Source organism: Olleya namhaensis (genome assembly GCF_900114005.1).
GTDB lineage: Bacteria > Bacteroidota > Bacteroidia > Flavobacteriales > Flavobacteriaceae > Olleya > Olleya namhaensis.
The window spans coordinates 634,387-692,057 of record NZ_FORM01000001.1; the positions used below are offsets into that span (position 1 = coordinate 634,387).

Sequence of the window (57,671 nt, forward strand, 5' to 3'; positions counted from 1 at the left end):
ATATTGTTTACTTTTATCAAAAACAAAGTTAATAATAATCCCTATTTATATTGAGCAAAACGTGGTCTAGTTTACAATTTGTTTTTCCTTGGAGAAGTTATCAAGCACAACTCTTAAAACACTTTGATACGCACATTTCAGACCAACATTTTCATGTTATAGCACCTCCAGGTTCTGGAAAAACTATTTTAGGGATAGAAATTATGCGTAGGCTAGGTAAAAAAACATTGGTTTTAGCGCCTACACTTACTATTAGAAATCAATGGGAAGATCGTTTGCAATCTTTTTTTACTGAAAATAAAGATTTTAAATCGTACTCGTTTGATGTAAAAGCGCCAAGCGATGTTACTTTTATTACTTACCAATCGTTGCATGCATTTTATAAGTCTTTTGAGGATAAAGCCCATTATCTAGACTTTTTTAAAAAGCATAATATTGAAACACTTGTTTTGGATGAAGCACACCATTTAAAAAATGCGTGGTGGACGTGTTTAGTCGAACTAAAAAACAGCAGACCTTTTTTTGTAGTTGCTTTAACCGCAACGCCTCCGTATGATAGTGATCGGACGGAAGTGGCTAAATATTTTAATCTTTGTGGTGAAATTGATGATGAAATTGCAGTGCCTGATTTGGTTAAAGAAACAGATTTATGTCCACATCAAGATTTTGTATATTTTTCAAAACCTGAAGATTTAGAGGTTAATTTAATTTATGAATATAGACAGAAAATAGCCAATTTTAAAGACGACTTACTTGCGGATAATACCTTTATCACTTTTGTTAAACAACATCGTTTTTATAGAAATACCGAAAAATATTTAGATGAAATTTATAGTAATACTGAATATTTTTCGGCGCTACTAATTTTTTTAAACGCATGCGGAACACCTATTGAAAGTTCTAAATTAAGAACGTTAGGCTTTAATAAAAATGAAACTATTAATTTTCCGGAGTTGTACTTAGATTGGTTAGAGATTTTGTTTCAAAACCTATTAGTGAAAGATAGGGAACAGTTAATAGAAAGCGAGTCATACTTGTCTAGTTTAGAGAAAAAACTGAGGCAACTCCATGTTTTTGATAAAAAAAGAGTCAATTTTTTAGGTGAAGATTTGTTATACAAATCATTGACCAATAGCCCGAGTAAACTTAAAAGTATTATCAAAATTGTTGCTGCAGAAAGCAAGAGTTTGCAAGCTAATTTACGTTGTGTTATTCTAACCGATTATATAAGGAAAGAGTTTTTAACCACTCCAGAGCAGCAACTTCAGGATATAAATAAAATTGGAGTTATTCCTATTTTTCAATATTTAAGATGTCGATTTGAAAACAAGAAGGATTTAGCTGTTTTGACTGGTAGTTTGGTTATTATTCACACTTCAATTATTGATGCTTTTAAAAGTCTAGCAGCGGACGTTTTTACTTATTCACCTTTAGATGTTGATGCCAATTTTGTAGTTGTATCAGGAAACACAAGTGCTAAACACAGCATTGTAGGTAGTGTTACTCAGCTTTTTGAAAACGGAACGATAAAAGTATTGGTGGGTACAAAGTCTTTATTAGGCGAAGGTTGGGATGCGCCTTCTATTAATAGTTTGATTTTGGCGTCATTTATTGGGTCGTTTGTGTCTTCTAATCAAATGCGCGGTAGAGCTATCAGAAAAAACCCTAAAAGACCTGAGAAAACCGGGAATATTTGGCATTTAGCCTGTGTTGATATTACAGCTCAAAATGGAGGAAAAGATATTGAAACTTTAAGGCGACGTTTTGAGGCGTTTGTTGGTGTTACGACTAATACAATTCCTTTTATTTCTAATGGGATTGACCGTTTAGATATTCCGGAACATTTTACTGATGTAGCTATTGACCAGTTAAATACAAAGACTTTAAAGAGCGCCACTAATAGAGCTTCAATTACTAAAAAATGGAAGGATTCTATTGGTAACGGAACAGCATTAAGTAAACAAGTACAGGTTTTTGATTTAAATGAATTGCCTTTCAAAAAACAAAAGCAAGTGTACTATTTTGACATCGTACGTTTTTTTACTATAGAATTGTTCTTTTCTATTTTACTGTTTTATTTTGAATACATTATCAAAGCCTTTAATCTGATTCTTCAACGGGGATTTGCGTATTTTATATATTCGTTTTTAGCGTATTTCTTAATTTCTTTTGGACGTAAATTGTACAAGGCAATTACGTTATACATGCGTTATGGTCCTTTGTATAAAACCATTCAAAAAATGGGAGCGGTAATATTGGATTCGTTGGCGGACTTAGGACACTTAACAACTAGTAGCGATCAGCTTTCTGTTGTAGCAGCGCGTTCGGGTAGTAGGGATGTTATTTGTAATTTAATAGGAGCGAGCACGTATGAGAATACTTTATTTTCTTCGGCTTTAAGCCAATTATTAGATCCTATTGATTCGCCAAGATATTTAATAATTAAAACCAATTTTTTCAGACGACGTTTAAATATTGAAAATTTTTACCCGGTACCAGAATTATTTGGTGACAAAAAGAAGCATGCTTTGGTGTTTCAGAATAATTGGAAAAAACATATTGGTAGAAACAAGTTGTTTTATACTAGGCATTTTGAAGGGCGCCAGTTGCTTTTAAAAGCAAGGTTGTTTCATGTATATAATGCGTTTAGAAAAACAACTAAAGAAGTTACTATTTGGAAATAAGCTGTTAGTCTTTGGCGTAGCCTACGTAAAACCAATGGTTGTTTTCTTTTACAAAAGCAGACTTTTCAAGGATGACATCCATGCTACCATTATCATAAAAATAGGCGCTAAAAGTAACCGTACCTTTCGTGTCTTTTTCTAAACCTTTGGTAGTGTCTTGCACATCTAATTTAATCCATTCTACAGATTTTGCCCAAGTTACAATTGCTTTTTTTTCTGAAGTTGGTCTAGTAGATTTATGGTGGGTTGACATTAAATATTCACCATTTGCTAAGACAAAAGCACTGTATCTAGAGCGCATCAACTGTTGTGCTGTTTCAGTTTGTCCACCGTTTAAATGAAACACTTCACAGCATTTTTTATAGGATTTGTTATTTCCGCAATAGCAATTCATTTTTATACCCAATCTTTAGGATTTTGTAAAATGTTTATTAAGCGCTCTTCTTCGCTACCAACTTCTGGTTGATGATCATAAACCCATTGTACATGTGGCGGAAGACTCATTAATATACTTTCAATACGACCATTAGTTTTTAGTCCAAAAAGGGTTCCTTTATCGTGTACTAAGTTAAATTCGACATAACGACCACGACGTATTTCTTGCCAATCGCGTTGTACTTTGGTGTAATTTAAATCTTTCCTCTTTTCTACAATAGGGACATATGCTTCTAAAAAGCTATCGCCAACTTCTGTAACAAAGTCATACCAATTTTGCATGCTCATGTTTTCAGTTGCTTTGCAGTAATCGAAGAATAATCCGCCAATACCACGACCTTCATTACGGTGTGCATTATAGAAATATTCGTCGCAACGTGCTTTATATTTTGGATAAAATTCTGGATTGTGGGTATCGCAAGCCGTTTTGCAAGTTTGATGAAAGTGTTTCGCATCGTCATCAAATAAGTAGTAAGGCGTAAGGTCTTGTCCGCCACCAAACCATTGGTCTACAATATTTCCTTCTTTATCGTACATTTCAAAATAACGCCAATTAGCATGTACTGTTGGTACCATTGGGTTTGTTGGGTGTAAAACTAAACTTAATCCACAAGCGAAAAAATCGGCATCTTCAACACCAAAATATTTCTGCATACTGTCTGGTAATTTACCATGGACACCAGAAATGTTAACACCACCTTTTTCAAAAACGTTTCCATTTTCTATAACGCGTGTTCTTCCACCACCACCTTCTGGGCGTTCCCAGATATCTTCTTGAAAAGTGGCTTTTCCGTCAATTTTTTCTAGACCAGCTGTAATTTGATCTTGTAGTTGCTGTATGTATTTGAAAAATTTATCTTTCATAGTATAATTCATATAACTCCATATCTAATGGTTTTTCATTGGTTGGAGTGAATTCGTTTTTTAAGGTTTTAACCCATTTAAAATTATTAGTCAATGCAACGTTTACACTTGGTAAATTATTTTTATGTGTTATAATTTGAAGTGTTTTTAGTTGCAATGTGTTAAACGCGTGGTTGGATAATAATTGTATTGTTTTAGACACAATTCCGTTGCCTTTAAAATTGTAATCTATACAATAGGCAAATTCGCCTTGATCCAAAGACCAGTCCAGTGCTTTTATGTAAATAAGACCAATAAGTTTACGGGTCTCTGTTTGTTTTAAAGTGAATACAAATTCCTCTTTTTTATCAAATAGCTTTGTTTTCTGTTCAACAAATAGTTTTGATAACGTTGGGTTTGAATTAGCTTTTAAAGTGCTCGGAAAATAGCGTTTAAATCGGTCTTCGTTAGAGACCATAAAATCGCAGAGTTTCCATGCGTCATTACTATGAATTGGATTGATTTCTATACCGTCAAATTTTGCAATCATTAGATTGTAATTTGACTATTGGTTTTTATTAACTTAACGGTGCTTAATGAAGCAGCAGTCACACTTAATGGTAATACCAAAATAACACCAATAAAAGGGACTAATAAAAACAGAATAAATACAAGTCCATTACCTATGGCAATACCTCTGTTTCTTCTTACAAAATTAATACTGTCTTTATAGTTGTAGTGGCGCTCTAAAGTGTAATCCATATTACCAAATCCAGCATAGTAACCTTGTACTAAAAACAGTAAAATGGTGGAAAATATGTTAACAACAGGAATAAATTTTAATAATAATAATGGTATTGTGATTAATAGCTCACGTCCTAAGTTTCTTAAGTTTATTCTAAGACCTCTCCATAGTTGCTCCTGAAAAGATGTTTTTCTGTGATTATGCCTAGTTATTCCTGTTAAATGTGTTTCTATTTTTTCTGAAACGGGACTCATAAATGGAGCAGACAGCGCCATTACGATGTGTTTGTACAGTATTAAACCTAAGGCTAGAATTATAATGACACCAATAACTGTTGAAAAGGATGTAAAAGCGTCTTTTCCCCATTCCCAGAACCATATTTTGGCAATAAAACGCCCAATATTATCTGATAATCGGTAAGCGCTAAATCCTATTACGGAACCTGTTACGATACTAATAATGATAGGGATAAAAAAGTATTTCCAGAGCTTTAGCTTTGAGATTAAAGCTAAAGCACCTGAATAACCATGTATGCCTTTTATTATGTTTTGTATCATATTGTGTTAAACAAAACGAGTTCGTTTTGTCTTAAGCTTTGTATTCTTTTACAGCATCAATAAATGCTTTTGCATTCTCTAATGGAATGTTAGGTAAAATACCGTGACCTAAATTAACAATATATTTGTCTTTACCAAAGTCGTTAATCATTTGGTGTACCATTTTCTTTATTTCTGCAGGAGGAGAGAATAATCTGGTAGGATCAAAATTACCTTGTAATGTTACATTTCCACCGGTTAAATAACGTGCATTTCTTGCAGAACAGGTCCAGTCTATACCTAAAGCAGAAGCGCCAGATTTTGCCATATCGCCAAGCGCAAACCAACAGCCTTTACCAAATGCAATTACTGGTGTTTCGTCTTTTAAAGCATCAATAATTTGTTGGATGTATTGCCAAGAAAATTCTTGATAATCTACTGGAGATAACATACCTCCCCAAGAATCAAAGACTTGAACAGCATTAACACCTGCTTTAACTTTTTCTTTTAAGTAAGCAATAGTAGTATCTGTAATTTTTTGTAATAAGTTATGCGCAGCTATTGGGTTTGTAAAACAAAACTCCTTTGCTTTGTCAAAGTTTTTAGACCCTTGACCTTGTACACAATAACATAAAATTGTCCAAGGAGAACCAGCAAATCCAATTAATGGAATGTCGTCATTTAATTTTTCCTTAGTCATTTTAATAGCTTCGTAAACGTAGCTTAAGCTTTCCTTTACGTCAGGCACAATAACGTTATCTACGTCTTTTTGTGTGCGTATAGGATTTGGTAAATAAGGCCCAAAATTAGGCTTCATTTGTACCTCTATATTCATTGCCTGCGGAATCACTAGGATGTCACAAAACAAAATGGCAGCATCCATACCGTAACGACGGATTGGTTGTACTGTAATTTCACTTGCTAATTCAGGAGTCTGACAACGTGTAAAAAAGTCGTATTTAGCCTTTATTTCCATAAATTCTGGAAGGTAACGACCTGCTTGACGCATCATCCAAACTGGTGGACGGTCTACTGTTTCTCCTTTTAATGCTCTTAAAAATAAATCGTTTTTTATCATTGCTAGCTGTTGGCTTTTAGCTTTTAGCTTTTGGTTGCTCACCTTTTTCTATTAGCTCTAGCTCTTTTTTATTTTATTAATTAAACCATTAATCATTCTGCCTTCTTTGTGAATTAAAGTCATTAGGTTTTCTGTTTCCTTTAAATCTATTAACTTTAATTCGACTATGATAATCAGTTGTGTTTCTATTTCAAAAAGTGAACCTATAGCTATTTCTAAAAAACGCTTAAATTCAACTTCACTATTTCGGCTGCAGCCTTCTGCTATATTAGAAGGGATTGATACAGCTGCTCTATTTATTTGGCTTATTAAACCAAATTTTTCTTGAGCGGGTAATTGATGAGATAATTGGTAAACTTGTTTGACAATGCTTATTCCATTTTTCCAAATTTCAAGTTTTCTAAAATCTCTCATTATATGTTTTGCTTTAATGACTATTAGATTAATTATACATAATAGTGGGGCAAAAAGCTAACAGCAAAAGGCTAATAGCTATGTATAATGTTCGTTTACTAATTCTATAACACTCTCTACTGTTGGTACTTTGGCAATGCGTACATCGTCAAAATGTTTGCTTGCTTCTTTTGCTGTAGTTTCACCTATGCAAAAGGCAATGCCAGTACCTTCATTTTCTTTTTTATAACTCTGTACCGTTGATGGGCTGTAAAACATAACGCCTTCCACAGTTTCAGGAAGCTCAATACTATCTAATTTTGTTTGATAGGCTTCAACTTCATTTACTTTAATACCGCTTTTAGTTAATATTTCTGGTAAATCATCCAATCTTACATCACTGCAAAAATAAGTAACCTCTGTACCTTCAATAAAATCTACTAAATACTCTGCTAATTTCTTAGCATTTTTTTCTGTATGTAATACTTCTCCAATGCGTTTTTCAATCATTTTCTTAGTACGACGACCAACACAATAGATATTTTTAAATTGAAGTTCTACAGCAGAATAGTTAGTCAGTAGTGCTTCAACAGCATTTTGACTTGTAATGACTACATTTTCAATTTCATTTTTAAGAAATCTTGGGTGAATTCTGTTTAAACTAATCTTAACAAAATCAGAACTTTCAGCTTTTACTTTATCACTAAAAAGAAAACGTTGATCTTCTGTTAATGATTTTGTCGAGTATATATTTGTTTTTACATGAGACTCTTTAAGCTCATCCATTAAACGGTTACCACCACGGTCTAAAATGTAATTAGCACACCAATCTGCAATATCATGGTGTTCTCCAACAGCTTTTACGCGTTTAACTTCTATTTTTTTAGTACCGTCTTTACTTAGTAAGATCCCTTCAAAGGTTAATTCTTCATCTTTTATAAAAGCTAAAGCTCCAATTGGGGCTGTACAACCACCTTCTAATTTTCTTAAAAAGTCACGTTCTATTTTTGTACAAATTTCAGTTTCTTTATGGTTTATTTCAGCTAAGATTTCGATAGTTTCGGTATCTTCTTCTAAAGCTACAACCATAATTGTCCCTTGTGCAGGCGCAGGAATCATCCAGTCTAAATTAACAGCATCTTCTGGTCTGATGTCTAAACGACCAATACCTGCAGCAGCAAAAATAGCACCGTTCCAGTCGCTATCTTCTAATTTTTGTAATCTAGTATTTACGTTTCCTCTTAAATCAACTATAGTGTGTGTTGGAAAACGATTTAACCATTGTGCACGTCTACGTAAACTTCCGGTTGCAATAATGGCATCTCTTGATCCTAAAAATTCTTCGTTGTTTTTAAAAACTAAGGTGTCTCTAACATTTCCACGTTTAACAACAGCAGCTTGTACAATTCCTGTTGGTAGTTGTGTTGGTACATCTTTAAAAGAGTGTACCGCAATATCGATATCTCCATTTAACATGGCAATATCTAAAGTGCGTGTAAATATACCTGTAATACCTAATTCGTGTAACGGTTTGTCAAGTACAATGTCTCCTGTAGATTTTAAGGGAACTAAAACTGTTTGATGTCCTAATTCTTTTAATTGATTTTGTACTGTTTTTGCTTGATATAAAGCTAACGCGCTATCGCGAGTTCCGATTCTAATTATTTTAGACATGCTTAGTTGTGGTGTTTTCTAGTTGAAACACTTTTTTTATTAGATCCAAACTTTCGTCAGTTGAGAATGCATCGTCTTTTAAGTGATGCGCGAAATGATTGGTTATTTTTTGAATAATTTTATTACTGATAATTTCGGCTTGTTCTTCATTAAAGTTAGCCATTTTTTTACGTTGTGTATCTAGCTCTGCATTTTTAAAACCTTGAAGTTTTTGTTTTAAAGCTTTAATTGTAGGCGCAAATTTTCTAGTTTCCAGCCAGCTAATAAATTCAGCTTTAATGTCTTCAATAATGCTTTCTGCTAATGGTACTTGTTTTTTTCTACGCTCTAAAGTTTCATCGGTAATTTGCGATAAATCATCTAAATGTATGCGTTTTACGTTAGGTAAGTCGGTTACGTTTTCGTCTACGTTTTTAGGAATTGATAAATCTAAAATTAATAAGTCTTTTTTAGATTGGATTAATTGTTTGTCAACCGTAGGGTTTTGAGCTCCCGTAGCTACAATTAAAATATCAGCTTCATTAATTTCTTCTTGAAGGTTGGCGTAATCTTTAACTACTAAATTAAACTTTCCTGCAACAGCTTCTGCCTTACCTTTAGTACGGTTTATTAGAGTGATTTGCTCGTTTTTAGTGTGTTTTACTAAATTCTCGCATGTATTACGTCCAATTTTACCTGTTCCAAATAATAAAATGTTTTTATCTGTAACGTTATCAATGGTGTTTAAAATGTATTGCACGGAAGCAAAAGAAACGCTTGTTGCACCTGAAGAAATTTCAGTTTCCGTTTTAATACGTTTACTTGCTTGTATTACAGAGTTAACAAGACGCTCAATAAATGGATTTAATAATCCGTGTGCTTTAGAAGCTACTGTGCTTTTTTTAAGTTGTCCTATAATTTCGAAGTCACCTAATATTTGACTATCTAAACCAGATCCAACTCTAAATAAATGAGATATTGCTTCTTGACCTTTATATATGTAGGCGTATTTTTGAAATTCTTCTACTGTTCCTTTTGTGTTGTCACACAATAATTGGATTAGTTGGTAAGGGTGTTCTGCAAATCCGTATATTTCTGTACGGTTACAAGTTGATGTTACTATAAGGCTTTGAATACCATTAGATTTAGCTTGATTTAAAAGCGCGTTTTTAGAGGGTTCATCTAAACTAAAATGACCTCTAATATCGGCATCTGCTTTTTTATAACTTAAACCTAAGGCATAAAAATATGTACCTGTTGACATGTGATAGTGCTCCATTTACCTGACTGGGACTTTGTTGTAGGCAAATTTATGTTGTATATTTTATAAAAAGTAACGCTAAAAGAACTTTTAATAACGTTTGTGGTTTTTTATGCTAAAAAATGAGCTAACAATGATAAATATCATATTTTAGCAGTGAATACAATGGTTTTAGAGTTAGTTGTTTAGAACCAATCTAAATAAGATTTAATTATGACGCTTTCTTCTTCTTTAAAAAATGTCGCTAAAGGTTCGTTTGCAGAAACGCAAGTGGATCAAGGTGTTTTTGTCCTTACTTATCAAAATGAAACAGCTAAAAATCAAACAGTTGAGCGGTTTATTGATAGTAGTTTTATTCAGTTTCATTTTTGCTTAAAAGGTGACAGTGACTTTATTTTTAACAATGGAAGTTATGTTTTAAATATAGCTGAAGAAACCTCATTGTTGCTATATAATCCACAGCGTGATTTGCCTATACATCTAGAGGTAAAGCCTGACTGTTGGTTAGTTTCGGTTTTAATTTCTATTAAAAAATTTCACGGTTTGTTTTCTCAGGAAGCAGATTATATTACTTTTTTGAGTAGTGATAATAAGGATAAAAAGTATTATAAGGACGGTAAAATTTCGCCATCCATGGCTATTGCATTAAATCAGATTGTTAATTTTAATCTTAACTCGTCTATAAAAACATTATACTTTAAAGGCAAGGCATACGAGTTGTTAAGCTTGTATTTTAATAGGGGGGAGGATGCAGATATCGAGCAATGTCCTTTTTTAGTTGACGAAACTAATGTTGCTAAAATTAAAAAAGCAAAAGATATTATTATAGCAAGAATGGTGGAGCCACCAACGCTTCAGGAATTATCTGAAGAGATCAGTTTACCTCTTAAAAAACTAAAAGAAGGCTTTAAGCAAATTTATGGCGATTCTGTGTTTAGTTTTTTATTAGATTATAAAATGGAGGTTGCTAGAAAGCTTTTAGAAACGGGTAATGATAATGTTAATGAGGTGGGTTTAAAAGTGGGCTACAGTACTTCTAGTCATTTTATAGCAGCGTTTAAAAAGAAATATGGCATCACGCCTAAAAAGTATGTTCAGTCAATATAAAAAAAGGCGCTTAAATTATTAAGCGCCTTTTTTGTTAGTATCCTCCGTCGTCTAGACGTTTTCGATTTTTATGAATAACCAGATCTAAAACATCTTTTATTAGTTTGTCTTCCTCCTCGTTTTCGTCAATATAATTTCCGCTATAACCAGAGTCATAATAGACTTCTGTTTGTAATCGGTCCGTTTCTTCTTGCCTTAAAAAACCAGCGTAATAAAAACGTTTGGTTTCGTCTTTATCTTCTTTTTTTACAAGCATGTAGAAGTACATGTCGCCTTCTTTATCATCATCAGTTTTAAAAGCTTTTTTGCCTAAAAAGTGTATAGAATCACGCTCCTTTTCTATTGTTGTGTTGGCAAATAATGTAGATTTAGCGTACATTTCTTGACTAACTTTCTGGGCTATATATGGCTTGTATAGCTTTTTACGATACATTTTATCTATCAATGCTGCCTGATTTTTATAGTCATCAATAGTTTTTTCTTTAAGTTTTTCAGGAATAGGCTCTCCGGCTTCTTCTAGCAAAATGTAATAGGTACTTAGCGCAGATACATTGTCACTATCTAATAGCTTATCAAAAAAGTTTTTAGCTTCGGCTTCTTTTCTAAACGGAAATATAAGTTTTACAAACGCATATAAAGCACTGCTATAGGTTCTGTAATTGTATTTGGACTTAGAGCCTAAACTACGTTTTACTTCTATTTTACCATCTTTAATAAGTTGTTTTTTAAACTTTTTATAAGACTTTGTTTTGATAACGCTACTGTCTTTTAGTCTTGCCAAAAGCTCGTAGATTGGCTCTTTGTATTCTTCAATAGAAGTGTATTCCATCAAATCAGGGAAGAGTGTTTTTTTAAGCGCTAACGAGTCTTTGTAGTTGTAAAACATAGAGCTTATGGATCCGCTTAACGGTAAGTCTTTGTTTAGTAGTGTTAAAAATGTTTGATAAGACTTTTTGGTAGGCTTATTTAATAATGACCTTAAAATGGTGTTCTGAATGTCTGGCTTTGAATAAGACTCGACATAAAGTTGATTTAAAAACGCATCTGTTCTTGGGTCTTCTAGTTCTGTTAATTCCGAAATTAAAAAGGTTTTAAAGTCTTCTTTGTTTTCTGGGAATTCGAAATTTTTAATTAAGTCAATCATCGTACTTGCGTTTGATTTATTAAACTTAATTTTTGTTTTCGCCTTAAATACAATACTGTCATTTTCGCGCAACGCAGTAAAGAAGCGTTCTGTTTTATCGCTAAACACGGATTCTCCCAATAGTGTGTCTATTGGCTGAAAAGTATCGTAAAAACTAGTGACAAATTTTGATGGTTTAGAAAGTGTGTCCGTCAAGCTTTTTATTTCGAAAAGTGCGCCTTTTTTAAGTATGTTTTTTACTAAAATTGCTTTTGCACTAAGCGAGTCTTTTAAAGTGTATTCATAAAAAAACTGATCGTCTTTTTTGTATTTCTTTTTGTCAGTGACTATGTACTTTTTAAATCCATCAATATCTTCTAGTTTTTTTATTTCGCTGTCAATCTCATTCCATAAACTATCTACATTTTTATACATCTGTAGGTCATGAAATTTTAATCTGGTAATAAAAACCTGTTCGTTTGATTTAGAATAGTATGTGGTACGTTTTGTTTTTTCTTCGTAATCCTTAGGTTTGCTATAGCTATAATAGTCATAAGGAGGCGATGCTTTTGTGTTTGTGATTACAGAAAAATGTAAAGACGTGTCTATAATTTTTTCAAAGCCTTCTTGTTGTACGTCTTTAAATTTAAAAGAATTAAAAAAGTCTGTTGCTTTGCTTTCTGTTTGTCCAACATAACCCATTAAAAAGTAGCTACCGTCTTTTACGATGCTTTTTAAATGAATATTTTCAGTTGACGTCGAGTCTTTTTTAGCAACACCTTCATAACTGTAGTATTTGTTGTTTTTATATTGACCATTGGAGTCTTCGATTTCAAAATCTTTATAAAAATTAGTGACAATAAACTTGGCTTCAAATTTGTCTTCTTCAATATAATACACGTCGTTATAGGCAACTTCTTTTAAAAAGTAATAGTCACTACCAATGGTTCCTTGGATTAGTTTTTGACCCGCATTTTGGATGTTATCTGTAGTGTAGTATTTAGGAAAGTTAACTTGGTACTTGTTATAAGTAGATGTAAACGTGTCAAACCCAGATTGGGGTGTTTTAAATGTAATAGAATTAAATATAGGCGCTTCATTTTTTAAAACATAATCCTTTTGACCGGCAAATTTGATAACAATTACCTCTAAAGGGGTTTTGTAAATATGGTATTTTTGGTAGTCTCCTTTTTTGGTTTTGTTTAATATACTAATACCAGGATAAGGGCTTGTTAAAACGTCCTTTTTTATAATATCACCAGGGATATCTTCAAACAAAAAATTATCTAATCTGTCTAGCGATATTTCTTTTTCGTTTGGTAAATAATCATAAGTATTAAATCGGCTAATAGTTAAATAGGCACCATTAGTCATGTCTGGAGAGATATAATATTTTTGCCCACTATAATAAAATTCATATAAATCTGTAAACGCTTTTATAGTCAAAAACCCATCTGGAGTACTGGCAGTTTTTATAGCAGTCGGAGCAATGTAATCTTCAATTTGTTCTTTTTTAGTCTGAGCAACGCTAGATTGTTTAGAAACTAGTGGTTTTACAGTGTAACCTTCGTCTTCTAGCATTTTTAACATTCCTTTTTTGCCTGGCAAATGCGCAGCACCAACACCAGCAAATACCGTTTGAGATTGCATTAAAGAGTCTAAAACATGTACCATATTGGCATTACGTTTATATAACATATTTTCTCTAAAATACTCTGTGTTAGAGGCAGCTCCAATAGAGTCTAAAAGCGATAAATTACGATCTCTATATGTGTTTTCTTGAACTAAGTAAGGGTTTTCTTTTTCGTATAACTTAGTTAACCATGGGTCTATTTTGCTTTTTCTAGCATTACGTTGTGCTTTGGATACTAGGTAGCGAGATTCCTCAATATCTTCTAAGCTATATATGTTTTTTTTCTTCTTTTTACCGGCTTGGTAAATAAACATGTCTAAGTAAGTTTCTTCTTCAAAGTTATCAGCATAGCCATCTTTTCTGTATAAATACCCATTAATCATTCTGTTATCAGATCTAATACTTCCTCTAATAGCGGTTTCTTCAGGATGTTCTAATCCAAAAAGGCTAGAGTAGAAGTTTTTATCATAACTCTGACTGTAGTTTTGTGGTGTTAGCGTTGTTGTTTCGTAATTAAAAGCTAACCAAGTAGAGGGGTCAGATTCTAATGCAACACTTTCGCTTTTTTCTAACGCGTCAAAAAACACATCGTCTAATCTAAAGGCAACTTTTGCACTTACGTGCATGGTGCCATAGATATAAGAGGGTTTGTCGAGGTTTTTTCCAGAAATTTCCCAAAGAAGACTTTGGTTTTGGTTTTGAGAAAACGTAGTGATTGAAAATACACAGAATAGTGCAAGGATAATTTGTTTCATATAGTTTTAGGGTGTCTATCTGTAAATATATTAAACTAATTTTTATTTAAAAGGCTTTGCCTATATATTAATAGGATTTAAATATGATGAACAGATTAATTTTTAATCATAATAAAATTTAGTGTTGTATTTTTGTTTTTGAAAAAGAAATAGACATGAAAAAAGGCGTATTGCTTGTAAATCTTGGTTCTCCAGAAAGTCCAGAACCTAAAGATGTGAAAAAATATTTAGGTGAATTTTTAATGGACGAGCGTGTTATTGACGTTCCGCTTTGGGCCAGAACATTATTAGTTAAAGGGATAATCCTTAATACAAGGCCTAAGCAAAGTGCAAAAGCTTACAAGAAAATTTGGTGGGAAGAAGGTTCTCCATTAATTGTATTGTCAGAGCAGTTACAGGATCAAGTTCAAAATCATACAGAATTACCAATAGCTTTGGCTATGCGTTACGGTAGTATGACTATTAAAAAAGGTTTGCAAGAATTAGTTGATAAAGGTGTGGATGAGGTGTTTTTAATTCCGTTATATCCACAATTTGCAATGGCGACTACCGAAACTATTTTGGTGTTAGCAGAAGAGGTTAGACAAGCAGATTTTCCTAATTTAAAAATAGATAGTTTACCTGCGTTTTATAATAAACCAGATTACATAAAAGTGTTAGCAGAGTCTGTAAAAGGGCATTTACAAGACAAGGATTACGAACATTTATTGTTTTCTTACCACGGTGTTCCAGAACGTCATATTAGAAAAAGCGACATTACTAACGGACATTGTAAGATAGATGGTAGTTGTTGTGAAACAGCAAGTAAAGCGCATGAGTTTTGTTACAGGCATCAATGTAAAGAGGTAACGCGTTTGGTAGGAGAATATTTAGGCTTGGAAGAAAACACGTTCTCAACGTCATTCCAATCTAGGTTAGGTTTTGATCCATGGTTACAACCTTATACCGATCGTACTATTGAGCGTTTAGGTAAAAAGGGCATAAAAAAGATGGCTATTGTTACTCCTGCTTTTGTAAGTGATTGTTTAGAAACATTAGAAGAGATTGCTATGGAAGGAGAAGAAATTTTCCATGAAGTAGGCGGTAAGGAGTTTACAACTATTCCTTGTTTAAATACGGATTCTAATTGGGTTAAATTATTAGCAGAATGGATAAATAAGTGGGCAGAAACGCCTGCTAAAGTATAATGCAGACTAGTAAATCTTCAAATTTAGGAACCGAAACCATTAGCAAACTACTGATTAAACAAGCAGTGCCAGCTTCTATTGGTATTTTGGTAATGTCGCTAAATATTTTGGTAGACACTATTTTTGTTGGTCAGTGGATTGGGTCTACAGCAATTGCGGCTATTAACGTAGTCTTGCCTGTGTCATTTTTTATTGCTGCTTTGGGGATGAGTATTGGTGTGGGAGGATCTTCCATTATTTCTCGTGCTTTAGGTGCTAATAATAATGAAAAAGCATTCAAAACGTTTGGTAATCAAATCTCGTTAACGCTTTTGTTTACGGTTACTTTTGCGGCATTTGGACTTTATTTTGTAGAGCAGCTAATACCGGCATTTGGTGGTAAGGGTAATATTTACGAACCCGCTAAAGTGTATTACGAAATTATTTTATATGGTGTTCCTGTTTTAGCGTTTGTAATGATGGGTAACACGGTTATCCGTGCAGAAGGCAAGCCTAAGTTTGCCATGTATGCGATGCTAATTCCGTCTATTGGTAATTTAGTTTTGGATTACATTTTTATAGGTGTTTTAGACTTTGGTATGGCTGGTGCTGCTTGGGCAACAACGGGGTCTTATATCGTTTCTTTATTATTTATTTTTTGGTATTTTTTATCTTCTAATTCAGAGTTAAAAATCAATTTAAAGCATTTTTATTTACAAAAAAATATCGTGTCAGAAATCGGAGCCTTAGGGTTTGTTACCTTGGCAAGACAGGCGGTAGTTAGTGTTACTTTTTTATTGGTAAATAATGCGTTGTTTGATTATGGCGGAGAAACGTCTATCACTGCTTACGCTATTGTTGGTAGGATGAGCATGTTTGCTTTGTTTCCTGTATTTGGTATTACTCAAGGATTTATTCCTATTGCGGGATATAATTTTGGGTCACAACAATATGATCGTGTTAAGGAAGTCATTTACACAGCTATTAAGTATGCAACAATACTAGGGACTCTAGTTTTTATTGCGTTAATGTTTTTTCCAGAAATTATTACAAGATGGTTTACCACAGACCAAGACGTAATTAATATCACACCAAATAATATGCGTTTGGCGTTTGCTGCGGTCCCAATATTGGCCCTTCAGTTAATTGGTTCGGCTTATTTTCAAGCAGTCGGAAAAGCATTGCCAGCATTATTACTAACCTTAACAAGACAAGCTATATTTTTTATACCGTTAATGTATATTATGCCTCTATATTTTGGAGAGCTAGGTCTTTGGATATCATTTCCTATTGCAGATGTTTTAGCAACCATTGTTACCGCCTATTTTTTAAGAAGAGAGGTTAAGTTAAATTTAAATAAGGACTCATAACAAGCGTAATAATTCTTATTTTTACTATTCGCAACCTAATTCAACCTTAAAATGAATACTTTAAAATCACTATTATTTCTTTTTTTAATAGGACTTTCATCCGTATCCAACGCACAAACTGTAAACCCATCTGATTATTCTGGTTTAGAATATAGATTATTGGGGCCTTTTCGTGGCGGAAGAAGTGCAGCTGTAACAGGTGTACCAAACCAACCTAATTTGTATTATTTTGGTTCAACTGGAGGTGGAATATGGAAAACTTTGGACGGTGGACGTCATTGGAATAATATTTCAGATGATTTTTTTGGAGGAAGTATTGGGTCAATATCAGTTTCAAAAAGTGATCCAAACGTCATTTATGTTGGAGGAGGAGAAAAAACAGTTCGTGGTAATGTATCTTCGGGATATGGTGTTTTTAAAAGTGTAGATGCTGGAAAAACTTGGTCAGCCTCTGGCTTAAAAAACTCAAGACATATTCCTAGGCTTGTTATAGATCCTACAAATCATGATGTGGTTTACGCAGGTGTTTTAGGTAATATTTATAAACCTACTCAAGATCGTGGTGTGTATAAAAGTACAGATGGTGGCGCTACTTGGAAAAAAACACTATTTGTAAACGATCAAGCAGGAGTTGTAGATTTAATAATAGATCCAACCAATCCAAGAATAGTGTATGCATCAACATGGCGTGTGCAACGTACGCCTTACAGTTTAAGTTCTGGTGGGTCAGGTTCTGGATTATGGAAAAGTACTGATAAAGGAGAAACATGGGTTGAGATTTCTAAAAACAATGGATTTCCAGAAGGGACTTTAGGAATTATAGGCGTAACAGTATCGCCATTAAATAGCCAACGTGTTTGGGCAATTATTGAAACCAAAGATAAAGGGGGTTTATATAGAAGTGATGACGGAGGAGAAACTTGGAAGCAAGTTAACAGCGAGCGTAAACTGCGCCAACGCGCTTGGTATTATACGCGGTTGTATGCTGACACCAAAGACGTAGATGCTGTTTATGTTTTAAACGTGCGTTACCATAAAAGTACGGATGGCGGAAAGACTTTTGATACTTATAACGCACCGCACGGTGATCATCATGATTTATGGATTGCTCCGGAGGACCCTAATAGAATGATTATTGGTGATGATGGAGGAGCGCAAGTAACTTATGATGGAGGAGAAACTTGGAGTACATACCACAATCAACCAACATCGCAGTTTTATCGTGTGACTACAGATAACCATTCTCCGTATCGTATTTATGCGGCGCAACAAGACAATTCTACTGTCAGAATTCCGCATCGTACGGAAGGTTGGTCCATTACAGAAGACGATTGGGAGGATACAGCAGGAGGAGAGTCTGCGCATATTGCAGTAGATCCAGAGGATAATGATATTATTTATGGAGGTAGTTATGATGGGTTTTTAACCCGAAAAAATCATCGTACCGGTACTGTTAGGGCAATTAATGTCTGGCCAGATAACCCAATGGGTCATGGCGCAGAGGGTATGAAATATCGTTTTCAGTGGAATTTTCCAATCATTTTTTCTAAACATAATCCCGACAGATTATATACGTTTTCACAACATGTACATGTTACAGAAAATGAAGGACAATCTTGGCAAATTATAAGTCCGGACTTAACCAGAAATGATCCAGAAAAATTAAAATCTTCTGGAGGACCAATTACTCAAGATAATACATCTGTAGAGTATTATTGTACCATTTTTGCAGCACAGGAGTCTCCTGTAACAGAAGGCTTACTTTGGGTTGGTAGTGATGATGGGTTAATACACGTTACCAAGGATGGCGGAAAAAACTGGTCTAACGTTACGCCTAAAGGCATGCCAGATTGGATGATGATAAATAGTATAGAGCCAAGTAATTTTGATGCAGGGACTTGTTATGTGGCAGGGACTAAATATAAAACTGGCGATTTTACACCGTATTTGTATAAAACTACGGATTACGGTAACACATGGAAAAAAATAACAAATGGTATTCCGGACGAGCATTTTACAAGAGTGCTTCGTGAAGACCCAAAACAAAAAGGATTGTTGTATGCTGGAACAGAGACTGGATTGTATGTGTCATTTAATGATGGTAAAAACTGGCAATCATTTCAGCTTAATTTACCAATTGTTCCTATTACAGATTTGACAATAAAAGACAATAATTTAATAGTTGCTACCCAAGGTCGTAGCTTGTGGATTTTGGATGATTTATCAGTGATTCATCAAATGTCAAAATCTAGTTATAGTGACGTACAATTGTATCAGCCTAAACCAACGTATAGAATGCGTGGTGGTTCTTCTAAAAATAATAATACAAGTGGTACAAATCATCCAAATGGAGTAATGACGTATTTCAATTTAAAAAATTATATAGACGGAGATACAGTAAGTTTAACTTATTTTGATGCAAAAGGAGATACTATTAAAACGGTGTCTACTAAAAATAAAAAGAAAGATAAATTAGACGTAAAAAAAGGACTTAACCAATTTGTTTGGGATATGACTTATGACGGGGCTGAAAAGTTAGACGGAATGATTTTATGGTGGGCAAGTTTAGAAGGTCCAAAAGCTGCACCGGGAACATATAAGGTTGATTTAAATGTCAACGGTTCTAATGTTTTGCAACCTTTTACTATAGTTGCTAATCCAAATTCAGAAAGTACGCAAGAGGATATGGAGCAGCAGTTTGTGTTTATCAAGGATATAAATAACACCATAGATAATGCGCATAAAGCCATTAAAAAAATGCGTAAGGTCAGTGCGCAATTAACTGCTTTTGAAACACAATATAAAGATGATGATAGTTTAAAAGACTTGTTAGAAAAAGCTAAAAGTCTAAAGGCTAAATTTACTGAAATTGAAGAAGCATTATACCAAACAAAAAACAAGAGTGGGCAGGATCCTTTAAATTTCCCTATTAGATTGACCAATAAATTAGGGCATCTAAACGCCTTAGTTAGAATGGGGGATTTTGCGCCAACCGAACAAGATATAGCAGTAAAAAACCAATTAACGTCTAAAATTAATACACAGTTAAAGTCTTTTAATACTTTAATTACGGATGAGGTTACGGGCTTTAATTCCGCGTTTAACGCAAAACAACTTAATTATTTATTTGTTCAAGACTAATGGAGTATTACAATTACATAAAAGCGCTACACTTAATATTTGTAGTCACTTGGTTTGCCGGTTTATTTTATATCCCTAGATTATTTGTGTATCAAATAGAGGCATTTCATAAACCGTCTCCGGATAAAGAAATTTTAGGCGTTCAGCTTAAATTAATGGCTAAAAGACTGTGGTTTATTATCACCTGGCCAAGTGCTATTTTGGCTACTATTTTTGCAATTTGGTTATTAATATTACAGCCTTTTTGGTTGCAACAACCATGGATGCATGTTAAGCTGACGTTTGTTGCTTTATTGTTTTTATATCAATTTCAAACGCATGTTTACTTTAAGCAATTACAAAACGATGTCGTTAAAAAAACATCTAATTTTATGCGTATGTATAATGAGGGGGCAACCTTTATTTTATTTGCAGTTGTCTTTTTAGTGATATTAAAAAGTGCTATAAATTGGATTTTTGGTGTTATCGCTATTTTTGTTTTAGGTCTATTATTAATGATAGGGTTTAAGGTTTATAAGCGTATTAGGGATAAAAATCCAAACGCATAGTTATCACATAATACCATCTGTCTATTTTTGGTTTGATTATTGCTATATTTAAACAATGAAAATATCTAAACTCTCCTTACGTCTTCGTATATTTTTTGCAATGATTTTCTTGGTGCTTTTAGCGTCCATTTTAATTGCATTGGTAGCAGCATATCAGTATTCTGAAGAAACACAAGATTACCACGAACAAAGATTAGAGCGTAAAGAAAAAAATATAAAAAGACACTTAGATTTTGTTATTAGGGAAACCACTTTTGAGGTTATTCCAGAAAAATTACCTTTAATTTTTAAAGACGAAATCTATAAAATTGCGGATATCCATGGGCTTAAACTTAATTTGTACGATTTAGAAGGGACGCTGCTAATTTCTTCAAAAGCTAGTTTACCTCAAGATACTATAGAGGGGTGTATTGATGCTAATATTTTAAATAAGTTATCTCAAAGTGCTGGACATAAACATGTTGTGCTTAGAGAAGAAAAAGGGGAAAACTTTAGATCATCTTATACGTATATAACCGATCAGAAATTTAAACCTCTAGCCATTTTAAATTTACCTTATTTAGAAAATGATGATTTTTTATCAAGAGAACTTTACGAGTTTTTTGAGCGTCTAGGTTACACGTACATTTTAATGTTAATTATTGCAATTGCATTGGCTTACTTTTTGTCAAAATACATTACCAGAACACTGAAGACTATTAGTGACAAAATGAATCAAACCCGATTTGAAAAGCGTAACGAAAAAATTGAAATAGAAAGCACCACGGAAGAGATTGCAACACTTGTAAAGTCATACAATAGTATGATTGACCAAATAGAAGAAAGTGCTGTTAAATTGGCTAAAAGTGAGCGTGAACAAGCTTGGAGAGAGATGGCTAAGCAAGTCGCGCACGAGATTAAAAATCCATTGACGCCAATGCGATTAACAGTGCAAAGCTTTCAACGTAAGTTTAACCCTGAAGATCCAGAGATTATTGGAAAGTTAGACGAGTATAGTAAAACTTTAATTCAGCAAATAGATACTATGAGTGCTATAGCAGGTGCATTTTCTAACTTTGCAAAAATGCCAGCGCAGCAAAAAGAAATGCTAAACGTAGTAAAAGTTGTGGATTTAGCATTGGATATTTTTAATGAAGATTACATCGAGTTTCATCCTGAGAAAGACGAAATTATTGCAAAACTAGATCGTACGCAGTTAATTAGAGTAATTACAAACTTGGTTAAAAATGGTATTCAAGCTATTCCGGATCATAAAACACCTCAGATTTTAGTTAATGTTTTTGAAAATGAAAATGAAGTAGTAATAACTATTTCGGATAACGGAAATGGGATTGCTGAAGAAAATAGATCTAAAGTTTTTGAGCCTAAATTTACAACTAAGTCCAGTGGTATGGGGCTTGGGTTGGCAATGGTTAAAAATATAGTAGAAACTTATCAAGGAACAATTACCTTTGTAACACAAACGGATATTGGAACAACATTTACAGTAGCCTTTCCTAAAGAATTAAAATAATTTTTTTCGCTGTAGCGGAAATAATAAATAACAAATATTATGAATTTCGAAAACATACTTAGTAGTACACAAAACGGAATAACAACCATTACTATCAACAGACCGTCAAAATTAAATGCTTTAAACAAAGCCACTATTTTTGAATTACATGAAGCTTTTGATGCAGCTAATAAAGATGCCGACACTAAAGTGATTATAGTTACAGGTAGCGGTGAAAAAGCGTTTGTAGCTGGTGCAGATATTAGCGAGTTTGCAAATTTCACTGTTGAAAACGGAGGGAAGTTAGCAGCAAAAGGACAAGAGGTTTTATTCGATTTTGTTCAAAATTTAAGCACACCAGTAATTGCAGCAGTTAATGGTTTTGCACTTGGAGGAGGTTTAGAATTGGCAATGGCAGCTCATTTTAGAGTGGCAAGTGATAATGCTAAAATGGGATTACCAGAAGTAAGCTTAGGGGTTATACCTGGTTATGGTGGTACGCAACGTTTACCGCAATTAGTAGGTAAAGGACGTGCAATGGAAATGGTTATGACAGCTGGTATGATAGATGCTGCAACAGCATTAAGTTATGGTTTGGTTAATCACGTAGTAACTCAAGAGGAGTTAATACCGTTAGCGGAAAAGATTGCGAGTAAAATAATGAGAAACTCGTCAGTAGCAATTGGCAAAGCAATTCAAGCTGTAAACGCTAATTATACTGATGGTGTTAATGGTTTTAATATCGAAATAGAGCAGTTTGGTGCTTGTTTTGGAACTGAAGATTTTAAAGAAGGTACAACAGCCTTTTTAGAAAAACGTAAAGCAGCCTTTCCTGGAAAGTAATTTCTAAGAAAGTTATAGTATAAAAAAAAGACGCCCTAGGGCGTCTTTTTTTATTGTTTTGGGGCAATGATATTATTAAAAGTTGAATGTCGATATAAATGATCTTCCGTTAGCTGTAACAACAACCTCATACGTTTCGTCTTTATCTTCTAAAAGCTTAAATTTTTTCCCAACAGTTGTTGTGTTTTCAAATGTTTCAGAATAAATCTTTTCGTTTGCATTTTTTGCGCTATCATAAAATATTTCGATTGTATAATCTGCAGCTTCTAAATTTTGTGCAGTAATATAAATCGTATTATCCTTGCTAGTTACTTTAGGCTTATTAACTACAGTTAATTGTGCTTTATTAAAAGTTACTACAGTAGCATCCACTGTAAAAGGATAAACTCTAATTTGATTTTGCTTATCTAATTCAAAAATATAGTTTCCGTCAGGTAAAGTAGTTAAGTCAAAAGACTTGTTATACTTACCATTTTCTAGAATAGCTTCTTTGTATAGAATTAGTCCAAAAGCATCTTTAACCATTAACTGGTCACCTTGACTAACATTGTCAAACATTAATATTGTTTTACCATCTTCTTCATTAGATAAAAAAGCGATCTCTGTTGCGTTACTGCTTAGCGTAGCAAATACGATTGCTAAAGCTAAAATGTGTTTTGTAAATTTTTTCATAATAAATCGTTTTAATGATTATGGGTGCAAAGTTAGAATAGAAGAGTAGTTCTAATAACAAGAGAATTGGCAAGTTTATATGCTATATTAACAAGATGAGGTTTTACGAAAACGTTATAGGTTAAAATAACACACAATAGTGCTAAATTAGCATATAACTATAAAGCGATATGTTGTAATTTTGCAGAAACATTTTACTATTGAATACAAAGCCTACATTAAAAAAAATAACACCAACATTTGGTAGTTCAATAATTGCGGTCCAAAAAACCAAAAAACGTAAGCGCAGCGAGGCGTTTTGGCATTTTCATCCTGAGGTAGAGATGGTTTATGTTAATAAAGGAAAAGGGCGTAGGCATATTGGTAATCACTTATCTTACTTTAATAATAGTCAATTGATTCTTATTGGATCTAATTTACCTCACAATGGTTTTACAGATCGTTTAACTTCTAAAGGAAAAGAAACGTTAGTCCAGTTTCATCCTCAATTTTTAGGCGAATCTTTAAATGCTTTGCCAGAAATGAAAAACATCGTGCAATTATTAGAGCGCGCTAAAAACGGAATTTTATATAAACAAGAAATTAAAAAAGTAGTTGGTCCTAAAATAGAAAGATTGCCTAAATATGAAGGTATAAAGCGTGTGACTAAGTTGCTTGAAATATTAGAATTGCTTGCGTTGACAGATGATTATACGGTTTTAAATGAAAATGGTTACGTATTTGAAACACAACCACAAGACACAGATAAGATAGATAAGATCTATAAATATGTGAACAAAAATTTTCAGAATCATATTACATTGGATCAGATATCTGATGAGGTTAGTATGACTGTACCTGCATTTTGTCGCTATTTTAAAAAAGTAACAAGTAAAACCTTTACACAGTTTGTTAACGAGTATCGCGTATTTTATGCCACTAAATTATTAACCGAAAGTCAAAGTAGTATTACCGATATATGTTTTGAATGTGGTTTTAATAACTTCTCTCACTTTAATAAAGTCTTTAATGAGGTGGTTGGTAAAAGTGCCTCAAAATACAGAAACGAAATTAAGTCAATGGTACATTAAATAACACCTAAAAGAGATGGATGATAAAATAGAAATAGCATTAAGTTATTACGGTCAAAAACAGAAACAAATTCTTGATGCAGTAAATTTGAGTAGTAATTTAACAGCAGATCAAATTATTAGTTTTGGAGAGGAGATGTCTATTTTAGAATATAAAATTACAGCATTAGAAGTTGCTAAAGAAAACTAGTTAGTTACCTTTTTCCTTCCCATTCAGCATCAAATTGCTGTAAAAAGTCAACCATGTATTGGTGTCTTTGTTTTGCTATTTTTCCACCGGTTTTGGTGTTCATCATATCCTTTAAAAGTAGCAGTTTTTCGTAAAAATGATTAATTGTCGGTGCGTTAGAAGCTTTGTATTCCGCTTTAGTCAGATTTAAATTTGGTTTAATTTCTGGATTGTAAAGGGCTCTGTTTTTAAAGCCGCCATAATTAAAGGTGCGTGAAATACCAATAGCGCCAATAGCATCCAATCGGTCTGCATCTTGCACAACGTCCAACTCGATAGATTTAAATGCGTTTTCTGTGCCTATATTAGAGCTGTAGGATATGTTTTCAATAATCTTTATAACATGATTAATGGTAGCGGAGTCTACATTGTGTTTTAATAAGAAAGCACCAGCTACTTTTGGACCAATAGTACTATCTCCATTATGGAATTTACTATCTGCAATATCATGAAGTAATGCACCCAGCGTAACAACTAACAGGTCTACTGTTTCGCCTTTTGCAATTAAAAGCGCGTTTTTGTAAACGCGCTCTATATGAAACCAATCGTGTCCACCTTCAGCATCCTTTAAAGTCTCCTTTACAAAGGTTTTTGTCGCTTCAATTAATGCTTGGTTTGACATCTGTTATAATTTTGCAGGTTCTACCCATTTAAATTGGTAAGAGTTTTCAGGTATTTTAATGCGGTCTGCCAAACGCAACATTCTGCTTGGAAGTTTCATTAAATAATCACGTGCCTTTTCAGCCTCGTCATTTAGGTCCGTAATTTTATCAATTTCCCAACGCTTGATTAGTTTTTGTAAAATCTCTATATAATCCATAGAGGTATAAACCCCAATACGTTGTGCAGTGTTAGAAAACTCGTCAAAAACAGTGCTAACTTTACCTCCAGATTCTCTTAAAAAATGAGCAGGCATTGTTATTTTTTGTTTCATCATGTATTGAAATGCTAACATCATTTGACTAGGATCCACTTTAAAAATACGCTCAACAAATTCGCTGTAAGCATGATGGTGTCTCATCTCGTCTCCCGAAATAATTTTACACATTCTGGACAATTGCTTATTCCCTTTTTCTTTAGCCAATTTTGCAACACGATTGTGTGACACGTAGGTTGCTAGCTCTTGAAAACTAGTGTAAACAAAGTTTTTATAAGGGTCTCTTGCGGTACCAATATCAAAGCCATCAGCAATAAGGTGCTGCGTAGTTTGTTCTATTTCGCGCATGTTAACACGTCCAGAAAGATATAAGTATTTGTTAAGCACATCACCATGACGGTTTTCCTCGCCAGTCCAATGTCTAATCCATTTTGCCCAACCGTTTTTTCCGTCTTGTTCAACACCTTCAATATCCATTAACCAAGACTCGTAAGTTGGTAATGCTTCTTCAGTAATCATATCTCCAACTAAAACTACCCAAAAATCATAAGGTAACTCTTTAGATAATTCTCTGATTTCTTTTACTTCTTCAAAAAAGTTAGGGCCTTCAGAGTTTGGTAAAAAATCAGAAGGTTGCCAAATTTTTTCGACAGGTATTAAATATTTTTCTATTAAAGAATCTATATCTTTTTCTAGAAAAGACATCACCTCTAATCTTACATTTTTTAATGACATAATATTATATTTTAATACTGTTTTTAATAGTAGTTTCTATGTGGTCTAGTAAGCTTTGTGTATCACTAAATTCACTTGGTTTTACCGGTTTATGCGCGGTAAATGTTATGTTATTACCAATTCCTAAAGGAAACTTGCCATAACGTAAGTTTTTCCAAGAATTATTTATGGTAACCGGTATGATAACAGCGCTCGGTATATATTTTATTAACGTTTCTAAACCTTTTGTGTGGAATGGTTTTGGTTTGCCATCACGACTTCTTGTGCCTTCTGGGAATATTACCGCAGCACGATTTGTAGATTCTATATAATCTCCAAATTTTCTGATGGCAACAATAGCTTGTCTTGGATTTTTTCTGTCAATTAAAACAGAACCACCATGGCGTAAGTTGTAAGAAACGCTTGGTAATCCTTTACCTAACTCTTTTTTACTTACAAATTTAACGTGGTGTTTTCTAAAATACCACATCATTGGCGGTATGTCTGCCATACTTTGGTGATTAGATACGATAATTACAGGTTGCGAATTATCTAAATTGTATGGATTGGTAAACTTATGGGTAGTTCCTAAAAGGTTTACGCAACGCATTAAGGAAAATTGTAAAAGGTCTACACTTGTTTTATGTGCTTTATAACCTAGCACATTAAAACAAAACCATTGTATAGGATGAAAAACAAGTAAAGACAACCCAAAAAATAGGTAATAAATACATGATAATGGGTATGCTAAAAGTTTTCTCATTTTTTGTTAAAAAATCTATCTCCCAAAAATAGAAAAACCACGTTTAAAAAACGTGGTTTTTCTGTAATACTTAGCTTAAAAAAAGCTAATGTTTTGCTCTAGAAGTATCTTAACAATGCACATTGTAAGCATCCATAAGGTTTTCTGCAATTAATTCTGCAGGTCTTCCTTCAATATGGTGACGCTCTAACATATGTACTAATTCTCCGTCTTTAAACAATGCCATACATGGCGAGCTTGGAGGAAAAGGTACCATGTGCGCTCTTGCTTGATCAACAGCTTCTTTATCAACACCTGCAAAAACCGTTACAATATGTGCTGGTTTTTTGTCATTTGCTAAACTCATTGATGCTCCTGGTCTTGCATTTGCTGCTGCACAACCACAAACTGAATTTACAACTACTAAAGTTGTTCCTTCTTTTGCAATGGCAGTATTAACTGCTTCAGCTGTATGTAATTCTTCAAAACCTACTTTGGTTAAGTCCTCACGCATTGGTTTTACTAATTCTGCTGGATACATATTCTTGTAATTTTTTATTTATAAATCTATCTCATGCAAAGATAATCAAAAACCGTGCAAAAATTATTATGGCCTGACCTTATAACACTTATGGTGTCATAAGGTCAGGCTATCGCTACTCGCTCTCTGCGAGGAGCGATAGCCTGACCGCTCCATCCTTAACGCACCATGCTAGTTGCATCAGTAACAAATCAGATTTAAAGTATACTAACAAAGTAGTATATTTACTTTTTTAAAATTAGAACAATATTTATGGCTGGATTAAAATGGATAGGCGCAACTTTAGGATGGACATTAGGTGGACCAATTGGAGCTATTATAGGCTTGGCGCTTGGTAGTTTAGGAGATGCTATGGCAGGTAAAGGAAACTTGCTAGGAGACGGAAATCCTAATACACAACAAAGACGTCAACCTAATTACAGGACAAAACCAAATTACAGAACACAGCAACAGCGTCGCGCACAAACAACTTCAGGAGATTTTGAAGTTAGTTTACTAATCTTAGCCTCCGTAATTATAAAAGCAGATGGCGTACAAGATCAACGCGAATTGGATTTTGTACGTAGTAAATTTGTAGAGCTTTATGGTAAAGATCGTGCAAATAAAGCCTTCAAATTATTTAAAAGTATAAGTAACCAAAACGTGTCAACAAGAGATGTTTGTGCTCAAATCCAACAAATGATGGATCACGCATCGCGTTTACAATTATTGCATTTTCTATTCGGAATAGCAAAAGCAGATGGCATGGTTACGGATGATGAGGAAGATCAAGTGCAAAGAATATCTAATTATTTAGGCATTAGCAGTCGTGATTATTCAAGTATAAAAGCCATGTTTTATAACAGTAGTGATAATGCTTATAAAATCTTAGAAATAGACAAAACAGCAACTACAGATCAAATCAAAAAAGCTTACCGTAAAATGGCTAAAAAATACCACCCAGATCGTGTAGAGCATTTAGGAGAAGAGCATAGAAAAGGAGCCGAAGAAAAATTTAAGCAGGTCCAAAAGGCTTATGAGTTTTTGCAAGATGAAAGACGATTTTAAAAAAAAAGTGAGTACTAAATAGTTTTATTTTCTACTTGCTTACTTCTCTGTCATTCCGAGGACGCAGGACGTGGCAATCTTTTTTGCCGAATAGATAGATTGCTTTACTTTGTAAGCAATGAAAAAAAATGGAGGAGACCTTTTTAAGTTTTGACCATTAAAGAGTAAAGATATTTTATGAATGATAAAAAAATATTAGAATTCTTTAAAACGGGTCAACGTGACAAAGCGTTTAAGCAACTGTATAGTTTATATCCTAGAATAGAAAAACTAGTCTTATCCAAAGGCGGAAAAAAGTCTGACGCACAAGATGTGTTTCAGGAAGCATTAATTATCCTCAACCGTAATTTAGAACAGTCCGATTTTATATTAACCGCTTCATTTTACACTTATTTGTATTCCGTATCCAGGTTTGTTTGGAAGGACATGCAAACCAAATTTACTACTCAAGAACTTCACGATTTAAAAGATAACGAGGTCTCAATATTTCAACATGTATTAGAAGAAAAAAAGTATCGCTTTGCCGAGAACGCTTTTCGCGAATTAGGAGAACGATGTCAACAGTTGTTACAACTGTTTTATGTACAAAAAATAAGCTTTTCTGATATTGCAACGATGATGCAATTTAAGTCAGAAAAAGTGGCTAAAAACCAAAAGTACAAGTGCTTGAAAAAAGCGAAGGACATCTATCAAAATAATACCCAATCTTAATTCGGCACAATCATGGAAAATCATATCTCGCAAATAGAATTAATCAATCAATACATAGACAAGCAATTGTCTGCAACTGAAAGTTTAAATTTTGAAAATCAATTAGAATCTAATCCAAAGTTTATTACCCTTTACCAAGAGCAATTAATTTTTATTGAAGGCTTAAAACGCACACAATTAAAATTAGAAATAGCATCTGCTAAGCGCAGTTATATTAAGACAAAGTGGCTTAAAATTATAGGTTTGGTAATAGTGGTTTTAGGACTGTTGTTTTTGTGTTATAGTTTGTTTTTTAATCAATCAAATAATGAGAATCAATTAGAGTCTTTTCAAAATGAAAAACGTATTGGAACTGAAACTTCAGTAATACTAACGGACTCTTCAAAACACAAATTTGTAGTTATTAGAAAAACGGAAAAAACTATTTTTAATGATGTATTGACAAGACAATTTGGGTCTCATATTTATACAGATACTGTGTTGTCAGAAAACTTAGGTTCTTTTACTAAAACAGAATTTGATATTAAATTTCCTAAACTAACAACACTAAAACCAGTTAATGATACTTTAATAATTAAAGAAACGGTTGTGCGTCAAAAAGCAGTTTCAGAAGTAAAATTAGCTACAGTGCAACAGGAAAATGTAGTTTCGGTTAAAGAAGATGTTGAGGTTTTAAAAACATCTAAAAACACAAGTAAAAGCTTTATTTCGTTTTATAATTCAGTAAAAAAAGCACCACAGATTATAGAAATTAATACTGAAAAAGAAACGACTATTACCTGTAAAGAAGGCACGGTTTTAAGTATTCCTGCTAAATGTTTTGTAGATGCTAAAACAGGTAAGTTAGCTAGGGGTATTGTTGCATTACAAGTTACAGAATATTACAAATTGTCTGATATGTTACTGGCTAATTTAACCACCAAATCTGATGACAAACCATTAGAAACTGGTGGAATGTTGTATGTAAAAGCTTTTAAAGATAATAGCCAGTTACAATTAAAATCAGGAAGTTTAATTGAATATAAATTCCCTGCAAACAACAAGAAAAGAGGTATGGAGCTTTTTTTAGGAGAAAAAACTAATGCAGGGGTGAACTGGAATTTAGAAAATAAACCAAATACAACCACTGCTGTTTTAACTTCTGAGGAAGTGGTTTTTTTGGAAGAAGTCGAAGATGTAGAAGTGCCAATAGATGTTGTAGAAGTAGTGCCAACATTTCCTGGTTGCGAAAATAGTACTAATACTGAAAAAATCAAATGCTTCAAAGAAGCATTATCAAACCTAGTGTCTAAAAATTTTGATATTGGGTTGGCAGAAGAGTTAAACCTATCAGGAAAGCATAGAATTAGAACGTATTTTAAAATTGATAAAAATGGTGACGTAATAGATATTCAAGCTTCAGCTGCTAATACTGCTTTGGCTAATGAAGCTATTAGAGTTTTAAAATTAATTCCAAAGTTAAAATCAGGAACACAACGTGGTAAACCGGTTATTGTACCTTATGGATTACCTATGCAATTTACTTTAGATGGTAGCACAAAAAACAACCCAAGTCTTATAACTGTAAAAGACAAAACGTCTTTTGAGAGAAAATTTGAAGAACGAATAAAAAGTAGAGACTCCACTACTACAGGATTAGTTGGGACAGTTACATCTAGCGATGTGTCTAGATATGCTTTTTATGGCTCAAAATTAGGTTGGATTAATTGCGATCGTTTTATAGGAAGCAGTAAAAACGCCATCAAATTTAAACTTAAAATTAAAAACGCTAATGGTGCAAATGTCAAGATGGTCTTTAAATCTTTAAACTCGATTTTACCAAGTAGAAACGTTAATGATAGTTATGATTTTGGCACAGTTAGAGCAAATGAAGCAGTTGTTTTAGTCGCTATTAAAAAGGTTGATGATAGATTGTTTTTAGGACTTAAAGAGGCTAAAGTTGAAGCGATTTCAGAGTTAGACATAGACTTTAAAGAGGTTAGTCTAGACGAATTAAAAACAGAATTACGAAAATTAAATAAGGATTTTAATTTATAGTATTAATATTTAAACCTAAAAAGTTTCCGTTTTCTTCAATCAAGCTATTAAAATGAGGAATTGAGTAATTCCAAATTGACTTATTTGGTATTTCTTTTTTAATGGAATTTTGTTCTTCAATATTTAATTCATCAAATGCTTTTTTGTGTTTTAATAAGACATTTTCATTTCTAATATTTTTATAACACAGATTAATAGTTGCGTTCATTTTCATAAATGAATTATAGTCTGAATCTAAATCATAAAGAGAAATAATTAACTTATCTCCTCTAATACTTTTTTCTATTAAAGCTTTTAATTCTGAAATATCAAGCTCTTTTTTGTTATTAAAAATCTTGTTTTTATTAAGCTTTAATATTAAAATATTTGATTCTTTAATTAAAGAAAATGGAGGAGGAGGTGGAGCTAAATTACTAGTTATTTTAGAAAAATATTTATCGTTTTCAATCTCAGGAGGTAACTTAAGATTCAATGTCTCATAACTGTAAAATGGTTCGTGTTTATCAAAATTTATATTGATGTTATTAACCAATGCTATTTTAAGTTTATTCATATACTGAAACCAGCAAAGCATCTTTTCAATTTCAAGCATTTTTGCATTTTTATCACAAAATAGAAGGATAGAGCTTTTATAATCATGCTTTTCATGATGATCATGTAAAAATCTTTTTAAATCTTTAAAATTTGAGTATTTATCGTTAAGATTTAGTGAGTATTGTTTGTTATCTCTTCTCTGACCATATTTAATTATATAAGTAATATTAGAGATTTTATATTTTGTAAAGTCTGAATCTATTTTAGGTAAATTAATACTTACAAAATTATCTTCACGTAAAAATTCACTATTTACTATAGTGTCATTTGTTTTGAATACTCTAAAGTGTTTATTAAAAATAAGAGTGTCTTTATCAAATTTAGTTTTAAATTTTAAACCGTTAAATTCTAACTTATTGTTTGAGAATTTTACAGGAAAAGAACTCCAATAATCAAAATAGAGATACCTAAACTTTATAGAATCTTTGCTGATTTTAACACGAGATGGAACATCTCCATCTTCTGTTATTGAGGTGCTCCAATCATAAGTCCAATCACCATAATGTTTTTTTTCATTATTACATGAAAAGAAGAGTGTGAAAAAGCATAGCGCAAAAAATAGTCTCATATATTAAAGGTAATAATTCTACCCTCTAAACAAAAAGAAATCGTCTTTCATATCCTCTATTTGAGCATCTTCATTAGTTATAATATAGTCAATAGCCTTAGAGGTAAATGCATCTCCTTTTTCGGTTAAAGAAACAATGTTATTATCTATAATAATCATGTTATTTTTTTGAGCTAATTCTAAAACATTTTTCGCTCTTACTTTATGCCAATTTATATGCTCGCGTAAATGATTTACGTGACGTTCTTCAAGTTCGTTATGATTTTTTAAGTGCAATAAAAAAGTTAAAAGACTTACTTCTGTACGTTGTTGTTTTTCGCGATACATAACTGCTATTACACCTTTGTTTGGTGCAAATAAATACACTGCTAAAAATAACAAACCAAGCATTGTGGTTATTGATCCAGCTATAGAAGCGTCTAATTTGTGTGCTAGCCAATAGCCAGAAATGGCACTAAATACGCCAAAAAACATAGCTAAACCTAACATCTTTTTTAAATTGGTAGTTAATAAGTAAGCGGTTGCAGCAGGTGCAATCATTAAAGCGACTACTAATATGGCGCCAACAGCGTCAAAAGCTCCTACTGTGGTAACAGAAGACACTGTCATTAACCCGTAATGTATAATTGCAGGAGAGAAGCCAAGAGAGGCGGCTAATCCTTTGTCAAATGTGCTAACTTTAAGTTCCTTGAAAAAGGCAATTAACAATGTAATTGTAATTAATAAAATAGTTCCGATAATCCATAACGACTTTGGGCCAATATCTACTCCTGAAATTATTAGCCTATCAAAAGGCGCTAAAGCTAGTTCTCCAACCAAAACAGCATCAACATCCAAGTGGACGTCATTAGCGTTTTTAGCAATTAAAATAACACCAATACTAAACAAAGCCGGAAAAACTAATCCTATGGCAGTGTCCTCTTTTACTAAGCCTGTTTTTTGAATATATTCTACTAAAACTACGGTTATTACTCCTGTAAAAGCAGCTAAAACTATAAGTAGAGGCGAATTTAAATCTTGTGTGATAAAAAATCCAATTACAATACCGGGTAAGATAGAATGGCTTATCGCGTCACTGATCATTGCCATTTTACGTAGTACTAAAAAGGTTCCAGGAATAGCGCAAGCTATAGCAACTAAACTGGCAATTAATTGTATTTCTATTTGAGCGCTATTCATCTTCTGTAGCTTGTTTTGTGTATAAATTTGCAGCTGTTGTAAAACCAATTTCGGTTAAACTCCACATATTTCCATCTAGTGTTACGTAATTTTTTTCGACTAACTTTTGAAGTGTTTTACGCGTAAACCCTTGAAAATTATTTAATAGTTTAATCGCGTGAGGATGCGAAATATTGTCATGTGTTTCTGCAATATGATGCATAAATGCTAAGGTTTTGTGTAATTCTAAATCGCGTCTGTTTTTTATAAATCGTATTTGTTTAAATAGCAGTCCTCGACTAGGAGAAAATACAAATGAAAACACCACAAATACTGAGGCAACTAAAACAATAACTGGTCCTGTTGATAGATTGGTTTGACTAGCACTTATTGCTGTGCCAAAGACACCGGAAAAGGCACCAAAAATAGCCGCTAAAAACACCATTTTAGATAAGCTATTGGTCCATTGTCTTGCAGCAGCAGCAGGCGCTAGAAGCATTGCGCTCATTAATACAACACCTACGGTTTGTAGTCCTAAAACAATCGCTAAAACTATAAATGTTGTGATTAAAACATCAATAAATTTTGTGTTAAATCCTAATGTTTTTGTGTAGTCTGCATCAAAAAGCAAGATTTTAAATTCTTTCCAAAATAATAGCAATACAAATAGGCATAACGCTGTAACTGTTGCCATCATCCAAACATCACTTTCTACTAATGTTGCTGCTTGACCAAATAAATACTTGTCTAATCCTGCTTGATTTGCGTTGGGTTGTTTTTGTATAAAGGTTAGCAATAGCATTCCGAATCCAAAAAACAAAGACAAAATTAGCCCTAAGGCTGTGTCACTTTTTAAGTGCGTTTTTTTGACAATGCTTCTAATCCAAAAGGTTCCAATTAAACCGCTTACTAAAGCGCCTAAAAGTAGAGTGTTACTGTCTTTTGCGCCTGTTATTAAAAAGGCAATTGCAATGCCTGGTAACGCAGCGTGTGATATGGCGTCACCTAGTAGACTTTGTTTTCTTAGTACAGCAAAGCTTCCAAGCATACCAGTTACTGCTCCTAAAATAGCAGTTCCTAGTGTGATGGTTCTTAATGTATAGTCGCTAAAGACTAAAGAAAAATATTCTTGTAAATCCATTATTCTTGAATACTTACTTTGTAGTTAATACCGTAAGTCTTGGTTAGATTATCATCATTAAAGATGTCTTTTACTGGGCCTGTTGCAATTTTCTTCACATTTAAAAAAGTAACCCAATCAAAATATTCTGGAACAGTTTGTAAATCATGATGTACTACGATTACTGTTTTTCCCGCTTTACGTAATTCTTTTAAAATATTAATTATTGCAATTTCTGTGGTGGCATCAACACCTTGAAAAGGCTCGTCCATAAAATAGATTGATGCGTTTTGCACTAGTGCTCGTGCTAAAAATATACGTTGCTGTTGCCCACCTGATAATTGACTAATTTGCCTGCTTTTAAAGGGTAGCATGCCTACTTTTTCTAAAGCTTCTAGTGCTGCTTTCTTTTCTTTTTGTCCTGGACGTTTTATCCAACCCAAACTACCATAAGTCCCCATAGTAACAACATCTAAAGCTGTGGTTGGAAAATCCCAATCTACACTTCCTTTTTGTGGTACGTAGGCAACTAATTTGCGTTGCTTGTCGTACGGTTTGTCGTAAATAGTTACACTACCAGCTATAGGTTTTAATATACCTAAAATAGATTTTATTAGTGTCGATTTACCAGCTCCGTTTGGTCCAACAATGGCCATAAGGACACCTTCTGGGATTTCTAAATCAATATCCCAAAGTACCGGTTTGTAGTTGTATGCTACTGTAAGGTCGTCTACTTTTACTGCTATTTTTTGTTTCATAACCATTTCCCAAGTCATTGGGAGCTTTATTTAATTCAAAATATATTCATTTTTTACTTATTCAAAAAACGAATTAAAAAAATATACTTTTAGCAAACCTATTTTTTAGTTAGTGTTGCATCATCCTGAACTTGTTTCAGGGTCTCATTGTTTGTTTTACTTTGTATAAATCAAAGTTTTTTTATTAGCTATTTGCTAACTTATTTAAGTGCATTTACAATGGTGTTTACATTGTACTCAAACATACCAATGTAAGTCCCTTCTATAGTTCCAGCACTTCCTAAGGCATCAGAATATAGTGTTCCTCCAATTTTTACATCATGACCTTTTGAGTTTACTGCTTCTTGTAAGGCTTCAATAGTGCGTTTTGGTACTGAACTTTCTATAAAAACAGCTTTTACTTTTTTGTCTATTATAAATTTAGCTAAATTTTGTACATCTTTTACACCAGCTTCTGTTGCTGTAGATAGACCTTGTAAACCAACAACTTCAAAACCATAGTTTTTACCAAAGTAATTAAATGCATCGTGTGCTGTTACTAGAATCCTTTTGTCTTCAGGCAGGGTTTGTATGGTCGCTATCACCTTTTTTTGAAGAGTCTCTAGTTTTTCTATAAAAATGGTTTCGTTTGCTTTGTAAAAGGATGCGTTTTTTGCATCTTTTTCAGATAAAACTGCGGTTACTTTTTTTGCGAATTGTTTAAAATAAGCGATGTTAAACCAAACGTGAGGATCGTAATTAGAGGCAAAATAATCAGACCCAATCAAGGTTGCTTTATCTATTTCTTCTCCTAAAGCTATTGGGGTTTTTGTGTTACTACCCATTTTTTCAAACACTTCTACAAGCTTTCCTTCTAGGTGTAATCCGTTATAAAATATAACGTCTGCATTGACTAATTTGGTTACGTCACCTTCGCTTGCTTTGTATAAATGTGGATCTACACCGCTTCCCATTAAACCATTTATGTTAATAGAATCTCCCCCAATATTTCTTACCAAATCCGTAATCATAGATGTGGTAGTGACTATGTTTAGTTTACCGTTCTCTTTTTTGTTAGTGTTACAGCTTAATAGTGTGACTAAAACTAATAGTATAAGTAAATATTTTTTCATGTTATTTTATGTTATTTGATGGTATTCTAAAGCTTAATCCTGCACTTAGTAATAGATCTTTTCCTTTGGTAATACTTGATCCAACTGTTGCGTCTAATTGTAAATTGTTAGTTATTAAATAAGTTAATCCAGCATCCCAAAGATGATTTGCTTTGTGGTTTTCTGGTAAGTCACCATAAAGTTCTGCGTAAGCACCTAGTTTATCTGTAATACCTTGTCCGAATGCAATAGTGTAGACATATGATACTTCTGGCGAATCACTTCCCCAAGCTGCTCCTAAATTGTAAGATAAACTAGAATTATCACTTAATGTATGTGCAAAAGCAAACCTAAAATCAACACCCGTTGTTTCTGGTTTAAAATCTGTGCTAGCGGTAAATGGTAGATATAAATGTCCTAAAAGGCCAATTTCTGGAAACAATCCATTTTCTTTAGCGATGCTAGTTTTGATTCCTAGCAATAAAGGAGAAAAACCACTTATAATATTGTCTATTTGATTGCCATTAATTGATGTTGAACTTTCTGTAAAGTCCCATCCTAATCGTAATTCTAAATTATCTAATAAACCGTAACGCACTAATGTTGTGTTGTACGTGTAGTTTTCTGTTTTGATTTTATGCTCTTCAAAAGTATCATAAAAAGCACCTGTTTCGACTTGTATGTGCCCTTTAGGCATAGCGTTAGGAGACTCCGTCGCATCAGGTCTATCTGTAATTAATGGCTCTAATGCAGTGTTGTCTTGCGCTATTGCAGAAATCGAAAGCGCTAACCCTGTAATTATGGAGGCTATTGGCGTTTTAGTCAGTTTCATTAACGTAAATTATTTTTGTAAAATCTTGGTTTAAAAGAATCGTGTTATTATTTATTGAAATTTGAGTCATTTTGTTTTTACTAAACTGCTTAATTACGGTTAGTTTATTTCCGTATTTTAAACCATTTATAGCGCAAAAATCAAAAAACTCTTTATCATCACTCATTAATCTGGCGATGATATATGTTTTGTTTTCCTTGGTTTTAGACAATGATACAGACGTGTCTTTTGTAGTTATTTCGCCATTTTCGTTGGGAATAGGATCCCCATGTGGATCAAATTTTGGATTACCCAAAAAGGCACTAATTGTATTTGCTAAAAAATCTGAAGTTTCGTGTTCTAGTAGTTCCGCTTCACGATGTATTTCATGCAAGGACATATCAAACGTTTTGTGTAAAAAAGCTTCCCAAAGTCTATGTTTTCTAATAACTTTTAATGCTAATTTTTCACCTTCGTCAGTTAACTGTAAGGCTTTGTATTTTTGATAATCTACTAGGTTTTTAGCAGCTAAACTTTTTGCCATATCAGTGGCTGCAGCATTAGAAATGCCTAGTAATTTGGCTATGTTGCCTGGTTTTGTATCTGTAATATCGTTGATTTTACTTTTGTAGATTGCTTTTACAAAATTTTCTATTGCTACTGACATTTATTATTGCTTTAATAAATTTTTAAGGTTGCTTAAATATTTTTCAAATGTAACTAAAATTTCGTTAATTCAATAAAGTGTCATGGTTTAAGTTGTTATATTGGTGTTAAATTATTTAAAATGAAATACCTATCCGTATTATTCTTGCTTTGTTTTACTAGTGTAGTTTCTGCTCAAGATTCGACTTTAGTTGCATTAGAAACCCCTAAACTATCAATAGGATTGGTTGAAGGAGGTAGTTATATGCATGAGTATGTAACCGTTAAATTCATTAAAGTTATTCAAGATTCGAGATGTCCAAAAAACGTTATGTGTATCCGTGCTGGAGAAGCAGAAGTGCTTATCGGGATTTATAAAAATGGATTATTATTGGAAGAGAAATCAATTATTGTTAGACCAAATACACGGTTGTTAACTTTGTATTCTAACGCTGAGGTTATCGTGTCTGCTGTTAATTTGTTTCCTTATCCAAAGGAGGTAGGAACTGTTAGTGATCGGTCTTATGTTTTGGATTTGCTTTTTGAATAGTGGTAGGGTATGATTTTTGATAATTATCTGAAAACCAATTTTATGAAACCTTCTGTAATTGTCCTGCTTTTTGTTTTTGTAACCTCTTGTATTCCTGTAAAAATTGCGCCTACTATAGCAGGTGATAGGATTATGGTTGCTAAAAAGTTTAAACGGAAGTTGCCTAAACAATATTCGTTAATCTTTGAAGATCCTAAAGAAGCTAACGAGTTCTATAATTTTATCAATACAAAGTATCAATTAAATCATGTAAATGTTGAAAGTAACGTTGCTTTTAAGATTGAAGATCAACCGTTTTATTTTTCGTTTTATGAAACAAGTAAAGATACTAAGACTATTAATTTAGTGCCGATTTTAGTAGATGCTAAAAGAGATGCTAACGGGAATGATCCGTTATTTTTTGATAAATATAGCTCCAGAAAAGGTAAGTGGTATTTGGTGCTGACTGCTACGGATTATGATAGTAACGATTGTTTAAATCCTAAACACGCTAATTCTAAAATAATCGAAAAATATCTTAGAGATTTAAGAGTAGAATATCTTAATACTAGTAATTATATCGAGTCTATGTTGCGAAACAATTAATGACAACCACAGTCGTCCGTTCCGCAAGCTTTTTTTGATTTCGTTTTAACGAAATACTTTTTATAAAGAAAAAACAAAGCAAACCCTAAGGTGATAAAAACTAGTATGTTTTGAATAACTGTGTTCATAATATTATTTTAAAAATTGATATGCTATTAATGCCGAAATGTAGGCTATAGCTGTCATGATTACTAATTGTAATGTTGGCCATTTCCAAGTGTTAGTTTCTTTTTTTACAACAGCTAAAGTACTCATGCATTGCATTGCAAATGCATAAAATAGTAGTAGCGATATACCGGATGCAAAATTAAATAATGGACCACCTAAAATAGGGTTGACTTCTCCTGCCATTCTGTTTTTAATGGTGTCTTCATCATCGTTACCAACACTATAAATAGTCGCTAAAGTACCAACAAAAACTTCTCTTGCAGCAAAACTACTAACAATAGCAATTCCTATTTTCCAATCGTAACCTAGTGGTCTAATTACAGGCTCAATAGCATGTCCTGCAATACCTATAAACGAGTGTTCTAGTTTTTGAGAGGCTATTTTTTGATTTAATTCTTCTTCGTTTAAATTTTGCGAAGCATATTCTGTTTTAACAATATTTTCTGCATCATTAAAGGCGTCTCCTGGACCGTAAGATGCCAAGAACCAAAGGATGATTGAGATGGCTAATATTATTTTTCCTGCTCCAAATACAAATGATTTCGTTTTTTCTAAAACGGTAATGGCAACATTTTTGAATAGCGGTAATTTGTAATTTGGCATTTCTACCACAAAAAACGTTTTACTTTTTATTTTTAAGACCTTGTTTAATATGTAAGCCGAAATAACTGCAGCTCCAAACCCTAATAAATACAGTAGCATTAAGGTTAAAGCTTGGTAACTTAATCCAAGAAAGCGTCCTTCAGGAATAACAAGAGCAATGATTATTAAATATACAGGTAGTCTTGCAGAACACGTTGTAAAAGGTGTTACTAAAATTGTAATTAAGCGTTCTTTCCAGCTTTCAATATTTCTTGTGGCCATAATTGCAGGAATAGCACAAGCAGTTCCTGAGATTAAAGGTACAATACTTTTACCACTTAAGCCAAAACGACGCATGACTCTGTCCATTAAAAAAACGACACGACTCATATATCCAGTTTCTTCTAAAATGGCTATAAACAGGAATAAAAACGCTATTTGAGGTATAAAAATGACTATTCCTCCTAATCCTGATATAATTCCTTCGGCTAATAAATTTGTAAAAGCACCTTCTGGAAGTGTGTTTTTAACCCAATCACTTAGACTTGCAAATACACCATCAATAAAGTCCATTGGTATCGTAGACCAGTCATAAATAGCTTGAAAAATAAGTAGTAATATTAAAAAGAATATTAAGTAACCCCAGACTTTATGGGTTAAAATACGATCAAATTTTGTACGTAAATCTTTAGCTTGACTAGCGTCTATGGTTTGTCCTTTTTTAAGCGTGTTATTTATAAATTGGTAACGCTTAATGGTCTCTTTTTGCTGAAGACGTTTTAGGTCACTTTTAGATTTAGTTTTAAAACTAGCAAGTGCCTCGACTTCGTTTCTGTCCATTTTACCAAAATTTACATCTTGGGTAATAACCAACCATAATTTGTAAAGCAATTGACTAGGAAAAGCCTGTCTTAGTTTGTCAAAGTAGTCTGTGTCAATTTCTGAGGCATTTAAACATGGTGTTGTTGACAGGTCTCTGTAATTTGAAATTAATAACTTTAAGTTGTCAATACCTTCGTTTTTACGAGTACTAATAACTGCTATTTTTGTTTTTAATTCCTGTTCTAAATGTTCAATATCTAATGAAATCCCTTTGTATTTCATTCTGTCAGCCATATTAATGACTAAGATGGTAGGGATTTCTAAATCTTTTATTTGTGTAAAAAGTAGTAAGTTTCGTTTTAAGTTTTCAACATCACTAACTACTACTGCAACATCAGGAAAATCTTTGTCGTTTTTGTTTAGAAGTAATTCGATGACTACGTTTTCGTCTAAAGACGACGCGTTTAAGCTGTAAGTACCCGGTAAATCAATGATATGTGCTTTTACACCTCTTGGCAATTTGCAAATACCTTCTTTTTTTTCTACTGTAATCCCAGGGTAATTTCCCACTTTCTGATTTAACCCCGTTAAGGCATTAAAAACAGATGTTTTTCCTGTATTTGGATTACCAATTAAGGCGATGTTTATTTGCTTGCTCATTACACTTGTTTTTCAATGATAATATGAATAGCAGTTTCTTTTCTGATTGCTAAATGGCTCCCGTTTATATTTAAATATAATGGATCGGAAAAAGGTGCTACTTGTACCAACTCGACACTATTGCCTGGTAAACACCCCATTTCTAGGAGTTTTAATGGAATTAAATGCGAGGAAACGTCTATAATTATAGCGCGTTCTCCTCTTTTTAGTGTGTCTAGTGTGTTATCCAAGCTTATTTAGATTGATTTTAAAGAAGCAAAAGTATGAGAAAATTTCAGCTTAAAAAAATTGAGAGCAAAAAACTACTCTTCGTATTCTTTTTTTAACTTTTTGATATCATTTAAAAGTGTGGTGATATCTTCCGTTTTTGTGCCATCATAATAGCCTCGAATTTGACTTTTTTTGTCTATTAGCATAAAATTTTCTGTGTGTACCATTCCGTAGTCATCAGGCATTCCGTCGTCTTTAACTGCTAAATAGCTTTTCCTAGCTAGTCTGTAAATTTCGCCTTTATCACCAGTAACTAAATTCCATTTTTTGTCATTTACTCCTTTTTTAATGGCATAACGTTTTAACTGTTCTACGGTATCAATATCTGGAGTGACAGAGTAGGATAATAGCATCACATCGTCATCATTCAATACTTCTTTTTGGATAGTTTCCATATTACCTGTCATAATTGGACAGATGGTTTGGCATGTTGTAAAAAAGAAATCGGCGACATAAATTTTATCTTTATAGTCCGCTTGAGTTATTGTTTTACCGTTTTGATTAGTCATACTAAAATCGGCAATTTTATGGTATTTTATTTTGTGCTGTATGGTACTGTCAACCAATTCTGTGTTTACCATTGCAGGTTGGTAAATAGGTAGGGGTTTGTCTACTTTTAGGATGTTATAAAAAATAGACATTATAATGATTGAAATTATGCCGAATACAATCGCAAATAATTTATAATCTTTAAAAAACGAAAGCATTTTTAGTGTTTTAGGTTTATACTGCAAAAATACAATGAAAACCTTAGGTTATCTTATGACATTACTCATAAAATTTGTTAATTCTCGAAAGCATTAAAGCTATTGTTTTTTAAACTAATGGTAAATAGTTACTTTTGGCGCTTATTAAAAAGAATAGAAACACTACATGGAGTTTATTATAAAAATTGGACAGTTTTTGTTAAGTCTGTCATTATTAATTGTTTTACATGAGTTAGGACATTTTATTCCTGCTAAATTATTTAAAACAAGAGTTGAAAAATTCTACTTATTTTTTGATGTTAAATATTCGTTATTCAAAAAGAAAATCGGAGAAACCGTTTATGGTATAGGTTGGTTGCCACTTGGAGGTTATGTTAAGATTTCTGGGATGATAGATGAGAGTATGGATAAGGAGCAAATGGCTTTGCCACCACAACCATGGGAGTTTAGATCTAAGCCGGCTTGGCAGCGTTTAATTATTATGTTAGGTGGTGTTTTTGTCAACTTTGTGTTAGCCTACGTTATATATGTAATCATGTCTTTTACTTATGGTGATACAGATGTTACTGCCAAAAGTATGAAAGACGGATATTGGATTGATAATCCATTATTGGTAGATTTAGGTTTTAAAACTGGAGATAAAATTATAGCTGTTGATGGTCAAAAAGTAGATAGCCATCTAGATGTTGTAAAAAACATAATTAAGACAGAAAAGTATACTATTGATAGAAATGGAGAAACTGTAGATTTACAATTACCTGTAGATTTTCTAGGACAATTGTCTTCAAGAAAAGTAAAAGGTGGTTTGTTTAAATTAAGATTTCCTTTTATGGTTGGAGAAGTGTCCGATACTATGGTTAATAAAGGTGTTGATTTAAAAGAAGGAGATATCTTATTAACCGTAGATAATAAACCGCTTAGATATTATGATGAAGTAGGTGATAGATTGATGGCTTATAAAAACCAAACAATAACGTCTACCTTTTTAAGAGGTACTGAAACAATTACAAGACAGTTACAAGTAAATAACGATGGAAAGCTTGGTATTATGCCAGGTGAAGACGCAAAGCGTTTTGATGCGCTTGGTTATTATGATAAGACATTAAAAGAATATACCTTTTTAGAAAGTTTTGTTGGCGGTAAGGATAAGTTTGTAGATCAAGTTGGAGGTTATTTTGATCAGTTAGGAAAGATTTTTAGTCCAAGCACAGGGGCTTATAAAGGTGTAGGAGGATTTAAAGCCATATACGATGTTTTTCCAAGTACTTGGATTTGGCAAAATTTTTGGGGATTAACTGCCTTTTTATCTATTATGCTTGGTGTTTTAAATTTATTGCCAATTCCTGCTTTAGATGGAGGACATGTTGTGTTTTTATTGTTCGAAATCGTATCAGGGCGTAAGCCAAGCGAGAAATTTTTAGAGAAAGCGCAAGTCGTTGGATTCTTCATTTTAATAGCGTTAGTCTTGTTTGCGAACGGTAATGATATCTTTAAAGCAATATTTAATTAAAAAAAATTAATTTTTGTTTTGCAGAAGTCAAAAAAGATTCTATATTTGCACTCGCAATAGCGAAAAACACTCCTCCTTAGCTCAGTTGGTTAGAGCATCTGACTGTTAATCAGAGGGTCCTTAGTTCGAGCCTAAGAGGAGGAGCAAGTTGTAAACCACTTACAGTAATGTAAGTGGTTTTTTTGTGGAATAAAGTGTGGTTTTAAAGCATAAAAAAGCCTCTAGTACTATTAGAGGCTTTTTAGATATCTTATGTAATCTGGTAATTACTTGCTTAGGTTTTTAAGCATGTCTTTTGTAATACCATCTAAATTGTATTGGTGTTTCCAGTTCCATTGCGCCCTAGCTTCTGTATCGTCAATGCTACTAGGCCAAGAATCGGCAATTTGCTGTCTAAAATCAGGAGTGTAGCTTATTTCAAATTCTGGAATTTGTTTTTTAATAGACTCAGCAATCTGTTTTGGTGTAAAACTTATCCCAGACAGGTTGTAAGACGATCGTATTTGTACGTTCTCTTCTTTAGTAGACATAAGAGATACCGTAGCGTCAATAGCATCATCCATGTACATCATAGGTAAAGCAGTGTTTTCGCTTAAAAAACAATCATATTTTTTCGCTTTTAAAGCTTCGTGATAGATTTCTACCGCATAATCTGTTGTTCCACCACCGGGAAGTGTTTTCCAGCTAATAATACCTGGGTAACGGATGCTTCTAACATCTACATTGTATTTTTCATGGTAGTATTGACACCAGCGCTCACCAACTTGTTTGGTAATACCGTATACCGTTGTCGGTTCCATAACAGTGTGCTGTGGCGTGTCTTCTCTTGGAGTTGTTGGTCCAAAAACAGCAATACTTGATGGCCAAAATACTTTTTTAATGGCCTTAGCTTTAGCAAGGTTTAAAACATGAAAAAGCGATTGCATGTTTAAATCCCAAGCTTTCATTGGATATTTTTCTCCTGTAGCGCTAAGTATAGCTGCCATTAGGTAAATAGTGTCCACATTGTGTTTTTCACAACATATTTTTATTGAAGCATAATCCATGGCATCAATAATTTCGAAAGTACCAGAATTTACTAGTCCTACGTTGTTGTAATTTAGGTCACTTGCAATAACATTTTCGTCGCCATGTATTGCTCTTAATTTATAAGTCAGTTCAGAGCCTATTTGGCCACCTGCACCAATGATTAGTATTTTTCCACTCATTTCTTTGGATTATTTATAAAATATGCCCTCAAAAGTAATAACATTTTGAGGATTTATTAATAAAAATAGTATAAAAGTGTTTGTAAAAACATTTTTATCATTTGGTAAAATGTAATTCATTAAACTAATATATTTGTACGTCAAATATTTAATTTTTATTATGAAATTTTTTAATTTTTTATTAGTTATCACTTTGTTGTTTTCATCTTGTAAAAAAGAAAGTGAAGTTGCGGTTATTGATGACGGTTTTACTGCAATTGACACGTTATTACTTACTAAAAAAGACATAAAAAAAATTACTTATCAAGACATTGCTATAGATGCGAAGGCTAATGCTGTAATCTCTAATTGGCAAGCGTATTTAGATGTAGCAAATGGTATACAAAATTTGTCTACTCCAGATTTTACGTTTTTTAATGCAGATGTAGATTTATTTAATTCTACTATAAAGGATTTAGAAGAAACTATTCCGGAAGCTATTAATACGCAAGCAATAAAAGCAAGGGTTTTGGTGTTAAAAACCATGCTTTTAAAATTTCAAGAGATCGAAGCTTTAAAATCTAGTACTAAGAAGGAAAAGTTATTAGCAATACGTCAAGTGTTTTTTGCGCAATCAAATTTGAATTTGCAAATCAATAAAAAAATTGAGAAGGATAATCAAACCATTGTTAAACCATTTTAATATGAAATACTTTACGCTTACTTTATTAGCTGCTTTTACTATTTTTTCTTGTAATAAAAAAGAAGAAAAAATTAATCCTGATTTGGTTAAAAAAGACATCACAACTAATATAGAGGCGTGGCATAAAGCAGCAGCTGATGCTGATTTTGAGGCGTATTTTAGTTTAATGACGGAAGATGGTGTGTTTATTGGTACAGATGCTTCTGAAAATTGGCAGTTAAAAGACTTTAAGTCTTATTCAAAACCACATTTTGATAAAGGAAAAGCATGGCGATTTACAACTCTAGAAAGGCATGTATATTTAGATAAAACTCAAAATTTAGCTTGGTTTGATGAGTTGCTAGATACACAAATGGAAATTTGTAGAGGTTCTGGAGTAGTGGAAAAGGTGGATGGTATATGGAAGGTAAAGCATTATGTCTTATCCATCACTATACCTAATAATAAGGTAAGTGATGTTATTGTTATGAAAAAAGAAATAGATAGTGTTACTAAAGCAAAATTAAGAGAGTAGCAATAAATAGAACTCTATAGTGGTGTTTTATCGATGTTTTTGTTAAATAAACGTGGGTTTATATATAAAACAGTTATTTTTGATTTGAAAAAATCGAAAAATGAAAAAAATATTATCCCTATTGTTTTTACTATCTGTGTCCATTTCTTATGGGCAGTTTAATCAGGATGCGCCATGGATGAGCGACCTAAATAGGACATCACGTACTGATGCAAATCCTGTTAAATTTCAAGAAATTGTAAGTGCTTTTAATACCTATTGGGAAACAAGAGATCCTAATGTTAAAGGTAGTGGTTATAAGCCGTTTAAAAGGTGGGAAACCTATTGGTCTAATTTTGTAAAACAAGATGGGACATTGCCAACGTCTTTAGAGTTGTGGAACACGTATTTGACTGTTCATGGTCAAAATACTAATTCTAGAAGTAGTAATGTTTTAGTAGACGAGAGTAACTGGATCCCTGTAGGTCCTTTTTCTCATAGCAATACAGGGTCTTGGTCTCCTGGTCAAGGACGTGTTAATGTAGTAGTTCAAGATCCAAATACACCAACAACTATTTATGCTGGTGCTCCGGCAGGTGGTTTATGGAAATCTACAGATGCTGGTCTTAATTGGATTACTACTACAGACGATTTACCACAAATAGGAGTGTCCGGAATTGCAATAGATCAAAATAATTCAAACATTATATATATCGCTACAGGAGATGACGATGCTGAGGATTCTTTTAGCATTGGTGTTATGAAGTCTATAGATGGTGGATTAACATGGAATACTACGGGGCTGAATGTGACAAATAGTCCAAACTTAATGAACGACATTTATATTAACCCTAATGATTCTAATATACTATGGGTTGCTACTACTGATGGCGTTTATAAAACAACAGACGCTGGGGTTACATGGTCCAATCAAACTAGTGGTGGATTGTCTAATGGTACTACGGGAATTAATATTAGAGATTTAAAAGTAAAGCCAGAAAATCCTAATATCTTATATGCTGTATCTAGTAACACTTTTTATTTATCTGTAAATGGCGGTGAATCATTTTTTGGGACAGGAACAGGATTACCAGCTTCAGGTATTTCTAGATATGTAATTGATGTTACACCAGCTAACCCTAACGTAGTTTATGTGCTAGCTTCAAATAATTCTTTTGGTTTTGCAGGAGTTTTTAAGTCGGTAAATTCTGGAGTAGCATTTACACAAGTGGCTTCTCTAGCTAGTAATGGAGATATTTTTGAATCAACACAATCTTGGTACGATTTAGCTTTTGCTGTTTCTGATACCGATGAGAACGAAATTTATACAGGAGTACTTAATATATGGAAAGGTATTGTTAATGGAACACAAACTAATTTTACAAAGTTGAATGATTGGAGTGCGCCTTTTCAATCAGCATATTCTCATGCAGATATTCATTTTTTAAGATTTTTTAATGGTGATTTGTATGCAGGTACTGATGGTGGTTTTTATAAATCTACAAACGGAGGTTCTAGTTTTACAGATTTAACAGCCGGAATGCAAATCAGTCAATTTTATAGAGTAGCAGTTGCTAAACAAACATCAGATAAAATAGTAGGAGGATTGCAAGATAATGGAGGTCATGCATTTAATAATGGGCAATGGCAAAACTATTATGGTGCAGATGGAATGGACACCGCAATAGATCCTGCTAACTCAAATAATTTTTATGGTTTTACTCAAAACGGAGGAGGATTGTATACGTCTACTTCAGCGGGTGCTAATATTTCAGGGTCTGTCGCTTCTCCTGCAGGAGAAAATGGTAATTGGATTACACCTCTTGTTATGAATAGTGATAGTCAATTGTATTCTGGATATAGGTCTTTGTATAAACTAGAAAACAATAATTGGGTCGCGATTTCTCAACCTTTTGGTTCTAATATTGATGTTTTAGAAATTGACGATTTAGATACCAATGTTATTTATATTGCTACAAATTCAACTATAAGGAAAAGTGTTAATGCTGGTGTTGATTTTTCTTTTCTAGAAACATTTACTTCAAACATTACTTCAATAGAGGTTAATAATACAGATAATAATATTGTGTATGTTACAACATCGGGGACCGATGGACAAGTTTTTAAATCTATAGATGGAGGACTTAATTTTGTTAATATTTCAACAGGTTTGCCTGATGTAACTAAAAACAGCATTAAACATCAAGCTTTACATTCTAAAAATCCGCTGTATTTAGGAACAAGTTTAGGGGTTTATAGGTATGATGATGATACATTGGCGTGGGAGTTGTTTAATATTGGCTTGCCAAACGTGTCTGTAACAGATGTAGAACTTAATGTTTTAGATGATAAGATAACAGCTGCAACTTATGGGAGAGGAATTTGGCAATCAGAGATTCCTACAGAATTAGCTGCTGCTGATGTAAGATTAGTTTCTCTTGAAGGCATCAATGATGCTATCGAGTGTAATGCAAATATTGCTCCACAAGTAGAAATTGAAAATAATGGTATATCAACAATTACTTCTGTAGACTTTACATATTATATAGATGGGATTCCAAGTAATTTTAGTTGGGCAGGGACTTTAGTGTCTGAAGCAACTACAGTAATTGACTTACCTCAATTTACTTTAGATAAAGGAAGGCATGTTTTTAAAGTTAGCTCTACAACTACAGGTGATGTTTACGATATAAATAATGATTCTGAGCAAAAAGTAATATTTGCTAATCAAAGTGGTGTGGTAGATGTAGTGAATACTTTTCAAACAGATCAAGAAGAACTTTTGGTGTTTGATCAAGGAGCATCTACTCAATATTGGGAGCGTGGTGTACCTAATGGTCTTTTGTTAAATAATAATGGTGCTGATTTATCTAATCAGGTTTATGCAACAAATTTAACAGGGGATTATGCTAACGAAACAAAAAGTTATTTGGTAACCGAATGTTACGATTTGTCAACCTTGGCGGATCCGCAAATTAAATTTGATATGGCTTTTGAGCTAGAAGAAAATTGGGATATCGTTTATATGGAGTACTCTATAGACCAGGGTGTAAATTGGACTGTTTTGGGAGATGCAACAAATGCTAATTGGTATAACAATGCAACAGAAACAGGAGAGAACAATACTTGTTTTAATTGTCCTGGTGCGCAATGGACTGGGGTCGCTCCAGAATATGCTGTATTAACAGAGTATAGTTATGACTTGACACCGTTTAATGCAGAAACAAATATGATGTTTAGATTTGTATTTCATTCTGATCAATCTGTAGTAGAAGAAGGTGTTATTGTAGATAATTTGGTAATAACAGGTAATGCTCTTAGTGTAGCTGAGTTTTCAGAAAGTAATTTCTTGGTTTTTCCAAACCCATCAGAAGGTGTCTTTAATATAAAGACTAAAACTATTAATACATTTAATATTAGTGTATACGATGTAACAGGAAAAATGATGTATCAAAAGCAAGATGCACAAACTAATAATAATAACTACAAATTAGATTTAAGCAAGTATTCTACAGGGGTCTATTTTCTAAATTTAGAAACTGAGACTAGTAAAATAACAAAAAAGCTAATAGTTAATTAATAGTTAATTTATACTTAAAAAAAGCACCTTATTAAATTCTTAAAGGTGCTTTTTTATATCTTGAACCCTTATTAAAATGTTTTTATAAACACTATTTATATGAAAATCAACCTTAAAAAAACAACTGTAATAGGTATAGTTGGCTGCTTGACCATCTTAGGATGTAAAGAAGAACAGAAGCAAGCAGAACCTTCTGCTCAATTAGAAGTAGTTCCTGGAATCAATCTTGATTACATGGATAAAACCACACAGCCTAAAGAAGATTTCTTTAGATATGTAAATGGAAAATGGTTGGAAAATAATGAGATTCCGGATGATCAATCAACTTGGGGTAGTTTTCAAGAATTGCGTAAAAAAACAGATTCGGATGCATTAGGTATTTTAAAGTCTGCAATGTCAGATAATAAAGATTTAGAAAGTATAAAAGTATTACCAGGTTCAGACCAAGAAAAGGCGGTACATTATTACCAAACTATAATGGATACTGTAGGTCGTAACAAGTTAGGTATTGATCCAGTAAAACCATATTTAGAAAAAATCGCTAATATTAAAAACAGCGATGACTTACAGGCTTACATGATAGAGATGGAGCCAAAAGGAGGTGGCGGTTTATACGGTTTTGGTGTAGGTTCTGATCCAAAAGACAGTAATCGTAATGTTGCTTATTTAGGTGGAGGTAGCACTGGTTTACCTGATAGAGATTATTACATTAAAGATGATGCCGATTCTAAAGAGAAAAGAGAATTGTATGTAGCGCATATCACTAGAATGTTACAGTTTTTAGGAGATAATGAAGCAGATGCAAAAACACAAGCTAATCAAGTCTTAGCTTTCGAAACAAGATTAGCAGAAGCTAAAATGGATAAAGTAGATCGTCGTGATGCACGTAAGCGTTACAATCCTAGATCTATTGAAGAGGTTCAAAAAATGGTGCCTGCTGTAAATTGGAAAAACTTTTTAACTGGTATTGGTGTTAAAAAATTAGATACTGTAATTATTGGTGATCTTGGTTATTTTAAAAGATTACAAGAAGTATTAGCAGAAGAAAATGTTAGTGATTGGAAAGCATATTTAAAATGGTTGACATTTAATAATTCAGCAGGATTTTTAAGTACAGATATTGAAAACGCTAATTGGGAGTTTTACGGTAAAGAATTAAATGGTGCTAAAGCGCAACGTCCCAGAGACGAGCGTGCATTAGGAGCTTTAAACGGAACAATTGGAGAAGCTTTAGGTAAATTATACGTTGATAAGAAGTTTCCTGCGGAGGCTAAAATCAAAGCAGAAAAGATGATTAAGAATGTAATATTAGCATTCGAAAATCGTATTAATAAATTAGACTGGATGAGTCCAGAAACTAAATTAAAGGCAATTGAAAAGTTAAAAGCAACTAAAGTGAAAATTGCTTATCCAGATCAGTGGAAAGATTATTCAGAATTACAAATTAGTAGTGTGGAAAATGGAGGGTCTTATTTACAGAACTCTTTAAATGCACGTGCTTGGGGATTTAAAGATGATATTGAAAAATTAGGAAAACCTGTTGATAAATCAGAATGGTATATGGCACCACAAGTAGTTAATGCATATTTTAACCCTGCATATAATGAGATTGTTTTTCCAGCAGCTATTTTACAACCGCCATTTTATAATTTTAATGCCGATGATGCCGTAAATTACGGTGGAATTGGAGCGGTAATTGGACACGAGATTTCTCATAGTTTTGATGATTCAGGATCACGTTACGATAAAGACGGTAATTTAAATAACTGGTGGACGGATGAAGATCTTAAACAGTTTGAAGGTTTAGGTAAAAAATTAGCAGATCAATATAGTGCTATCGAGGTGCTTCCTGAAACAAATATTAATGGTGCTTTTACTTTAGGGGAAAACATCGGAGATTTAGGAGGAGTACTTGCAGCCTATGATGCTTTACAAATGAGTTTTGAGCAAGATGGTAAACGTCCAGAAGATATTGACGGTTATACTGCAGAGCAACGCTTTTTTATGAGTTGGGCAACAGTATGGAGAACAAAAATGCGTGATGACGCTTTAAAGACAAGAATAAAAACAGATCCTCATTCTCCAGGAATGACCAGAGCTGTACAACCTTTATTAAATATAGATACTTTTTACGAGGCGTTTGATATTAAAGAAGGTGATAATATGTACATAGCACCAGAGGATAGAGTTAGAATTTGGTAGAATAATTTTTACTAGTTATATAAAAAAGAGCGACTTAACAGTCGTTCTTTTTTTTGTTTAACGGTGATAAATGCATTTTATAGGTTTTCTTTTTATCTTATTGCCTTAAAAAACTGCTATTCATCGACTATAATGGTTGTTTCATCGAAAATTATGATTAAATTACAATAACGTAAACTACTTTTGTTAATATTTTAAGATAATTACACTATATTAATATTTCAGTAAAAACCACATTGAATAAAGTTAAACAAACCCAATACCATTTTAATAAGTTAATACTTATGACAAAAAATACCCAACCCAAATTAAATCAATTCTATTTTGACATCGAAGTTTTAACTTCTTTATTAGTCTCATTTAATTGTTTTCTTCAGTATCGCTTTACTAAGAAATCAGTTCAAATGGTGTCGTCTTATAATAATAGAAGTATAATAGTAAAAAGTTAAATTTTAAATTTATGAAAAACAATTACTCTAACCTTTTCGCTTTTCTGGACTCTTGGAAGCAAAGAAGTGTTTTGCTTTTAGCGATTTTCGCTATGAGTTTCGCAACTTCTTCGTTTGCTCAAGATTATGCCAATGACGATTTTGAAGTTGTTTACCAACCTATTTTAGCGTCTTCAGCTGCAGCTGTAGGTATTGGTCCTGGTAACGAAGCCTTCAATGAAGTCGGTATTACCTCTTTGGGGTCCACAACCAATAATGTTTTGGTTACTATCAATCTAGCTCCTGGTATTGATTACATTCCGGGTACAGCAGCTATTACTTCGTCAAATCCTAATTTGCCAGGAGATGTCTTTGTTGTTTTAGATGCTGATATTACAGATTTAAATAATCCAGTTTTTGCTGTTAATAGAAATGACGCTGCTACAAATTGGGGTGCAGGAGGTTCTGCCTCTTTTGTTTTCCAACGTACTGCAGATTGTGATGCGGTAGTGCATAAAGAAAATAGTGGTACATTTAAAGATTACGTTATTTTAAATTACTCAGGTGGAGAAGGGTTTGGTGAAGATACCAATCCAAACACTGGAACTTATAATTTAATTGCACCATCTTTATTAGTGGATTCACCAATATTATCTGTAGAAGCAATTGTAGGTAGTACACATACAAGAGAGATATCAGATATTAATGCTGGTAATTCAGGGACAACAACAGGTTATCACTCGGTAGCTTATGGTAATGATATTACAGACTATAAATTGTTTTATGGAGGTGTAGAGCTTTCACCTATAGATCCTTTTTCTAATCCATTAGTATATCCATATGATATGTCTGTTGCGCCTTTTAGTGCAGGTAACGGAGCGTTTGAAGATGGTAATAGTGTTTTTAATGATGGTGAAACTTTAGTCTTTACGGAAGAGTTTGGTTTGGCGTCTTGTGGTTCTTCCACAGCGGATACAAACGTAACGCATCGCGCAGGTTGGGATTGTTATTTGTCTCAGCCAGTTGTAGGTTCTGTTCTTTTTGGAGCTGCAATACCTACTTTAACTTTTACTACAATAAGTAATCCTAGAGAAATTTGTGGTACAAACACAGTTGTAGTAGAAATTCAAAATACAGGAACGGGTGCTGCTGCTTGGGCAAAAGATGTTAGATTATCTTTTGGTTTAGGTAGTAATGGACAATTATTAAATATTGGATACGATAATAACAATCGTTGGCCAAGTACATTTTACGATCAAAAAATATTTACTAATTTTAGATTAGGTGTCGGAGGGGATCAAACTAATGTGTCTAGTGATATTTCAGGTTGGACTCCAGCAAATGCAACTTATGCATCTTATGGAGATACTCAAATGTTAGAAGAAAATACGTTAAGTACCGATCCAGATGGAGTCGGTGGTTTTTCTGATATAGATAACGATGGTTCTTTTGATGATATAGCACCTGGTGATACAGTTACCTTAACATATGACATTACTTTTGTTGATGACGATGTTTTTACTTGTAGTTCAGGATACGATCAAATACAAGATTGGGAACATATCTTTTTAAATGGTCTTGCCAAAACACAATGTGATGTAACAAGAGTGGGAGGTGTAGACTTAGGTTATGGTAACCTAGGAAGAGACTATACTAATCCTACGTTAAGAGAACAAGATACAGATACTACGGATGGGACAGTTTTTGAATTAGCCTTAAACCCTTATTTAGTTAATGCGGGTACTGCTTACAGAAATAATGGTGTAGGTTTATTTACAGCCAGTGCAGATAGTGAAATGATTGTGGAATTGGATGTGCCAGCTGGAGTAAGTTTAGATCTTGCGGCTGATCCTGCTTTTACACAACCAGGAGGTGAAGGTACACCGGTGTATTACAGTACAACAGATTTAATAAACGGTTACAACAACCGTAATGGTGGTGATCTTGATCGTTTTATTCGTTTTCCTTTAATAGCAACTTGTGCAACGCCAAACCCAATAGTTGTAGATTATAAAACAACTTATAATTGGAGAGATGCTAGTGGTGATATTTGTAAAACAAAGGACGTACATTGTGATACGTTTTTACCTGTTTTATTACACAATTGTGGATCTTGTCAAGGACCAAATATTACATCATTTGATTCTTATAGGATAACACCAGGTTATACGGATAACACGATGTCTACTTTAGTGACGTTGGATCCTGCAGTTCATGAGTTGAATCAATATTTAGCAGGGGATGATATGCGTGTTTCTGCTACAGGATTTATGAATAGTTCTGCCGGGAATATTCTTGGAGACGATTTGCATTTTAGACAAAAATACGATTTGCCAACATCTGCAACTTTAGGTCAAGAAACTATTAGGTTTATTGAAGGAGAAGTTTACTTTTTTGATGCTTCGGCAGGAACAACTACAGCAGTTACTGCTTTAAGTGCACCAACAATTATTCCAGATCCATCAGGAACTAATGACTTTATTGCGGATTTTGATTTTTCTAATGCAATACCTTTATTGGACTCGGGTACAGTTGATAATGGAGACGAATTTTTTATCCAAATGGATTGGCATTTTATGTTAGATACATATTATGCAAATACATTTAACACTATGGGCTTTAGAGGACGTTTCTTTACTATTGATGAAACAGGTGTGCATCCAAATGGTTATTTAAATAACAATACAGGAAATCGTGAAATTAGTTGTGATGATTGGGGAGATTCAGTAGAATTTACGAGGCCATTTTTAATTACAGGTGGGGCTAATCAAGCATTTGCAAATTGTGCAGAGCTTAACGCAATAGATTACAACTTATATGTAAGAGGGTCTATTGGTCATTTACATACCGGAGAGTACAGACCGTTTGCAACTATAAAGCAAATAGACTACGTAGTGCCAGATGGTATTAGAGTATTAGATGCAAGTCAGCAAACATCAGAGGGTGTATTCTGGGCAAGTAATGGAGATATGCAGTTAGTTCAGACAGGAAACAATACATGGACAGCAACTCCAGTTCCTGGAAGTGATTACCGAGATTCTGATCAAACAGGTCAAGCGGCATACAGAACTAACCTAAAAATAAAAGGGACATGTGAACTAGAGGAAGATACTGAAATTGATGTATTTACCACAATGGATTTATATCCATGGGCACATAATGTCTATGCAGATCCGGCTAAGTATGGAGAGGATCTTACTAGAATTCAAAACGTAACGTTTTCGGATGATGGTGATAACTCAAATGACTTAACAGGGGTTAACGGAAATAGAGATGCGGGGGCGGCTATAAGATTAAATTACACACCTCCTAGTTATAATTTTCAACCTTTAATTGGTTCAAATGTAGACGGATTTGGTCCTGAAGCATTCTTTGATTTGCAAATTGTTAATACTTCAACTTCTTCAATACCCTATCATTGGGTAAAAGTAGAAGCGGGAACCATTACTGTAACTAACGCTAGTATTGATGTGTTAGCAGATGGTTCTGGTGGAGGTACAGCAGTTGATCCAGCTACAGAAATTATTACCGATGCAGATGGTAATTTTTATGTTCAAGTTGGAGCAGTTGCAGCAGGAGCTAGTAAAAATATAAGAATTGCAGGAACCTATGATTTTTGTGATGAAACAGATGTAGATTTTTACCTTGGGTATGATTGTGATGCTTACCCAACAGACTATTCTACTACTACAGATTTCTGTTATAAGGAAATTGCAACAATTGCATTAATCCCTTCGGATGCATTAATTCAACAAACGGTGGTGTCACAACCTGCAGCAGCAGTAAATAATTGTGCGCCTTTTACCATAATATTAGAATATAATGCAGGTTTAAAAGCTACAGTTGTAGATCCTGTTTCTTCATTAGAACCTTTTGGAGGAACTTCAGCTTTAGATATTATTTTAATTGAATCAGAGTATCCTAAAAACTCAGGTAATTGGTCAGATATAACAAGTACAGTAGCTGATCTTACTACATCATACGAAATCCCATTAACGCACCCTGATATGGATGTATATGGAGGTTTACCCGGTACAGGAGCTGTAGGTGTAAGTGAAGACGATAGAAAAATTCAGATTCGTTATACATTACAAACAACTTGTGATTATCAATCTAATTCACCTATAAGTTTTAAAATTAATGGAAATGCACCATGTACAGAACCTGCACAAGGAGATAATACAAAAGTGCTTAGTGATGGTGTTATTGTAGATGGGTTAGAAGCGCCTTACAGAGCTTTCCCAGAATTAACAGTTCCAGATCCAATAGATGGTTGTGGTGCTAACTTTACTATAATTGATAAATCTACAATCAAAGATATTATTGGTAATCCACCTGCTTTAACGGGTACGGAAGATTTTGCAAAAGTAACTATACCAGTAGGTTTAGAATATGTTCCTGGAACGTTACAAGATACAGGAGGAGGTTCAGATAATATAATAATTGATAGTGAGTCACCTAATGAACTAATTGTAAAGTATCCAAGTGGGATGGTAAATGACGATACAATTGAGTTTTCTTTTGAAGTTACTCCTATTAATGGAATTTGTTCTGATGCGGCTTCTGTAACAGTAAGTAACTATATAGAAACTACTGGTACAACGTGTACAACTGGATCAGGTGTATCATGTACAGAGGCAATCATTCAAACAGGAAGTAGACAAAAAGATGTCGAAATACGTAAACCGGCTCCAGCAGCATTAAGTTCTTCAGAAGCAGTATTAGAAGAAACAGTATCTACTTTTGGTTATAGTCTTGCAACAATTACTATCGAAAATACAGGAGAATTAGAAATGCCTGCAGGTGCAGAGTTTAATTTCTATTGTGCTGATGCAGCAGGAGATCCTGCAGGTACTAGTATATTTACTGGTAACTTAGTGGGGGCGATTCCAGCGGGAGGTTCTTTAACAGAAGGTATCGAATTTAATGGTACAGAAGCTTGTGATGAGCTTACAGGGCTTGTATTTGTTATAGTGCCAAGTGATGCTAACTGTATGTGTGCACCTACACAAATTCCAATGGCATTACGCAGA

46 protein-coding genes and 1 tRNA gene (1 of these 47 running past the window's edge) are annotated in these 57,671 nt (G+C 33.3%); 22 read left to right on the top strand and 25 right to left on the bottom strand.

What is annotated here, in order from left to right; genetic code table 11:
* The first annotated feature begins 50 nt into the window (after positions 1-50).
* Positions 51-2,684 carry a DEAD/DEAH box helicase family protein gene (locus BMZ09_RS02800; RefSeq protein WP_143067780.1) on the top strand — a complete coding sequence of 878 codons (2,634 nt, stop codon included), beginning with the start codon at positions 51-53 and terminating at the stop codon, positions 2,682-2,684.
* A gap of 4 nt (positions 2,685-2,688) precedes the next feature.
* Here BMZ09_RS02800 and BMZ09_RS02805 read toward each other — a convergent pair whose 3' ends face one another.
* From BMZ09_RS02805 to hemA, 8 genes are all read right to left on the bottom strand, one after another.
* Positions 2,689-3,030, bottom strand: coding sequence for a YchJ family protein (locus BMZ09_RS02805; protein ID WP_245741079.1), 342 nt, complete (start codon positions 3,028-3,030; stop codon positions 2,689-2,691).
* A 50-nt stretch (positions 3,031-3,080) separates the two neighbouring features.
* Positions 3,081-3,983 (bottom strand): oxygen-dependent coproporphyrinogen oxidase, encoded by a 903-nt coding sequence (gene hemF / locus BMZ09_RS02810; protein WP_090837293.1) that lies wholly within the window; start codon positions 3,981-3,983, stop codon positions 3,081-3,083.
* Positions 3,973-4,512, bottom strand: a complete 540-nt coding sequence (locus BMZ09_RS02815; protein WP_090837294.1) for a GNAT family N-acetyltransferase — start codon at positions 4,510-4,512, stop codon at positions 3,973-3,975. The genes hemF and BMZ09_RS02815 overlap by 11 nt, the downstream gene beginning before the upstream one ends.
* Positions 4,512-5,264 carry an EI24 domain-containing protein gene (locus tag BMZ09_RS02820; RefSeq protein ID WP_090837295.1) on the bottom strand — a complete coding sequence of 251 codons (753 nt, stop codon included), beginning with the start codon at positions 5,262-5,264 and terminating at the stop codon, positions 4,512-4,514. Before BMZ09_RS02820 ends, BMZ09_RS02815 begins: the two co-directional genes overlap by 1 nt.
* Before the next feature lie 31 nt (positions 5,265-5,295).
* Entirely contained in the window at positions 5,296-6,321 is a 1,026-nt protein-coding gene (hemE, locus tag BMZ09_RS02825; protein WP_090837391.1) for a uroporphyrinogen decarboxylase, read from the bottom strand.
* 57 nt (positions 6,322-6,378) lie between these two features.
* The gene (locus tag BMZ09_RS02830; protein ID WP_090837296.1) at positions 6,379-6,735 is read right to left on the bottom strand and encodes a four helix bundle protein; all 357 of its coding nucleotides are present in this window, start codon (positions 6,733-6,735) and stop codon (positions 6,379-6,381) included.
* 78 nt (positions 6,736-6,813) lie between these two features.
* A complete protein-coding gene (gene hemC / locus BMZ09_RS02835) occupies positions 6,814-8,388 on the bottom strand; it encodes a hydroxymethylbilane synthase (RefSeq protein ID WP_090837297.1) in 1,575 nt (524 codons plus the stop codon).
* A complete protein-coding gene (gene hemA, locus BMZ09_RS02840; protein WP_090837299.1) occupies positions 8,381-9,646 on the bottom strand; it encodes a glutamyl-tRNA reductase in 1,266 nt (421 codons plus the stop codon). Before hemA ends, hemC begins: the two co-directional genes overlap by 8 nt.
* A gap of 195 nt (positions 9,647-9,841) precedes the next feature.
* On the opposite strand from hemA, the gene BMZ09_RS02845 reads away from it, so the two are divergent.
* Positions 9,842-10,735 carry a helix-turn-helix transcriptional regulator gene (locus BMZ09_RS02845; protein WP_090837301.1) on the top strand — a complete coding sequence of 298 codons (894 nt, stop codon included), beginning with the start codon at positions 9,842-9,844 and terminating at the stop codon, positions 10,733-10,735.
* Positions 10,736-10,769: 34 nt separating this feature from the next.
* On the opposite strand, the gene BMZ09_RS02850 is transcribed toward BMZ09_RS02845, so the two are convergent.
* A complete protein-coding gene (locus tag BMZ09_RS02850) occupies positions 10,770-14,246 on the bottom strand; it encodes a TraB/GumN family protein (protein ID WP_090837303.1) in 3,477 nt (1,158 codons plus the stop codon).
* Between the two features lie 155 nt (positions 14,247-14,401).
* Here BMZ09_RS02850 and hemH point away from each other — a divergent pair, with 155 nt between their 5' ends.
* The 6 genes from hemH to BMZ09_RS02880 are packed head-to-tail and all read left to right on the top strand — an operon-like array spanning position 14,402 to position 22,806.
* A complete protein-coding gene (gene hemH / locus BMZ09_RS02855) occupies positions 14,402-15,433 on the top strand; it encodes a ferrochelatase (protein WP_090837304.1) in 1,032 nt (343 codons plus the stop codon).
* A complete protein-coding gene (locus BMZ09_RS02860; RefSeq protein ID WP_090837306.1) occupies positions 15,433-16,782 on the top strand; it encodes an MATE family efflux transporter in 1,350 nt (449 codons plus the stop codon). Before hemH ends, BMZ09_RS02860 begins: the two co-directional genes overlap by 1 nt.
* 51 nt (positions 16,783-16,833) lie before the next feature.
* Positions 16,834-19,923, top strand: coding sequence for a VPS10 domain-containing protein (locus BMZ09_RS02865; protein WP_090837307.1), 3,090 nt, complete (start codon positions 16,834-16,836; stop codon positions 19,921-19,923).
* Positions 19,923-20,471 (top strand): CopD family protein, encoded by a 549-nt coding sequence (locus BMZ09_RS02870; protein WP_090837309.1) that lies wholly within the window; start codon positions 19,923-19,925, stop codon positions 20,469-20,471. The genes BMZ09_RS02865 and BMZ09_RS02870 overlap by 1 nt, the downstream gene beginning before the upstream one ends.
* 55 nt (positions 20,472-20,526) lie before the next feature.
* Positions 20,527-21,984: a sensor histidine kinase gene (locus BMZ09_RS02875; RefSeq protein ID WP_090837311.1), complete on the top strand. Its 1,458-nt coding sequence runs from the start codon at positions 20,527-20,529 to the stop codon at positions 21,982-21,984.
* Positions 21,985-22,023: 39 nt separating this feature from the next.
* Positions 22,024-22,806: an enoyl-CoA hydratase/isomerase family protein gene (locus BMZ09_RS02880; RefSeq protein ID WP_090837312.1), complete on the top strand. Its 783-nt coding sequence runs from the start codon at positions 22,024-22,026 to the stop codon at positions 22,804-22,806.
* A gap of 75 nt (positions 22,807-22,881) precedes the next feature.
* On the opposite strand, the gene BMZ09_RS02885 is transcribed toward BMZ09_RS02880, so the two are convergent.
* On the bottom strand, positions 22,882-23,478 hold the full coding sequence (locus tag BMZ09_RS02885) for a hypothetical protein (RefSeq protein ID WP_090837314.1): 597 nt from the start codon (positions 23,476-23,478) through the stop codon (positions 22,882-22,884).
* 200 nt (positions 23,479-23,678) lie between these two features.
* Here BMZ09_RS02885 and BMZ09_RS02890 point away from each other — a divergent pair, with 200 nt between their 5' ends.
* Positions 23,679-24,548 (top strand): AraC family transcriptional regulator, encoded by an 870-nt coding sequence (locus BMZ09_RS02890; protein WP_090837315.1) that lies wholly within the window; start codon positions 23,679-23,681, stop codon positions 24,546-24,548.
* Between the two features lie 16 nt (positions 24,549-24,564).
* Positions 24,565-24,738 carry a hypothetical protein gene (locus BMZ09_RS16140; protein WP_177183498.1) on the top strand — a complete coding sequence of 58 codons (174 nt, stop codon included), beginning with the start codon at positions 24,565-24,567 and terminating at the stop codon, positions 24,736-24,738.
* 4 nt (positions 24,739-24,742) lie between these two features.
* Here the strand turns inward: BMZ09_RS16140 and BMZ09_RS02895 are convergent, their stop codons facing one another.
* From BMZ09_RS02895 to BMZ09_RS02910, 4 genes are all read right to left on the bottom strand, one after another.
* Entirely contained in the window at positions 24,743-25,399 is a 657-nt protein-coding gene (locus BMZ09_RS02895; RefSeq protein WP_090837316.1) for an HD domain-containing protein, read from the bottom strand.
* A gap of 3 nt (positions 25,400-25,402) precedes the next feature.
* Positions 25,403-26,389: an acyl-ACP desaturase gene (locus tag BMZ09_RS02900; protein WP_090837317.1), complete on the bottom strand. Its 987-nt coding sequence runs from the start codon at positions 26,387-26,389 to the stop codon at positions 25,403-25,405.
* A gap of 4 nt (positions 26,390-26,393) precedes the next feature.
* Positions 26,394-27,131 carry a lysophospholipid acyltransferase family protein gene (locus BMZ09_RS02905; RefSeq protein WP_090837319.1) on the bottom strand — a complete coding sequence of 246 codons (738 nt, stop codon included), beginning with the start codon at positions 27,129-27,131 and terminating at the stop codon, positions 26,394-26,396.
* 109 nt (positions 27,132-27,240) lie between these two features.
* Positions 27,241-27,651 carry a BrxA/BrxB family bacilliredoxin gene (locus BMZ09_RS02910; protein WP_090837321.1) on the bottom strand — a complete coding sequence of 137 codons (411 nt, stop codon included), beginning with the start codon at positions 27,649-27,651 and terminating at the stop codon, positions 27,241-27,243.
* A 252-nt stretch (positions 27,652-27,903) separates the two neighbouring features.
* Here BMZ09_RS02910 and BMZ09_RS02915 point away from each other — a divergent pair, with 252 nt between their 5' ends.
* The 3 genes from BMZ09_RS02915 to BMZ09_RS02925 all read left to right on the top strand — a co-directional run bounded on the left by BMZ09_RS02915 (position 27,904) and on the right by BMZ09_RS02925 (position 31,446).
* Positions 27,904-28,698, top strand: coding sequence for a J domain-containing protein (locus tag BMZ09_RS02915; RefSeq protein ID WP_090837323.1), 795 nt, complete (start codon positions 27,904-27,906; stop codon positions 28,696-28,698).
* A 177-nt stretch (positions 28,699-28,875) separates the two neighbouring features.
* Positions 28,876-29,409, top strand: a complete 534-nt coding sequence (locus BMZ09_RS02920; protein WP_090837324.1) for an RNA polymerase sigma factor — start codon at positions 28,876-28,878, stop codon at positions 29,407-29,409.
* Positions 29,410-29,421: 12 nt separating this feature from the next.
* On the top strand, positions 29,422-31,446 hold the full coding sequence (locus BMZ09_RS02925; RefSeq protein ID WP_090837325.1) for an energy transducer TonB: 2,025 nt from the start codon (positions 29,422-29,424) through the stop codon (positions 31,444-31,446).
* On the opposite strand, the gene BMZ09_RS02930 is transcribed toward BMZ09_RS02925, so the two are convergent.
* The 7 genes from BMZ09_RS02930 to BMZ09_RS02960 all read right to left on the bottom strand — a co-directional run bounded on the left by BMZ09_RS02930 (position 31,436) and on the right by BMZ09_RS02960 (position 38,213).
* Complete coding sequence (locus BMZ09_RS02930) at positions 31,436-32,608, bottom strand: hypothetical protein (RefSeq protein ID WP_090837326.1); 1,173 nt, start codon at positions 32,606-32,608, stop codon at positions 31,436-31,438. The genes BMZ09_RS02925 and BMZ09_RS02930 overlap by 11 nt on opposite strands.
* 18 nt (positions 32,609-32,626) lie before the next feature.
* Positions 32,627-33,787 (bottom strand): metal ABC transporter permease, encoded by a 1,161-nt coding sequence (locus tag BMZ09_RS02935; RefSeq protein WP_090837328.1) that lies wholly within the window; start codon positions 33,785-33,787, stop codon positions 32,627-32,629.
* Positions 33,780-34,907 (bottom strand): metal ABC transporter permease, encoded by a 1,128-nt coding sequence (locus tag BMZ09_RS02940; RefSeq protein WP_090837329.1) that lies wholly within the window; start codon positions 34,905-34,907, stop codon positions 33,780-33,782. The genes BMZ09_RS02935 and BMZ09_RS02940 overlap by 8 nt, the downstream gene beginning before the upstream one ends.
* Positions 34,907-35,644: a metal ABC transporter ATP-binding protein gene (locus BMZ09_RS02945; RefSeq protein ID WP_090837394.1), complete on the bottom strand. Its 738-nt coding sequence runs from the start codon at positions 35,642-35,644 to the stop codon at positions 34,907-34,909. The genes BMZ09_RS02940 and BMZ09_RS02945 overlap by 1 nt, the downstream gene beginning before the upstream one ends.
* 200 nt (positions 35,645-35,844) lie before the next feature.
* Positions 35,845-36,756, bottom strand: coding sequence for a metal ABC transporter solute-binding protein, Zn/Mn family (locus BMZ09_RS02950; RefSeq protein WP_090837331.1), 912 nt, complete (start codon positions 36,754-36,756; stop codon positions 35,845-35,847).
* A 1-nt stretch (position 36,757) separates the two neighbouring features.
* The gene (locus tag BMZ09_RS02955) at positions 36,758-37,567 is read right to left on the bottom strand and encodes a transporter (protein ID WP_090837333.1); all 810 of its coding nucleotides are present in this window, start codon (positions 37,565-37,567) and stop codon (positions 36,758-36,760) included.
* The gene (locus BMZ09_RS02960; RefSeq protein WP_090837335.1) at positions 37,554-38,213 is read right to left on the bottom strand and encodes a metal-dependent transcriptional regulator; all 660 of its coding nucleotides are present in this window, start codon (positions 38,211-38,213) and stop codon (positions 37,554-37,556) included. Before BMZ09_RS02960 ends, BMZ09_RS02955 begins: the two co-directional genes overlap by 14 nt.
* Before the next feature lie 120 nt (positions 38,214-38,333).
* Between BMZ09_RS02960 and BMZ09_RS02965 the strand changes: the two genes are divergently transcribed.
* Positions 38,334-38,741, top strand: coding sequence for a hypothetical protein (locus BMZ09_RS02965; RefSeq protein ID WP_090837336.1), 408 nt, complete (start codon positions 38,334-38,336; stop codon positions 38,739-38,741).
* Positions 38,742-38,783: 42 nt separating this feature from the next.
* Positions 38,784-39,326: a hypothetical protein gene (locus BMZ09_RS02970; protein WP_143067781.1), complete on the top strand. Its 543-nt coding sequence runs from the start codon at positions 38,784-38,786 to the stop codon at positions 39,324-39,326.
* Between the two features lie 132 nt (positions 39,327-39,458).
* On the opposite strand, the gene feoB is transcribed toward BMZ09_RS02970, so the two are convergent.
* The 3 genes from feoB to BMZ09_RS02990 all read right to left on the bottom strand — a co-directional run bounded on the left by feoB (position 39,459) and on the right by BMZ09_RS02990 (position 42,535).
* Positions 39,459-41,558 carry a ferrous iron transport protein B gene (feoB, locus tag BMZ09_RS02980; RefSeq protein WP_090837341.1) on the bottom strand — a complete coding sequence of 700 codons (2,100 nt, stop codon included), beginning with the start codon at positions 41,556-41,558 and terminating at the stop codon, positions 39,459-39,461.
* Positions 41,558-41,788 (bottom strand): FeoA family protein, encoded by a 231-nt coding sequence (locus tag BMZ09_RS02985; RefSeq protein WP_090837343.1) that lies wholly within the window; start codon positions 41,786-41,788, stop codon positions 41,558-41,560. Before BMZ09_RS02985 ends, feoB begins: the two co-directional genes overlap by 1 nt.
* A gap of 72 nt (positions 41,789-41,860) precedes the next feature.
* Positions 41,861-42,535 (bottom strand): SCO family protein, encoded by a 675-nt coding sequence (locus BMZ09_RS02990; protein ID WP_090837344.1) that lies wholly within the window; start codon positions 42,533-42,535, stop codon positions 41,861-41,863.
* A gap of 166 nt (positions 42,536-42,701) precedes the next feature.
* Here BMZ09_RS02990 and rseP point away from each other — a divergent pair, with 166 nt between their 5' ends.
* Positions 42,702-44,045 carry an RIP metalloprotease RseP gene (gene rseP, locus BMZ09_RS02995; RefSeq protein ID WP_090837346.1) on the top strand — a complete coding sequence of 448 codons (1,344 nt, stop codon included), beginning with the start codon at positions 42,702-42,704 and terminating at the stop codon, positions 44,043-44,045.
* A 70-nt stretch (positions 44,046-44,115) separates the two neighbouring features.
* Positions 44,116-44,189: transfer RNA gene (locus BMZ09_RS03000), tRNA-Asn, on the top strand.
* Positions 44,190-44,311: 122 nt separating this feature from the next.
* Here BMZ09_RS03000 and BMZ09_RS03005 read toward each other — a convergent pair.
* On the bottom strand, positions 44,312-45,253 hold the full coding sequence (locus BMZ09_RS03005; RefSeq protein WP_090837347.1) for an NAD-dependent epimerase/dehydratase family protein: 942 nt from the start codon (positions 45,251-45,253) through the stop codon (positions 44,312-44,314).
* Between the two features lie 160 nt (positions 45,254-45,413).
* Between BMZ09_RS03005 and BMZ09_RS03015 the strand changes: the two genes are divergently transcribed.
* From BMZ09_RS03015 to BMZ09_RS03035, 5 genes are all read left to right on the top strand, one after another.
* Positions 45,414-45,935 carry a hypothetical protein gene (locus BMZ09_RS03015; protein ID WP_090837351.1) on the top strand — a complete coding sequence of 174 codons (522 nt, stop codon included), beginning with the start codon at positions 45,414-45,416 and terminating at the stop codon, positions 45,933-45,935.
* A 1-nt stretch (position 45,936) separates the two neighbouring features.
* Positions 45,937-46,449 (top strand): nuclear transport factor 2 family protein, encoded by a 513-nt coding sequence (locus BMZ09_RS03020; RefSeq protein WP_090837353.1) that lies wholly within the window; start codon positions 45,937-45,939, stop codon positions 46,447-46,449.
* Between the two features lie 100 nt (positions 46,450-46,549).
* On the top strand, positions 46,550-50,008 hold the full coding sequence (locus BMZ09_RS03025) for a T9SS type A sorting domain-containing protein (protein WP_090837354.1): 3,459 nt from the start codon (positions 46,550-46,552) through the stop codon (positions 50,006-50,008).
* A 99-nt stretch (positions 50,009-50,107) separates the two neighbouring features.
* Complete coding sequence (locus tag BMZ09_RS03030; protein WP_090837356.1) at positions 50,108-52,210, top strand: M13 family metallopeptidase; 2,103 nt, start codon at positions 50,108-50,110, stop codon at positions 52,208-52,210.
* 460 nt (positions 52,211-52,670) lie between these two features.
* The coding region annotated (locus tag BMZ09_RS03035; protein WP_177183499.1) for an Ig-like domain-containing protein crosses the window boundary (this coding region is incomplete at its 3' end): on the top strand, positions 52,671-57,671 show 5,001 of its 9,129 nt. Its footprint extends 4,128 nt past the window's final position.

Excerpts from the sequence above, each read along its gene's own strand:
- hemF (WP_090837293.1), bottom strand. The coding sequence starts at position 3,983 with ATGAAAGATAAATTTTTCAAATACATACAGCAACTACAAGATCAAATT.
- BMZ09_RS02815 (WP_090837294.1), bottom strand. The coding sequence starts at position 4,512 with ATGATTGCAAAATTTGACGGTATAGAAATCAATCCAATTCATAGTAAT.
- BMZ09_RS02820 (WP_090837295.1), bottom strand. The coding sequence starts at position 5,264 with ATGATACAAAACATAATAAAAGGCATACATGGTTATTCAGGTGCTTTA.
- hemE (WP_090837391.1), bottom strand. The coding sequence starts at position 6,321 with ATGATAAAAAACGATTTATTTTTAAGAGCATTAAAAGGAGAAACAGTA.
- BMZ09_RS02830 (WP_090837296.1), bottom strand. The coding sequence starts at position 6,735 with ATGAGAGATTTTAGAAAACTTGAAATTTGGAAAAATGGAATAAGCATT.
- hemC (WP_090837297.1), bottom strand. The coding sequence starts at position 8,388 with ATGTCTAAAATAATTAGAATCGGAACTCGCGATAGCGCGTTAGCTTTA.
- hemA (WP_090837299.1), bottom strand. The coding sequence starts at position 9,646 with ATGGAGCACTATCACATGTCAACAGGTACATATTTTTATGCCTTAGGT.
- BMZ09_RS02845 (WP_090837301.1), top strand. The coding sequence starts at position 9,842 with ATGACGCTTTCTTCTTCTTTAAAAAATGTCGCTAAAGGTTCGTTTGCA.
- BMZ09_RS02850 (WP_090837303.1), bottom strand. The coding sequence starts at position 14,246 with ATGAAACAAATTATCCTTGCACTATTCTGTGTATTTTCAATCACTACG.
- hemH (WP_090837304.1), top strand. The coding sequence starts at position 14,402 with ATGAAAAAAGGCGTATTGCTTGTAAATCTTGGTTCTCCAGAAAGTCCA.
- BMZ09_RS02860 (WP_090837306.1), top strand. The coding sequence starts at position 15,433 with ATGCAGACTAGTAAATCTTCAAATTTAGGAACCGAAACCATTAGCAAA.
- BMZ09_RS02865 (WP_090837307.1), top strand. The coding sequence starts at position 16,834 with ATGAATACTTTAAAATCACTATTATTTCTTTTTTTAATAGGACTTTCA.
- BMZ09_RS02870 (WP_090837309.1), top strand. The coding sequence starts at position 19,923 with ATGGAGTATTACAATTACATAAAAGCGCTACACTTAATATTTGTAGTC.
- BMZ09_RS02875 (WP_090837311.1), top strand. The coding sequence starts at position 20,527 with ATGAAAATATCTAAACTCTCCTTACGTCTTCGTATATTTTTTGCAATG.
- BMZ09_RS02880 (WP_090837312.1), top strand. The coding sequence starts at position 22,024 with ATGAATTTCGAAAACATACTTAGTAGTACACAAAACGGAATAACAACC.
- BMZ09_RS02885 (WP_090837314.1), bottom strand. The coding sequence starts at position 23,478 with ATGAAAAAATTTACAAAACACATTTTAGCTTTAGCAATCGTATTTGCT.
- BMZ09_RS16140 (WP_177183498.1), top strand. The coding sequence starts at position 24,565 with ATGGATGATAAAATAGAAATAGCATTAAGTTATTACGGTCAAAAACAG.
- BMZ09_RS02895 (WP_090837316.1), bottom strand. The coding sequence starts at position 25,399 with ATGTCAAACCAAGCATTAATTGAAGCGACAAAAACCTTTGTAAAGGAG.
- BMZ09_RS02900 (WP_090837317.1), bottom strand. The coding sequence starts at position 26,389 with ATGTCATTAAAAAATGTAAGATTAGAGGTGATGTCTTTTCTAGAAAAA.
- BMZ09_RS02905 (WP_090837319.1), bottom strand. The coding sequence starts at position 27,131 with ATGAGAAAACTTTTAGCATACCCATTATCATGTATTTATTACCTATTT.
- BMZ09_RS02910 (WP_090837321.1), bottom strand. The coding sequence starts at position 27,651 with ATGTATCCAGCAGAATTAGTAAAACCAATGCGTGAGGACTTAACCAAA.
- BMZ09_RS02915 (WP_090837323.1), top strand. The coding sequence starts at position 27,904 with ATGGCTGGATTAAAATGGATAGGCGCAACTTTAGGATGGACATTAGGT.
- BMZ09_RS02920 (WP_090837324.1), top strand. The coding sequence starts at position 28,876 with ATGAATGATAAAAAAATATTAGAATTCTTTAAAACGGGTCAACGTGAC.
- BMZ09_RS02925 (WP_090837325.1), top strand. The coding sequence starts at position 29,422 with ATGGAAAATCATATCTCGCAAATAGAATTAATCAATCAATACATAGAC.
- BMZ09_RS02930 (WP_090837326.1), bottom strand. The coding sequence starts at position 32,608 with ATGAGACTATTTTTTGCGCTATGCTTTTTCACACTCTTCTTTTCATGT.
- BMZ09_RS02935 (WP_090837328.1), bottom strand. The coding sequence starts at position 33,787 with ATGAATAGCGCTCAAATAGAAATACAATTAATTGCCAGTTTAGTTGCT.
- BMZ09_RS02940 (WP_090837329.1), bottom strand. The coding sequence starts at position 34,907 with ATGGATTTACAAGAATATTTTTCTTTAGTCTTTAGCGACTATACATTA.
- BMZ09_RS02945 (WP_090837394.1), bottom strand. The coding sequence starts at position 35,644 with ATGAAACAAAAAATAGCAGTAAAAGTAGACGACCTTACAGTAGCATAC.
- BMZ09_RS02950 (WP_090837331.1), bottom strand. The coding sequence starts at position 36,756 with ATGAAAAAATATTTACTTATACTATTAGTTTTAGTCACACTATTAAGC.
- BMZ09_RS02955 (WP_090837333.1), bottom strand. The coding sequence starts at position 37,567 with ATGAAACTGACTAAAACGCCAATAGCCTCCATAATTACAGGGTTAGCG.
- BMZ09_RS02960 (WP_090837335.1), bottom strand. The coding sequence starts at position 38,213 with ATGTCAGTAGCAATAGAAAATTTTGTAAAAGCAATCTACAAAAGTAAA.
- BMZ09_RS02965 (WP_090837336.1), top strand. The coding sequence starts at position 38,334 with ATGAAATACCTATCCGTATTATTCTTGCTTTGTTTTACTAGTGTAGTT.
- BMZ09_RS02970 (WP_143067781.1), top strand. The coding sequence starts at position 38,784 with ATGAAACCTTCTGTAATTGTCCTGCTTTTTGTTTTTGTAACCTCTTGT.
- feoB (WP_090837341.1), bottom strand. The coding sequence starts at position 41,558 with ATGAGCAAGCAAATAAACATCGCCTTAATTGGTAATCCAAATACAGGA.
- BMZ09_RS02990 (WP_090837344.1), bottom strand. The coding sequence starts at position 42,535 with ATGCTTTCGTTTTTTAAAGATTATAAATTATTTGCGATTGTATTCGGC.
- rseP (WP_090837346.1), top strand. The coding sequence starts at position 42,702 with ATGGAGTTTATTATAAAAATTGGACAGTTTTTGTTAAGTCTGTCATTA.
- BMZ09_RS03005 (WP_090837347.1), bottom strand. The coding sequence starts at position 45,253 with ATGAGTGGAAAAATACTAATCATTGGTGCAGGTGGCCAAATAGGCTCT.
- BMZ09_RS03015 (WP_090837351.1), top strand. The coding sequence starts at position 45,414 with ATGAAATTTTTTAATTTTTTATTAGTTATCACTTTGTTGTTTTCATCT.
- BMZ09_RS03020 (WP_090837353.1), top strand. The coding sequence starts at position 45,937 with ATGAAATACTTTACGCTTACTTTATTAGCTGCTTTTACTATTTTTTCT.
- BMZ09_RS03025 (WP_090837354.1), top strand. The coding sequence starts at position 46,550 with ATGAAAAAAATATTATCCCTATTGTTTTTACTATCTGTGTCCATTTCT.
- BMZ09_RS03030 (WP_090837356.1), top strand. The coding sequence starts at position 50,108 with ATGAAAATCAACCTTAAAAAAACAACTGTAATAGGTATAGTTGGCTGC.